The organism is Paenibacillus sp. An7 (assembly GCF_009870785.1).
GTDB lineage: Bacteria > Bacillota > Bacilli > Paenibacillales > Paenibacillaceae > Paenibacillus.
Window position 1 is genome coordinate 383,407 of record NZ_WTWX01000001.1, and the last position, 57,671, is coordinate 441,077.

Sequence of the window (57,671 nt, forward strand, 5' to 3'; positions counted from 1 at the left end):
AAATGCAAAAGTTGCCCGTATTAATACCAAAGGTCATACGGCTACAGGGGTAACGCTCGAAGATGGCACAGTCATCAGTGCCGATCTCGTTGTATCCAACCTAGAGGCTATCCCAACTTATTATTCCTTGCTCAAAGATCAAAACGGAGCGATCAGTACAGCGAAAAAATTAAACAAATATGCACCAACCGTTTCCGGGCTTGTGTTGCTCCTTGGTGTGGACAAAACTTATGAGCAGTTACAGCATCACAATTTCTTCTTCTCAGCAAATCCAGAGAAAGAATTCCATGATATATTTAACAAAGGAATTCCGTCTGATGACCCAACCGTTTATATCGGTGTTTCCAGTAAATCAGATGCCTCACAGGCTCCGTCAGGCAAGGAAAATTTATTTGTGTTAACTCATGTACCGCCGCTGAAAGCGGGCAAAAGTTGGCAGGCTTATAAAGAGGAGTACCGTGAGCTGGTGCTGAACAAACTTGAACGAATGGGACTTACAGGTATACGTGATCATATTGAATATGAGTACACTTTTATTCCAGATGACCTTCAAAATTTATATGGATCAAACGGCGGTTCGATCTATGGAGTGGTCACAGACCGCAAAATGAACGGCGGATTTAAAATACCAAGTCAAAGTGAGCTAATGAGCAATCTTTATTTCGTGGGAGGTTCCACACATCCAGGGGGCGGAGTACCTATGGTAACCCTATCTGGGCAACTGACTGCCGACCTAATCAAAGAGAAGGAAAACACGAAGAAAGCCGCGAAACCCCACAAAACGAAAAAATCAGTATAAACAAACTCCTTACCCGATATCAAAGTGCATGGTTCTATGAAAATTAGAATCATGTGCTTTTTTTGCATGCCTAAGAAAGGTTCCTAAATCTTAAAAAATGGGGATGTGCGGAGCATTCTTTGCTGAGCCTGCATATGGTGTGAGATAAATATACCTGAAGCGGAGGCCACTCAATGAATAAGGACCCTATTTTAAAATCACCGAACCTTAACTTAAGCGCAGATTCAAACAAGACCATTAACTACAAGCGAGATGCAAATAATTATATAACACAAGTTTTTGGAGAGCAGCTCCCTGCGATCAAAACTGGTTTTTTCAATATCCATATGAACAAAGGTTTCATCGTACAGCCACACTGGCATACCAATGTAAATGAACTCGTCTTTGTGATCAGCGGTGAGGTGGTAACTTCCGTATTTGACCCCTTTACTCAGAAACTCAAATCTTACCGGATAAAGCCCGGCCAAGTATCCATGTTGCCGCTCGGTTGGTTTCACTGGATTGTAGCGATGCAAGACAACACCCACTTTCTTACCATCTTTGATGAAGCAACGCCGGATATTGTATATGGTTCCGACTTTCTACGTTTTACTCCCAAAGAAATTATGAGTCTTGCTTATTGCGTTGATGAAGAAAAATATGCTGCTGCCGTCGCACCGATTCAGGAATCTATCATATTAGGACCTCCGCTCGGATGTAAGAAACGAACTGACTCTGCAGAGCCATCCCCTGAAAACCGGACAATACCTCATTCGTCTCATTCATCTCCTCCACCACAACCATCTCATTCATCTCATCCATCAAATCCATCTCATTCATCTCATCCATCAAATCCATCTCATTTATCCCACCCATCGCATCCCTCATATCTATCGCATTCCTATTCTCTTCCGCAAAGTCCCATCTCGTCTCCTCAAGGATATTCTTCCGACGGCTATAGGTGGAACCAGGCCCACCCTTTTAATTACTATGTTCCGCAGGAGAATAATCATCCTTATAAAACGTACTAGAACAGCACTAGCCAATTGACAGATATGACGAAGAAAGAATACGAGAATCTAGAATTTTAGAACACGAAGTTTTAGATTATCATAGCTGCCCAAATTGTGTTCTGCCGAGCAAATGATAAGTGGTAACCAAAATAAGATGTTGCCTGTAAAGTACAGACAGCATCTTATTCAAGTTGCTTCGCTTTTTAAAAAATGCCCTTTACAAGGGGTACGGTTTATACATAATCAGTCTTCTTTATTCATCGACTATTTATATCACGCGGGTTTTCAACCGGTTGTTGCTTTGCTCTCTGCAGGTTTGAAAGTGTAACCGTTAATAGGTCTTCTGAGACCTAGGTTGTCACGCAACGTGTTACCTTCATATTTCGTACGGAACAAACCTCGCCGCTGCAGCTCAGGTACGACCAGATCAACAAAGTCCTCAAGTCCTCCTGGCAAATATGGCGGCATGATATTAAAACCGTCTGCTGCACCGTTTTCAAACCATTCTTGCAGCTGATCAGCAATGGACTCTGGCGTTCCAAGTATTTCACGATGTCCGCGTGCCCCCGCGATATGTTGATACAACTTCCGAATACTCAAACCCTCGCGGTCTGCCAAACTTTTTAACAACTGGAACCGACTTTTCCCCCCATTTATTTGTTCAAGCTCAGGCAGCTCAGGCAGCGGACCATCCACAGGATATGGACTTAGATCAAAGCTAATGAGCCCAGATAACAGGGCAACACCCGCTTCCACAGGAATAAGTTCCTCAAAACGTGCTTTTTTCTCCTGAGCTTCTTCCTCTGTTCTGCCAATGATCGGGAAAACACCCGGCATTATTTTGAGATCAGATGGTTTTCTTCCGTATTTGGTAAGACGCCCTTTCACATCACTATAAAAAGTCTGTGCCTCTTCTAATGTCTGCCAAGCCGTAAAAATAACTTCGGCTGTACGTGCAGCAAGTTCCTTACCAGGTTCTGAAGCTCCCGCTTGGATAATGACAGGATGACCTTGAGGGGGACGGCCCACATTCAGCGGTCCTTGAACAGAGAACCATTTGCCTTCATGATTCGTCTTGTGAATCTTTGTCCGATCCGCAAACTTTGCCTCTTCCTTATTCGCAACCAGTGCATCATCCTCCCAGCTATCCCATAGCTGCTTGACCACATCAACGAATTCCTCTGCACGCTCGTATCTCAGTTCATGCAGAAGGTGTTTCTCAAGACTGAAATTGCGAGCCTCATCCTCTGATCTAGAGGTAACCACGTTCCATGCTGATCGTCCGCCGCTGATATAATCTAGGGAAGCAAATTTACGGGCGACATGAAAGGGTTCATTGTAAGTGGTTGAAACCGTGGCAGCCAGGCCAATATTCTCCGTATCTGCAGCAAGTGCAGACAACAGCGTCAGCGGCTCGAGCCGCACCTGAACCGTTTGCTCCAGCGCAAGCGGGAATCGCTCATGCACTGCATATCCATCAGCGAGGAAAACCATATCAAACTTCCCTCGCTCCGCCGTTTGTGCCACCTGTCTGTAAAAACCATAATCGAGTACTCCTTTAGCATTGCTGTCTTCGTACCTCCATGAAGCCACATGATGCCCGGGAATCATTAAAAATGCGCCAAGATGCAGTTTGTCTGTACGTGCCATTTTACTTCCTCCTCTAAATATAAAATATATTTATGAATTATTTCGTCTTCCAACCAGAGAAACGTCTTTCAAGCAGCACAAGCCCCTGATTAATGAAAAGGCCAAGTGCGGAGATCGTCAGAATACCGGCATACATCTCAGGAATTTGAAAATTATACTGAGTGTAATTAATCAAATAACCAAGCCCTGCTTTAGCTCCCACCATTTCAGCTGCAATGAGTACAAGAATCGAGGAAGCCCCTGCAAGCCGAATACCGGTAAAGATGGAAGGCAGTGAAGCGGGCAAAATAACTTTGATGAATAACTTAAAGGGGGCGAGTCCAAGTGAACGAGCCGATTTAACAAGTAACGGATCAACATTTCGCACTCCATTGACGGTATTTAGAAGAATAGGCCAGGTGCACGCGAATAACACAATTGAAATCTTCGATGTTTCTCCAATTCCAAGAATCAATATAAAGACAGGTAACAAAGCAAGCGCTGCTGTATTCCGGAACAGCTCTAACACGGGACTTAAAATGACGGCAACCGGCTTGTAATAACCGATTAGGAGACCAATAGGAATAGAAAATAGGATAGCTAACAACAGCCCGCTAATACTGCGTACAATGCTTGCCTGAAAGTTCTCAAGCAGTGCACCTGATAGAACGAGGTCCCACCACGCCGCAAGGACTTTCGATAATGGCGGTAAGAAGGTCCCATCTACCAGAGCAAGTCTTGGGGCGAGCTCCCATACGAACGCAAGCACAACGATAGCAGCAGAACCTCTGATGCCGCTAAATACAGCAGACTTCACTTGAGACGAAGTATTCTGGATCTTGTTACCCCTGCTCTTTACCTCAGACCTCAATGTAATCTCGTTGTTACCAGTACCCGCTTCCACAGGTGCAGCAGGATGCGCTGCACGCACAACGATCGATTTGTTCATGCTCATAACACAGCAACACCTTTCTTATTTTCATTTTGCAGTTAATTAACTGCTATTTCATTTTCGCCTTATTGTTCTCCAGTGAAGTTCCCTTACTGCGGTCAAAAGCTTGTGATCGCTGCACTTCTTCTCTAAGCTCACTCCAAATCTCATGCCGGAGCTTGCCAAATTCGGTCCCTGAACGTATATCCTCTTCCATGGTCCGAGAAGCGAGTGGAATATCAATAACACGCTTGATCGTTCCGGGTCTAGCTGTCATCACCGCCACCCGTTGCCCCAGATATACGGCTTCTTCAATGCCGTGCGTAATAAAAATAATGGTTTTGCCTGTCTGTTCCCAGATCCGCAGCAATTCGTCTTGTAACGATTCTCTGGTCTGAGCATCTAGAGCTGCAAAAGGTTCATCCATTAGTAGCACCTCGGGATCAAAGGCAAGACTACGGGCAATGGCTACTCGCTGCTTCATCCCGCCAGAAAGTTCATGTGGATAACGATTTTCAAATCCGGATAAACCAACGAGGGATAGATAATGACGCGCTCGTTCCTTTCTTTCCTTCGCGCGAACTCCTTTCGCTTCAAGTCCAAACTCAATATTGGCTTCGGCAGTGCGCCATGGAAATAAGGCATACTGCTGAAACACGATACCTCGATCCAGTCCAGGACCTGTTATTGGCTTTCCATCCAGTAAAATCTGACCAGAAGTAGGCTTAGACAATCCAGCAAGCAAATCAAGCAAGGTAGACTTTCCGCAGCCGCTTGGACCTACGATTGCCATGAATTCACCTGGGCGTACCTCCAAGTTAATGCGATCTACCGCAGTGAATTCTGAGACTCCCTTACCTTCTCGTACGGAAAAACGTTTGGTTACATCCTCAAAGCTAATTTTGGAATATACATTCGTTTTACCGTTGTTAGGTGCAATAATATGATTATTTTCACTCATCTCTGCGGTGCTCCTTTCTTTATGGCTGCTGTTTTATTTTTTATCTTCGTCCTTAAAAGGATTGAACTCGTTAGTGAATAAATCTTCAAATTTTACGTTTCCAGCTTGATCATCACCACTGCTCTCTAGCCATTTCCTCCATATTTCAAACTCCTCTTCACGGATTGTGCCTCCTTTACCTGCAATACCTGATGATTTCCAGTACTGCAGATTGGCCCCATCCTCCTGTCGGCCGCGTTTGTTAACGATATCTGTATACCGATTGATGACCGTCTCTCTCGGCTGAGTTCGAGCCCATTCAATGGCTTTCGCCGTTGCTTCTACAAATTTTCTTACGGTGTTTGGATTTTCTTTAATAAATTGCTTCGTAAAAACAATCGTGCCCGCGCTTTGAGTTCCGAATAACTCGTAATCGCTGAACAGTGGACGTATCCCGCCCCGATCTAGAGCCCGGTCCCTTAGAATTCCGCCCAAGACTGCCACCTCAATCTGATTAGCACGCAGGGATTGTTCCGTATTTACTGGAGGCAGGGCGACAAGCGTCACCTGTTTGATTTCTTCCTCTGTCAATCCTCCCCTAAGCAAATATTCTTTCAATACAAATTCAGCATGTGCGCCGAGTGTATTCATCCCCACCTTCTTGCCAATCAGGTCTTTAGCGCTTTTGATTGGACTTCCCTCCAGAACGTAATATCCGTTGAAGGTTAACTCATCCATGCCGTAATAACTAATGACGGACTTAATTGGTGCTCCTGCAGAGATAAGTTTAATTATCGCTCCATTAAAAGCTCCACCAAAATCGGACTGTCCTGTAGCTGCTGTTTGAATATCCTGCGGTCCGCTGGTCGTATTGCCAATCCATTTGAGTTTAATCGGAGCCAAGTATCCGAGATCTTCTGCAAGCTCGGGATAGGTCACAGCTCCCGTTGAGCCTTGATAACGCAGCTCCAGTGTTTCAATTCCCCCCTCTTGTTCAGAGGATGCTGAAACAACTTTACTATCATTGCTGCAACCGGCTGTCAGCAGGGCTGCTGATATCACCGCGATGAGGATGTGAAGCGATCTGCCTCTCATCCGCTTTCTCTGTTCTACCCTTGGTACGGTTGAATACCCTCTGCCTTCTAACTGACCCATCTTCTAGCCTCCCTTGTTATTCTATCCTTTGCACTTTGATCCTCAGGTTCTGTCTCCCGGATACAAAAAAAGACGCAAGCGGCAGAAAATATCCCTTTCTGCTGCAATGCGTCTCCGGTAAAACCGGTCAACCTTACAATCCCTATATATTTACTTTGATTTATGAATTGAATCATAACAGAGTCTTTTTATTTCGTCAATAACTAAAAAAGGATGACTGCCAGCAGCGGCAATCATCCCGTAAAATACTATCCGAAATTTAAATTTTTAGTTAAGATGTACACGCAAAACGGCTTCAGACATAGCGGTTACGGAACCTGCATTGTCCAGAGGCTCTACACTCTTAATTGCATCTACTCCGTCAGGAATCAGAACAGGAGTAATTACCGGATATCCTGCAGCCTGAATAGCATCCATATCGAACTCAATCAGAAGTTGACCTGCTTTCACTTCATCTCCTGTACTAACATGAGCTTTAAATCCCTCTCCTTTGAGAGATACGGTGTTAACACCAATGTGGATGAGAACTTGTGCTCCTGAAGCATGCTCTAAAATAACAGCATGTTTACTTTTTTCAATTAAATGAGCAACTTTACCGTCAAAAGGAGCTACCACTTTTCCTTCGGTTGGTTCAATTGCAATTCCTTCTCCCATTGCTTTTTGTGCAAATGCCGGATCGGGAACCTGATCTAAAGGAACCACCTTTCCTGTCAAAGGAGCCATCACTTCAAGTAGTTCGAGTTTTGTCTGTGTCTTGCCTTTTAACCACTTAAACATACAATCTCCTCCAGTCTATCTATCCAAGTCTATTTATGTAGTACATTATTATTATATACTACTACGCTTTTTCATGCATTTATGAGGATTAGCTCTACCTTTTATCAATCAGCATTTATGGGCTATTCATCCAGCACTTCATATTTTATTTCATCAGCTTGATATCTATGATCTTTATATTGATACGTTACAATGAGTTCCCCCGCGGCAGATGTATTTGTATAGTTCGCACTTGCTCGCATCATTAGTTTCCCGTCACTCACCATGTATCTCTCCCATGCACCAAATCCAAGTCCATCATTCAAACGTAACTCGCTCGCGTTGGATTCGTTAATCGCTTGAGTGATGGGCTCTTTGTGCCCTTTGATCTTCAGGCTAATCTGTATCTGATTCTTACCTGCCTTAATCGTGGACTCTATATTCTCATCCACTATCTTTTTAAGCGAATCGATCTTCTCCTCTTTCCGGGGTACTGGATTCCATACTCTAGCTTCTTGATTGAATACTCCTGTTCCATACCCCAGTGTGTTCACGACAATAATCTCTTTGTGTCCGTCTCCTGAAATATCTTCCGTACTTATTTCAGGTTTATAATTCCATCCCCACATCCCTCTCCAATCAGGAAAGGAATAGGTTTTTCCTGAGAATTTCAGCTTCATCCCTTCGATAAAATCATCTTCCCCTATTTTCATGGGAAGCAGTGTAATATCTGGCTCTCCCTCAGGATGCATTTTATAATAATTTGCTGTAGTAAATGCTGCCGCAACATTGTCCTCAGATAAGGTTACCTTAGCTCCCGACATCTCTGCCAATAAGGTGGCTGGAACAAAGATATTGCCTTTTCGCAGTTCAGCCGGTGTTAGAAGTCGAACCGGATCAGCACTGGTCTTAACTAGCTTTTCTCCAGCAGTGATTATATATTTTTTCCCTTGTGATTTGACCTCTGCTCTTTTATGGACGTTATCCCAAGTCAGCTCCACGTTCGCTAATTCATGGATCATTCTTAGCGGAAGAATATACACGTCATTCTGAATAGCAGCTTTAGATCCGTAGGAAGAACTTTTATCATCTATAGTAACCTCTTTTTGCATTTCTCTTGCATCTGCTAATGATGCCGCAGCATAAGAGCCAGCAACAACCGAAAAGAGTAGTAAACCAGATACAATATGACTCCAACATTTTTTCATAAGAAGAACCCTTCTTTCTAATCCCATTGTATTCTTTCTATACATTAAACACATAGGAAGATAAATAGTTGGATTTCACCCATTTTTTTGAGATATGTTCATCATTTTGTAACCAACTTCATACTACACATGGGAAAAATTTAAATATAATAGGAGCTTGGGTAGAGTGTGTTCTTACTGTCAGAATGGAGGTTAACCTTATGGAACTTGCTCAGCTATCCTATTTTATTAAAGTTGCCGAACTGGAACATGTGACCCGTGCTGCTGAAGAGTTACATATGGCACAGCCCGCATTAACCAAAGCAATTCGTCAGTTGGAAAAAGAACTGAATACCCCTTTGTTTGATCGACTGGGTAAATATATACGTCTAAATGAGAATGGAAGAATTTTTTTAAAGTATGCGACAGAAGCTTTACAGCTGCTCGAGGAAGGTAAAAAGCAGTTGCAAGATACAACAGATGGTAAAAAAGGTTCTGTTCAGCTGGCAATCGACGTACATACTCAAGATGTTCCCGAACTTATTATGAAGTTCAAAGAGAGTTTTCCCGAGTTTGATGTAGCCATTGTGCCTTATGTAGAGGGAAGTTATCATCATGACCTGTGCTTGACTAGTATGCCGGTCATACCGCAGACGATGGAAAGAGTTTGTTTATACAATGAGGAACTCCTTCTAGCCCTGCCGGATTCTCACCCGCTTGCCAGCCTAGAGACGATTCATCTGCAAGCGGTTAGGTATGAATCCTTTATAATGGCCCCTGGTTCAAGCAGCCTGCGTGTCATTACAGACCGTTGTTTTGCAATGGCCGGCATACAGCCCTCTATCGCATTAGAGAGTGAGGACCCCCTTCTTGTAGAACGTATGGTTGCCGCAGGTCAATTACTTGCGATCGTCCCTGCGAGATCCTGGACCTCATCTGCTTATACAGGTATCGTGCTGCGCCGCATTGTGAATGCCGGCAGTTCAAGAACGGTATCGCTATGCTGGATGAAAGGACATTATTTATCTTGTGCCGCGGAGAGGTTTAAAGAACTAGCGATACAGCATTATAAAGAAAAACCCTCAGTAACGGTCTAAGACCTTACACTGAGGGTTTTTGTTCTAGGACTTTGAGATTCCGAGCAGAACTGCAGAAATAATAATAAGAATAATTCCGATAGAGATAAATACGAGTTGTCGTTTTGTCTTATGCTCTTTTAATATAAAGATCCCGCCTAGTGTAGCTACGACTACACTCATTTGAGAAAGGGTAAAGCTTGTAGCCACCCCGACTTTATCTTGAGAGATAAACAAGAACATATTCCCCGCTGCCCAAATAAGGCCCGGTAAAATATTTTTCAGTGCATAGGTGTTAAATGGTTTTTGTTTTGCCGTGAGGACGATACCGCCAATCACCATTCCGATCCCCTGCGGAAGCAGCACATCCCAACCATCTACTCCAAATAAACGAACGATAACAACATAGACAAGATAACCAAAGGTAGATACAAGTAATATAAGAATACCTTTTTTCAAGTTTCCTTTATCGTCGTCTTTGTCGTTTTTTCCTTTAATGGATGTAAAAACTACTCCGGTAACAATAAGTACGAGTGCAATGATTCCTAATGTGACGGATTTCCCTGAATTCCATTCGTTAAAGATAAAGGCCCCAAATAACGTCGTCGCCACCAGCTGCATACCGGTAGATATAGGCAGTGTTTTGGAGACACCCATCACATCAATCGTTTTTAGCTGTCCACCTTGTCCCAGAACCCAGAAGAACCCGGAAATGAGACCAATGATTATTGTCTTCATATCCAGATGAACCGGATCATATATGTATAATCCTACCGAAAATAGCAAAGCACCTAACGTAGTTCCGAGCGTTTGGGTGTAAGGTCCTCCCCCAATCTTCACATTAACTAAAACAAGACTCCCCCAGAATATAGCGGGTAAGATTGCATAAAAAATATCCATATTCCTAATCCTTCTCTCTATATAAATATCAAAGAAATGTCTTTAAAGGTTCATAATTATATACGTAATTATGAACCTTTAAAGACATGCTCAATATTATGTAAACAAATTTATTGCTTTTGAATTAGGTAATTAGAAAAGAAAATGAATTCAAAAAAAAGACTGCATTTTCTTTTGATAAGAAAATGCAGTCTTCCTTTGGCTTACGATATATTTACAAGGTTCATGCTCACAATAACAAAACAGATCATCATTAAGGTAACAGAGGGTAACACTCCCGACATGGATCCTTTGCCGAATTTTATCTGCATAATTATCACCGATGCCGTCAAAATTGCAAGATAAAAAGCTGCTGCTGCTCCAAGCAAGAGATTTAAGCTGCCAATAAAGAGTAAAATAGCCCCTACCATTTCTAAGATTCCCATCACATAACGAAACCACTTCGGCAAGCCAAAACTTGTATATTTGCCAGCTGCCTCTTCGGATATCAATTTACTCATCCCCAGCAACAAAAACGTGATGCCTGTTCCCACCTGTAGTACTGTTGTCATTGTAGATCTCCTTTGTGTTCCTTATCACATTATGATAAAACTTCCCATCGATGCTGATTCTTTTCTAATTTTGGATGCGTAAATTTAGGATGATCAACGAGAATCAATCTAATCTTAGTGATCCACTCATCAAAAAAAGGATAAGAAGCAAAACAATTCGCATATTCGCTTGACAGCATTAGAAAAAAAGGACCTTTGTACTTCTCGGTTACATGTCGTAGTGCCGATTCCATAGGTGTATATTTTTTTCTTTTGCCTTCCCAGTTCTCCACAGTAATCATGCTATCATTCTGTTCTCTTTTCCATTCATGCAACCGGTCTTCTCTTTTGTATAACGGAAGAACTGGGTGATTCGTCATCCGTTTTACTGTCGCTTCATGCAATGGATAGAGAATAAACTTTGTGAATTTACGTTCCTTTACGGTTTGTAATGCAATAGATAACTGTATATCTGTTATTTTCTCAAAATCATCATAATAGAGCAGTGATCCTTTATACGTTTCCTTCGGTGGTTCGTAACCAAAAGGTACTGCGTGTACTTCTCTTGCCATTATAAACTTCTCCCTTCTATCCCTACTCACTATCCGTTCTAACAAGTACCTATTCTATAAGTATGGATCACTGCTCTCCATATTACTCGCATCCTTTTCTTGTTCTTGATGTACCCCATGATATGCCTTAGCCAAGCGAAACAACAGCCGAATCAATAAGAACATAAAAAATACGTATAAGACAGCATAGATCGTCATAACAACTTCCCATTCTTGTTCCAAATTCATAATAAAAGGATAAAAAAATTGCTGAAGGACAAGTAAGCTAATAAACGCTTTGCGTCTAATTAGGAATGCCTTTTCCAGTGACGGGTTACTCATTTGTTGCCATATCGATAGTTGCCCAAGCGAAGTAAACAACAGCACAATCATCAGTAAATTGACTAAGGAGGAAACCTGCCCATATACAATGGAGATCAGAGATATGTCTTGCGACCACAGCCCCCTATTTATATTCGGAATCCAACCTCTTATAAACGATTCAATAAAAAGAATAAACGTAATCCATTTTACTTTTTGAAAAAGAACCGACTCTGCTTCTAAAGAAGACAGCGAGTATAAAATGAGTACATATCCTAACAAATCATTGAAAATATCAAAATTCATGATATTAAAATCCAATATGAGCAAGGTAAATCCCCATGCCATTAGGCGAAGTGCTTTTTCACTGACCTGCTGAGTTGAGAGGTTGGTCATTTCCCTGCACCCCCATCTCGCACAATTGTTTTAATTTCATCCGATGAATAATAAAAATGGTTGCTTGTCAGGAGATCGTAAACTATTTTGGAACCGTCTGGTAATCTAAAATGAACTAAAATTCCTACGGAATAAGAGATAAACCCATCTTTCGCAAGTCTCGGTTCTATAGACGCATACTGAAAATGGATGCTATCGCCTTTTTTAACCTGTTTAGGGTATGTAACTTGATCATACGGTTTGCCATACACACGAAGCTGGAATAAATCGTTTAATTTATCGGTATGACTTAATTCAATTTTCTCAAGTACTGCATCTGAGTTCATCTCAAACACATCATATCCCGAACCGTCAGAAGAAGATCCCCCGTGAATGAAGGCTAAATTCTGTGATTTCTCTGGATCGGCACGGAAGATAAGTTCACCAATCGGAACCTGTTCCGAGGTGCCATCATCATAATTTACAGTTATGGTGTTAACGATGAGTTCTTTATTCTGATCAGGTAAATACTCTAGATCTTTTTCGGTGAATTCAAAATGCATTTGGTATGGCGACTGATACTTATAAGATGCTCTTTCCTTTTTGGCATAAGATTCCTTATTAAATTCTTCGATCAAGATAGACTTCACTTTCTTTCCCGGTCCCTTGTTCTCCAAGTAATCAATTTCCATCCAATTTGTTCCTTTAAAAATCGTTGTCGTCAAATAGTGGGTAGGAAAAACAGGTTTCTTAAGCTGCATACTGTTGTAATACCCGATGTTTCCCGCCCATAAGATTAGCAAAATAAATAATAGCCCTAATCCTATAAATGTAGTCTTACGCTTCCTTGATGAATGGATCAGTTCTTTGTACTTCAATCGTGTTCTTCCTTCCTTCTCATCGCATAATATTTTGTTACGTCATCTTCTGATCCAAAAAAATGGATAGATGAGCATGATCAGCATTAAACAGCCAATCAGCCATAAGCAGCTTTTGCATCGACTGTTTTAGTAAACATCTTATATAGTACCATAAAGGAAGAGCATGTAGAGAGACGCTTTCACCACCCATTAGAAAATGAGGAAAGATAGGTACTGTAATTCCTATTAACCACAAAAAAAGGCAGATCAAATTGAGGTCCATTTGATCTGCCTTTTCAACTGCATTCCACTCAACCATACATGATTCAGTACATTTGCATAATTATTTATTTTCCCTTTACCGTTGCCGTTCCTGTTATAAGTTCCGTCTCGCTGTGTGCGGAAGAAGCTGTACTCGTTGCTGTCTGTCCTGCCACTCTTTTCACGAATAAAGCAAGAAAGAGACCGAGACAAGCGAGAATTAGTCCAATCTTAAATCCGTCCATTACCCCCGTAGTCATCGCTGCATTCAGTTCAGCCGTTCCAGGATTCGCTATGCCGCTTAGCGCTTTCTTCTCCCCATTCTGCATGATCGAGATGAAGATTGCTGCTCCGAGAGCACCTGACGTTTGTTGCAGCGTAGTCAGCACCGCTGTCCCATGCGGATATAACTCTGCAGGAAGAGCATTTAGTCCATTAGTCTGAGCAGGCATCATAATCATAGCAATAGATATCATTAAGAACGTTTGAAGAATGGCCACGAGCCAAGCAGACTGCAATGGCAGCAATAAGAAACAAGTGATGGTAGCAATCATAAGGAGCATCCCAGGCAGAAGAAGCACCCGCGGCCCATATTTATCGAATAATTTCCCCATAACTGGCGACATGAGCCCATTCAGGAGTCCGCCAGGTAACATGACAAGTCCAGTCATCAAAGCACTATAAAGCATCACTTCTTGCAAATAAAGAGGTAAAACGAGCATCATAGCAAACATGGTCATCATTACGATGATGGATAATACAACTGCAATAGAAAACATTGGATAGATAAATACCTTCATATCCATAACAGGTGCGGTCAACTTCATCTGTCTCCACACAAAGAGAGCAAGAGATATAGCGCCAATTGCGATAATAAAAATCACATAACTCTGGATCGCTGTGCTGCCGCCTTCCCCCATACTACCAAATCCGAATACAATTCCTCCAAAACCAATCGTAGACAAAATAACGGAGAACACATCCAGTTTCGGTCTGCTTGTACTGGTAACGTTTCGCAGCTTCATAAATCCGAAGATCAGTGTTAGGGCTACGATCGGAGCTACCAAGATAAATAACCAGCGCCATGATAAATGCTGCAGTATAAAACCAGATAATGTCGGTCCAATGGCGGGTGCAAACATAAGAACAAGTCCAATCAGTCCCATCGCAGCTCCTCTGCGTTCGATTGGAATGACAGCCAAGATAATATTCATCATCAGGGGTATGAGCACAGCGGTGCCTATGGCTTGAATGACCCTTCCTAAGAGAAGATTACCGAAGCTTGCACTGACTGCGGCAAGGACTGTCCCGATTAGAAACAAGGTCATTGCAGATAAATATAGTTGTCTTGTTGAAAACCGCTGAACTAAATACGCAGATACGGGGATCAGTATACCGATGACAAGCATGTAGCTAGTCGAAAGCCACTGTGCCAGGTGAGGTTCAATACTCAGGTCACCCATGATTTGAAATAAAGCTACATTCAGCAGTGTCTCGTTAAGAATCGCGACAAAGGCACCCGATAATAAAACAGCAAGAAGCAAACCAACTTTCGGTGAGTCATAACTCTTATTCTCGTTGTTATCTGCCGTATCATTCAGTGAAGTTGTATTCAATTGTTCTCCTCCATCCCATTCTATCTATATATATAAATCCGTTTACCTCCTTCATTGAAGGTGAGGTATTCAGACTAATGTAAGGAGTAAGGATCGTGACTTATCGCACTGCTACAACATAACACATCCCAGTTTCTTCTGCATCTGTATTTCCTATCTATAACTGTTTTTTAATTATTTTAATTATTTGATTTATAAAACATTTTCCCTTCATTTTTTATGTTTTTTTCACCTCATATTGCTTAGCGTTTCCTCCCCTGATGACAAGGGTTAAGGGACTTTTTTGAGTTTCTGGATAGGATTCTACGCACGCTAATCTGTGATTTTTGTCATACACTTGGAGTACATCTTGTAGGTATGATACTCAAATAGATCAATATATAGTATGTATCGCATAACAAAAACATAGAATTCATCCAAAACAAACTACACATAACAGAAAACGGATTTAGAAGGAGATCATTCATTATGGCAAAATTAGAAGCATTTATACCTAATCCTAAACAAGCAGATGAACTCACAGATATAATGGACCAAATCTTAGGCAGTAAGGACACAGATCTGCTTAGAGAAAATGCAAATCTGAACGGAGACTCTTTTAGCGGAAAGATGAGTAAAATTGGTTCTGAAACTGCGAAGAAACATGTGATGAAGCACGTCCTTCCCAAACAGGTTGCTCAAGCAATAACGGAAGGCGAACTTTATGTTCACGACCTTGACCAATATGCGCTCGGTACAACTAACTGCATCTTTATTCCTTTTGATCGGCTTCTAGAACGCGGTTTTAATACAGGAAATGGTTCTGTGCGAACCCCTCAGTCGATCATGTCAGCGATGTCACTTGTCGCTATTATTTTTCAGTCTCAGCAAAACAGTCAATTTGGCGGTGTTTCTGCCAACAAAATCGATTGGGACCTGGCTCCATACGTGGCACGCTCCTTTAGAAAACACTTCCGAAAAGGAAAACAATTATTTGAAGAATCAGCGGAACTTGATCAAGAATATATCCATATGAATAGCGAACTCGCACAAACGACCTGTCCTAAAGCCTACGCTTTTGCCATGAATGAAACCATTCAAGAGACACATCAAGCTGCTGAATCCCTTATTCATAACTTAAATACAATGAGCAGCCGGGCAGGCGGTCAAATTCCGTTTACGTCCCTAAACTATGGATTATGCACGTCTGCAGAAGGAAGACTTGTATCCCATGCGCTTCTTGATGCTACCATCGCAGGACTTGGCCATGGAGAAACCCCTGTTTTCCCTCAGCATATTTTCCAATGTAAACAAGGGATTAACCAAGCTCCCGGCGAACCCAACTACGATATTTTTGTAAAAGCGCTCGAATGTTCCAGCCGGAGATTATATCCGAATTTCGTCAATGTCGATGCTACTTTTAATTTGCCGTTTTATCGTGAAAATGAACCGGATACCATTATTGCTACCATGGGTTGCCGTACGCGTACGATCGCTGACCGGTTTGGCCGCAACCGTCAAAGTGGAAAAGGAAACCTCTCTTTTAATACCGTTAACCTCGTGAAGCTTGGCATTGAACATGGGATTGCGCTGCGTAAACGGACAGAACCCGATCTGAAAGAATTCTACAAGAATTTGCACCGCGTCATGGAGATTGCTTTAGAAGGGCTGCTGCATAGATACGCTATTCAATCTGTTCAACCTGCAAAAGCTTCTGACTTTATGATGCGGGAAGGTGTCTGGGAAGGCGGCGAACATTTGAATCCTGATGAACCCGTAGCTTCCCTGCTGAAGCATGGAACATTGTCAATCGGATTTATTGGACTTGCAGAATGTATGAAAGCTTTATACGGAAAACATCATGCGGAAGACGAATTATCCTACAAAGAGGCAGTTCGTATTATAGAAACCATGCGGAACTTCTGTGATAAAAAAGGGGATGAATACAATCTGAACATTACCCTGTTTGCTACTCCGGCAGAAGGGTTATCAGGAAAATTCACCGTTTTGGATCGAAATAAATACGGAATTCTACCTGAAATTAATGATCGTGATTACTATACGAACTCTTTCCATGTTCCTGTCTACTATTCGATCTCCGCTGCGAAGAAAATTCAGCTGGAAGCACCATTCCATGAGCTATGCAATGCAGGAGCAATCTCTTATGTGGAGCTGGATGGAAATGCTCGTAATAATCAGGATGCATTCCGCCGAATTGTACAATACGCGCTGTCTCAAAATATCGGTTATTTCTCAGTCAACCACCCATTAGACCGCTGTCCTTCCTGTGGTTATGAAGGTGTCATTGGTACGGAATGTCCAAGCTGTGGAATACATGAAAATGACATTCATTTCAGCCGACTTCGCAGAGTAACTGGATATTTAACTGGAGATTACACAGTTCGATTCAACTCAGCGAAACAAGCAGAAGTCAGAGATCGGGTTAAACATCTATGATCCCTTTGCATATCTGCGGTTATATTCCAGAATCTATTAATGAAGGCGCGGGTCTTCGGGCTGTTGTTTTTATAAGTGGCTGTAAGCATGCATGTCCCGGCTGTTTTAATCCCTCCTCCTGGAACTTTAGAGCAGGTAAACCTTTTACGGAAGAAGAACAGATGCGTATCATCCAGGAAATTGCGGACAACCCATTACTTGATGGGCTGACCTTATGCGGGGGAGATCCTTTCTTCTCTGCTCCTGCATGCACCGATTTTATTCGGAAGTATAAGGAACTTTGTCCAGGAAAAACCCTTTGGGCTTACACCGGTTTTGTCTATGAAAAACTGCTGCAGGACCCAGACATGCGCACGCTTGCTGAGCTTTGTGATGTCATCATTGATGGTCCTTTTCAAATGGAATTGAAAGATACCATGCTTCTTTTTCGCGGAAGCCGAAATCAGCGAATTATTGATGTACAAGCCTCGTTATCTCAGGATTCAGTAATCACTTTATAGCACGAATAGAAACATCCGGTTGACCATGGACTGCGGTTCATGAACCGGATGTTTTTCTTTTTTTCCAGATAGGTAAAGTACGAAATAGGTAAAGTAGTAGTCATGCTTATATCAAAAGGAACTAGAAACTTTTATTGATTAATGTGAATTTTTCATGTGTTGTAATTTTGTAATAGATAAGCATTTATTTCTTCGTTGGTCATGGTATTATAAATTCCTCCCAGAATAGTTCGCCATAAGGTGTGGTTATCTTGAAATATATTTGCTACCTCTGGGATGAGCAGTGCACAAACGTTAGGCAGTTGATAATCAATCTGAACGATATAAGGTACCTGCGCGTGATTCACAACCAGTAATTTATACTCACCTGCCACGAGGTCATCTAGAACTTGTACTAACTCTTCCGTTTCATGTAAAGTAGCTTCCGTTCGTAAAAAAAAGATTCGTTTGCCGCTCTGCATAAGCTGCAAGAATCGGTTGGCCCTATAGTCTAGCTTTTGCTTCAAGCCTGGATAGCTTTCAAGGATATCGGGATCGTTATCTTCCATTGGAAAATCATGAACAGAGTACAGATCATAGGCAGCGTCCCGGATAACATAACAGCCTGAATCCGAACTTGCCCCATGATACCTGAGATTATCCCATAGCATGACATGATGAAATCGATCGCGCAGTAGTGCACTCACTCCTGATAAATGAGGGGACATCATCCAGTCGATGACTCCAGCTATATTACGGATTTTACTGTGATTCAGCTGGCTTGCAGGAAGACAGTTATGGCCGAGACTATAGAAGACATCATACCCGCCCTTTAATTCATGCAGTTCCATTTACTTCGCCTCCTTTCAGCCAGGGTATATCTTATTAGATTACAGGAAACTTCGCGGTGCCTGTGCCATTGGACTTTTCTTATCATAATCACAATCTGTACCCTACAGATATCTGTTTCACTCTGATCCTCATGCGGTAATGATACATAATTACGAAAATTTTGGGTGAAACTATCCAAACGGAAAGGGTGAAAATAAAATGCATGATGACAAAACAGACCGCGGTGCCGGTTTTGATTCTATTGTTGAACCGGATCCGAGATTTGAACAGATTGATTGGACCAAAAACCCGGATTCAATAACGATTTCTAATCTTACCGAAGATGAACAGGAGATTACGGATGAGGAACAGGATGAAGAAGAAAAGCGATAATCAGGAAGCGCAGCATATGTGGCTGTCATCCACTTACCGTCGTAATTATTCTGCGCTTTCGAATCCAAAAAAAAGAGAGAAATCTACGGAGGAGTAGGTTTCTCTCTTTTTGTATATAACTGCCCGCCGGGTTGCGGGCTCAGCAGTCAACTCTCTTTTCTTCCATTACTTTTTTTAATCGGCCAGGGTAATCGGTAATGATGCCATCGATTCCTTTTTCTAACAATTTCAGCATCACGCTTTCTTCATTTACCGTCCAAGCATACATTTGCATTCCTTCCTTCTGTACCGATCTAAAATTTGTCTCTTCTAAATGAATGAAATACGGATGCAAAGAAAAAGCACTCACTCCTGCAGTAGTTGGTAATAACTCAGGGCGAGTGAAATTCTGAGCATATAATAGGCCCGTTTTTACTTTTGAATTCAATTTTTCCAAAGTACGGAGGCTATCAAAATGAAAAGAAGATACGACAACATGATCATAGAGGTCATACTCTTCTAGGAGGGCTACCAATTTTTCTTCCACCCCTTCGGAAATTCCGCCCTTAATTTCAACATTAATCATCAGATGACGAGGAGCGAGCTCAAATACTTCCCTTAGTGTAGGGATCGATTCTCCCTCATAAGCTGAATCAAACCACGATCCGGCATCCAGCTGCTGAAGTTCTGCCCTAGTCATCTCTTTTACATACCCGTTTCCATTTGTCGTACGATGGACAGTGTCATCATGAATAACCATGATTTCTCCATCTTGGGATAGATGAATATCAAGTTCAAAGGCGTCACAGCCCTGCTGCAAAGCAAGTTCAAAAGCAGCTATTGTATTCTCTGGAGCTTCCCCTTTTGCCCCTCGGTGGGCAATAATCAGCGGTTTTTTCATAAAATCCGCACCTTCCTCACAAGATAGAAGAAATAAGTTATCAAAGTATTCTAGTCTAGAACCTAGTTTAGTATACGATGCTCTTATTCCCCTATCACCCGTTTCGTGTAAAATCTATATTAAATCATGACGAAACGGCATTCCGCCTTGCGCTCCGAATTTGGTTACTGATATAGAAGCTGCTAGATTAGCAAAGGAGATGCTGTCTTTGATTGACTTTCCTTCTGCCAATGCCACTGCAAATGCCGCATTAAATGTATCGCCTGCACCCGTTGTATCTACCGCTTCCACAATAAAAGCAGGGACCACTACTTCTTGTTCGCCATCATAATAACGAACTCCCTTCTTTCCTTCCGTTACGATAAGTTTATTCGGGTATTTACGTAAAGAATCTTGAATATTCTCTCCCTCAAACATCATCTGTGCTTCATGTTCATTAGGCGTAATATAAGCAGCATCTTCAATGAGCTTTGGACTTATTTTCCTTGCTGGAGCCGGATTGAGGACAAGAGGTACACCTGATTCTTTACAGATTTCCGCTACATGTTCTACGGTTTCTTCGGGTATCTCCTGCTGAATAAGTACGATATCCGAGGTGCGAATCACTTCAGCGACTTGATCGATATAAGCAGGGGTCACTTCATTATTAGCTGCTTTTACTACGATAATGCTGTTATCCCCTTCAGCCAAAATGATATGGGCTGTCCCGCTCTCCATCTCAGCAACCGGCTGTACATAGTCGGTAATTACATTATTTTGCTTAAAATTGTCCAAAATGGCTTCTCCATACGTGTCATCACCGACACGTCCTATCATATAAACATCTGCTCCAAGTCTTGCAGCAGCTACAGCCTGATTAGCTCCTTTACCTCCAGGTACCGCTTGAAAAGATTCACCTAGTACCGTTTCACCTGCGACAGGACGTTTACTTGACGTGACTACGAGATCCATGGAAGAACTTCCGATGACCGTTACTTTTAGCTTTTTATATGTACTCATGGTTAGATTCCCGCCTTTAATTGAGATTTACTTTTCATTTCTTATATGTTTACATTTAATGGAATGATTTTTTTACTATATATTATGATAAGGGGTGGTTACAATTATGATTAATATAAGTATACCTGGACTCATTTTGCTCATTGCAGCTCTTGTCTTTGTGATCTGGTTAATACGAAAAATAATACATAGATGAGCCTGAGCTACTCTATTATATGATAAAAGGACTGTACCTATCAGGCAACAGTCCTTTTATCTATTCTTTTCTGCACATTTATTAGATAAGGTCACTTTGTGTCAGATTACTGTAATATTTCCGTAATACATATACATTCCGCAATTAAAAGAATAAGAACCTGGATCCAGTGTGGTATCGACGGTGTAGTAGTTATCACCTTTCTCCAAATATTTCAGCATATCCAAATCTTTGGACACAACATCCGTAATGCATGTGAGGGAGGTATCTTTTCTAAAATTAATTTTGGTCGGCACTCCTTGTTTTACCTCAATCTTATCTGGATAGAAACCGTCTGATTTAATCTGAACGGTAATCACTTCATATCCTTCGAGTTCTTCTGCCTGCCCGCTCCCTCCAGCAGACGGCATAATTTCCTTTCCGCTAAACATAAACAAAGCCCCTGCCAAGATGATTACAGCGACCAACCCAATGGCGGCAAAAGGCCACCATTTCGGCAATCTTTTATTCATAATCAATCGTCCCTCTCGAAAAACAATATTCATGATGTTACCTACTCACTTTATAATGATAAAGCAGTGATTCTATAACTAAAATGACCCTTTAGGGCTACTTTACACCTTTTTTGTTCCATAAAATCTTACTATTCTGTGACGCTCACTTTCAGCTTCATTCATATAGATGAAAAATAGCCCGCTAACGGATCAGTTAATGGGCAGACTTTACTCTAATTTATTTAATAAAAAATAGGATTGTTATTCACGATGGAGACAAGTTCATTCCCCGTTTTGTGCTGGGTGGCTTTGATCAATTCTCAAACATCCTCCACCTTTTACTTATCAAGATGCCGCTCATAAATGTACCAAGAAGATACCCGCGCAAACGGGAGAAGTAACAAGATCACATTCAGGCTCCACATTCCTGAACCCCCTATTTCTCCTTTCGGAATAAATAAGAGAATCATTCCTAAAAGAAAGGCAAAAACAGAAGTCCAACTAAATTCTGCACCATTCACCGGGCTATTGCTAATAAAAATAGATTGGCCTTTTGAGACTTCTGCATAACAAGAAGTGTGATAGGCAGATAACGAAAAAAAAGACAGGCTCACCAAGAGATCATACCTTGATTCAATCTCAGCATTACAATGTACACAATAAATACGCTGATGATGCGATGCGGACAAGCAGCCCCCTCCTAAAAGTTCCATTTTCTAACATTATACTATAATGCGCCATTATTCCCATCTATGTAACTAAAATCAAAAAAAGCACCTGTTTGGCTCTTTGCCAACAGCGTGCCCAACAGCTACTAGTACCTTTAACATTACTTCACTCGCAGAACCTGACCCGCATGAATGGTAAAGCTGCTGTCCAGTTTATTCCACTCTTTGATCTGCTGTACTGTACTCCCATATTGCAGACTTAAAGCATAGACTGTATCTCCATTAACAACTGTGTGCTGTACTGTAGTCACTTTCTTTGTTAGATTAAAACTTTTAACGAGTCCATTCACATGACCGCGAGCAACTAAATCGAGATGTGAAGCGGATTTAAGCAGTGCTGCATCGCTGTTGGTATCGATAAACCCATTCTCCGTCAAGATGGCAGGCATACGGGATTCCCTTAGTACATGAAAGTTTGCCGTCTTTTGCCCTCGATCAGTAAGTGTATTTAACTTCATAATTTCATTATGCATATTCGTCTGGTAGTTTACGGCACGTGTGCTCGATCCCGGATATACAAAATCCTCATAGCCTGTACCTCCGCCAGCATTAATGTGTATTGATAAAAAATAATCGGCTCCCCACGTATTCGCTGCATTGGTACGCTGTGTCAGAGTCACGGTTTCATCCTTCATACGGCTCATTAAAATAGATACGTCACTATATTCTGCGAGCAGTATTGAACGAATTCGAGTAGCGATCGTAAGGGTTAGGTCTTTTTCTTTCAGACCATACCCCAGCGCCCCTGAATCAGACCCTCCGTGACCAGGGTCTATAAATATTTTAACCATGATTTATCACCTCCCTTATATCATATGATGGGGTCTACTGCTTGCTTGGACGAAAAACTCAAGAAGCGATAAGAACTCTATCAATCCGAAGATCGATAGAGTTCTTATTCGCTTCTTATTTTCTTTTTGGCGGTATCAATACATACACAATAAATCCAATGACACAAACAACCGGGATTAACGTAATCAAGATATTTTCCCATAAAATATGCACTCTTTCACCCCATTACGCTAGCATATCATGTGGGAAATTATAACATATTAATAATAGAGAAGATACCTATGTCCCATGTTTCGTATGGCCTTACTTGTGATTATGTAGATAGATGATTACACTTCCACCTGTTCAGGCGTTTTCACGAGATACATGGATACTTCGGTATCTAGCAAATAGTCTGGTTTCTCCTGATTTCGTTTGTTCCGATGACCCTCTATGTGAGCAGGGCTCTTTTCCCAAGTCTTCCATGCTTCCTCTGATTCCCAGCGGATCATGACGATTACTTCTTCTGTTTCTTCCCCTTTTTTACGGTTTTTCTTCACCATCACCGATCGATCAATAAAGCCTGGAATCTCGGACATCGGTCCGCCTGGTTTACCGAAACGTTCTACAATCTTTTCACTGAAACCTTCTTTTACCGTAATTTTACGAAGTTGGACCAACATGATCTAAACACCCTCTCTAATATCATTACCTATATCATCATACTAGACGATAATGATTATCAGTGTCAACGAATGGATGCTAAATACACCAAACCGCCTATTTATTCCGCCCAGTCTGTTTCTCCTTCTTCATAGAAACCAGTCATTTCATCAGCCATGTTCTGGATATCTTCAGAATGAATGATGGTGATGCCATATCCATCTTCTTGCTGCTTTTTAAGTGCTTTTTCCTTCACAAATTTAGGACTTCCTGGGCCGCTCTCTTCATCATACACAAGCAGTAAATGATCTGTTTTCCGAAATAACAGTTCGTCTCTCGCAGCAAACTGCCAAGGACCGATATAAGGCTGTTTACTCACCACACCATAATAATCCACATGGCGTTTAATTTCTTCGTAGTATGTTTTTTTATCCTCCGACCAGTTTTCTTCCGGATTAGCAAAGGCTGAAATAATGGATAATTTGAGCTGTGGGTACTCTTTTTTTAATTCAATGACAACTTCAGAGGCCCAGAGATCAATCCCAATCTGTCCGGGTGTAATGACCCACTCAATTCCATCCTCAATCAGCGGGACTAGTTTGGAACGAAGGGCCTGCTTGATAAAAGGAATGCCGGGATGTTTTTGGTTGAAAATACCGAGTTCATGAGCCCGATATCCGGTTACTAATAAATTTTTCATAAAATAAAGCCACCTGCCGCTTTCTGACTGTTCTTGTTGTTACTATCGTACCACACTTCTGCTTCTTTGCCGCTTCCGGCTTGTCCTTATATGGATCGCCCTTGTCGTTATACTTATATTTTATTCACGATCAAAAGCTCCGTTTTTTTCGTATCATACGTATGCTCAATGCTTTCCTCTGAAATCACTTTTAGTTTTAGCAGTGCAGCAATTTTGGCATGATCTGCTTTTGAAATCAGCTTCCATACGTCTGCATCCGGGAGTGCTTTATATAGTTTATCATCATCATATTCTTTTTTGGATTGGCCTACGAGCTTGGCCGTATAGTCTCCTGCATCGATTAGATTCACACCCTCTTCTTTCATCACCAGGAGAATCTCATCCCGAAGTACTGACAATTCTTCATCTATTGCTTTCTTTCGCTGTTTCAATTCAAAATAACGATGTAGTAATAATTCCATTCCCTATCACGCTCCTTTATGAACATATGTATGCGGATGGTAAGGAAAAGATGGCTTTCTTACAAAAATAAAAGGACAAGCTGATCAGGTAAAAAATGATTATATCTATCCTTTATTTTGCTGTCTTTGTTTTTGTTATGCTAAGATAACCCTAACTTTAGGAACGGAGGGATACCGGAATGATTTTGAATTGGATTCGAGTGAGATTTTCTTTTGCCCCTGCTAACTAAATAGGCAAAGACTCTGTCTACTGTGTACGGACAGAGGACTCGGATTCGATCTAATTTATTTTGGTATTCAAAAATGATTCTTTAGGGATTCAGCCATTCAGCGCAGGCTGGTCTCTATGAGAAAGCGATTTTTCTCTCCATATTTTTTGGCGGCTGGATATTTACGATCTGGTCAGAATATGGCTTTGTAGAATTTGATGCTTTTTGAACCTACTTGTTCTATGTCCGCCGAGTTCTCATGCGTAACACAGGCAGCAGTCCGCCTGTGTTTTTTTGATATTCAAACCTAAGGAGGACAACTAAATGGAACAAATAATGAAAGAAAAAGCAATTATTGCGGGTCTTGAGCGCAAGGGACAGGAAGATTTTAATTATTCTATGGAGGAGCTCGCAAATCTGGCTGACGCATGTCATATATCCGTGGAGGCTGTCATTACGCAAAAAGCGGAGCGAATACATCCTTCCTTATATCTAGGTACGGGTAAAATTGAAGAACTGGCGAGGCTCCTGGATACACTAGAGGTGGATATTATTATTTTTAACGACGAACTTTCCCCCTCCCAAGTTCGCAATTTGGAGAAAAGACTAGAGGCATCTGTTCTTGATCGAACGACACTCATTTTAAATATATTTGCCGAACGTGCAAGATCAAGAGAATCTCAGCTGCAGGTAGAACTCGCCAGATTACAATATGTGTTGCCCCGTTTATCTGGTATTCGTTCTTCGTCAGGCAGACAGCGAGGCGGTGTTGGCACCAAGAATAGAGGCTCTGGTGAAACAAAGCTAGAACTGTCTCAGCGCCGTATAGAGGATAAGATTACCGAACTCAGCCGGGAACTTGAATTGCTTGTCTCACAGCGAAAGACCCAGCGAAGACGACGGCAGAAAACAGAAATTCCGGTAGTCAGCCTTGTAGGATACACCAACACGGGCAAATCAAGTCTTATGAATGCTCTATTGCAGAAGCATCATGCTTCCGAGGATAAGGCTATTTTTGCAAAAGATATGCTGTTTGCTACCTTACAAACATCCGTTAGAAAGCTGGAACTTGCAGATCGGAAAAGTTTCCTTCTCACCGATACCGTCGGATTTGTCAGCAAGCTGCCCCATCATTTAGTCAAAGCTTTCCGTTCGACCTTGGAAGAGGTACTGGATTCAGATCTGCTAATCCATGTCGTAGATAGTGCTAATCCGGATGCGGAGCAGCTCATTGAGGTTACAAGTACAACACTTCGAGAGCTAGGAGCAGATGAAATCCCAGTTATTTATGCCTATAACAAAACCGATCTTCGAATGCTTCCGCTTGAATCTAAAGATCTTCAGCAGCCTGCTGTTCTCGTTTCTGCCAAGACGGGGGCCGGTCTTGAGGAAATGGAGCAAGCGATCCGCGGTGCTATCTTTGGCCACTATAAAGAAGTCGAGGTCACCATTCCTTATGGTGAAGATCAGATCGTCTCTTATCTACATGAACATGCGTATGTAAAATCAACCCGTTATGAGGAAGACGGTACAAAACTTACCGTTGAAGCTTCTCCGGCCATGATCCAGAAATGGTCTCACCTGCTTGATGCGCCTACCTCCTGATAGGTAAGCTTACGAAAAAACCTCCTGCCTTAACTCGGCAGGAGGTTTTGACATGCTTAGACATACGATAAAGAAAGGTTTAGAATACCTTCTTTACTGAATCATTATTTTACAGGATAAGTCCAAAAATATTCCGTCTCCAAGCGTTTTTGGAACTGTTTATCTTTCAAGAGAGAATCTCCGGACAAAATGCGGAACTGTGAGCTGTGAGCCTGAATTGACTTCACTTTATTCAGTTTAAAATTCCGAATATCATAAGATACATCCGGATCGCCGAGTGCTTCTCTATGACCATTCGAGAAAGCAACGCACTGAATAGCTGGACGTCTGTCTTCTTCGAGCGCTTCAACCACACGCACCACAGCAGCTCCTGTAGCATCATGGTCTGGGTGTACGCTGTACCCCGGATAGAACGTAAAGATGATGGATGGATTCAGTTCCTCAATCAGTGCTGAGATCGTACCATCCAAAAGGTCACGATCTTCAAATTCTATCGTTTTATCATGGAAGCCAAGCATTCTTAAGTCTTGAATGCCAATCGCACGGCAAGACTCTTTGAGTTCTTCCTTGCGAATCGCCGGCAGTGTAATACGGTTAGCAACGGGCGGATTCCCCATATTTCGAGCCATCTCACCGAGTGTGAGACATGCATAGGTAACCACTGCCCCTTCTTCATTAATCAATTTAGCAAGCGTCCCTGACATACCAAAAGATTCATCATCCGGATGCGGTAATACAACTAGAATACGTTTTTGTTCCATAAAGAACCCCTCTTTCTAAAACAGTGTTCTGCTAAGCAGCAAAGATACGATGAGGCGTCCTTCTGCATCATGACCTGCAAGCAGTACACGTCCTTCTTCATTTTCTTCCCAGTGAGTAAGACCTTCCGTGTATACCCATCCATCGTTAATCTTTAAACCTACACGATAGTAAGTATCTCCTTCAATCGTACCTTTTGAATATTGAACGGGTATATTCTTAATAAAGTTCGAAGCAGGATGCTTCGAGCTATCATTATGGGCTGCATAAGCGCCCATTGTAAGTTCCATATGAAGATATAAGTCTTCGTTTGCATATTGGTCCAGCTGTTCTTGTACCAATGCCTTATTAATTAACTGCATGATGATACCTCCGGTAACTTCTACGAATCTATCATACCTTGTTAGGTATAATGGGTGGTTTCTATCAAATCTTGGTGCATACTACATATAGCAGTATATCTCAAAAAACGAGGAAAACAAAATCATTCTGCGTAATTTACAAAGTACTCGGTTTCATAACAGTGCGATCGGTATTATATAGCTGTATCAATAGGTGAAACATAGGGGGGATCTGATACGTAATAGAATTAACCATATATATCCATAAGGAGGCTTATCATTTATGTCTTTTTTTAACAAAATACTTGCAAAGGTAGGCATCGGTTCTGCTGAGATTGACACTTTACTCGAGAAAGTATCTTATGTTCCCGGTGAAACGGTGAAAGGTGTCGTTCGCATACAAGGTGGTCACGTGGATCAAGAAATTGAACGTATATACATTCAGCTGATGACACGCTATATAAGAGAACAAAACGATCGAAAATCGGAATACAAACATACACTAGCCTGCTTTGATGTCTCGGAACAACTGCTTCTTCGCAGTGGAGAAAAATTAGAGATTCCATTTAGTTTTCCGCTCCCTCTTGAGACACCTGTTACATATGACGGACAGCCTGTATGGCTAAGTACAGGGCTTGATATTGAAATGGCCATTGATCCAACAGATCATGATGAGATTAAAGTAGAGCCTCACTTCTATATGGATGCGGTATTTGAAGCTGTTGAGTATTTAGGATTCCATTTCAAATCCTCTACTTGTGAACATGCTACTAAGCTCGGCCGCGGAGTTCCTTTCGTCCAGGAGTTCGAATATTATCCAAGTTCCCGGTTCACTGGCCGTGTTCATGAGCTGGAACTCATGATGAATCTGGATGAAGAAGGTATCCATGTGCTTGTGGAGGTTGACCGGAGAGCAAGAGGCCTCATGGGATTTTTTGAACAAGCTTTTGATTTGGATGAACGTCATATTCGTCTTTATTTCGATCGTGCTGACATTGCTCAAGGTGCTTCCCACATTGCTGAACAGATTGAACGCGTGATTGAAGAACAGACTCGCCGCTAACAAAAATAGGGTTTATCAAAAAGCTCGTATCTGCTCTTTTATGAAGAGAGATACGAGCGAACTGTCTACCAGAAAGTTTTCTACGATTTTTAACAACCGTACGGGGTGAATATATGAAGAAACTATCATTTTTTTAATAGTGATCTGTTTTGCTCTAGTCGCTGTAGGTTGCAGTAAATCAGCTGGAAATAAACTATTTTCCCAATCGGGAAAGACGGTATCCTTAAGGTATCTAACAAAGATGCGGTCTATGGTACTTCTATTAATAAGTATTTTTATGTAGACGCAAGAGGTAATACGGTAAGGGAAATTGATTATTTAGAAGAAATCCACAATCAAAATGTGGGAAATTCTCAAATTGGAGAAGGGCAAACAAAGTAAATGTAAGAGTTTAAAAGTAGCAGCTTTAAATAGAGCAAGAGCCGCGGTTACATACCGACTGCTCTTGCTCTATTTAATAAGCTATGCTGTTTAGCAAGCAAAAATAAGGGGTTATCATTAACTATTCTCGTCTGATATCTCTAATCGTATTACATGTTATAGCTTCAAGAGAACGGCTGCTGAAGTTACACCTGCACCTACGGACCACATGACAATGTGATCACCGGTAGTTACATCCCCATCTTCTATCGCATGATGTAATGCAATAAAAGGGCTTGTCGTCCCTGTATAACCGTACTGATTACCTATGTATTTGAATTTTTTCATATCTTCTTGAAGATCTTTTGCTATGTTCTCTATTACACTGATATTGAGCTGAGATACAAAGTAGCCTGATATATCTTCACTTTTAATTTCATGATCCACTAACAGTGTCGAAATAATAGATTTCACTTCTGGATAGGCAACTTCGACACCATAATCTGCTTTTACAGAAACTTTATTATCACCTTGGTCACGAACTGCTTTCTTTAACCCTTCTGCAGGAAACTTAAGATCCATAGCGTTCGATGAGTCTGTGAAGTATTCAGAGTCCATGAACCCAACACTGTCATCCTCTACTCTTTCCAAAATTACAGCGCAGGCAGCATCACCAGCAACCCCTTCGTAGATGAAGTCACTGTCGCGATAATAGTGTCCCAGTGTTTCCGATCCAATAAGCAGGGCATACTTAATTTTCTGATTACTTATCATAGTTCTGCATACTTGGTCATAGGCTACGACCATACCGACACAATTTGTGTTCTGATCATAGATGATACATTTGTTTTTCCCTTCAATCGCTTGATGAACCAAAGCAGCATCCGTTGGCAATTGATATTCATGAGTACCAGAAGAAACGACAATCATGTCTACATCGCTGCCCGCGATCCCTGACTCAGCTAACACTTTTTGTGCTGCCTCTATTGCCAAAGTTAGCGTATTCTCATGCTCATCCGCCTTATATCTACGCTCCTTACCCACTGCTTCCCAGGCCCCAACAAGCTTGTGTCCGTTTTCTATACCCTCCACTAAATCTTGATTGGAATAGGATTTCTCAGGATGGTATACCGATATCTTCTTTATCTTTACAGTAGCCACTATACATTCCACCCTTCTTGTCTAAGAAGGATTTTAGCTTCGTCTTCGGTCTTCAAGAATTGGACATTGCAATCTGGGACTTTTTTAGCAATCCTTTTCAGCTGAATTCCCGCAGATACAAATTCAGGTTCAATAATAATTACAGTTTTAAAGCGGCGATAGAAGCCGTATGCATATTCAAGGATTGGAAGAATTTCCGGTTTGAAGGTTTTTAATTTCGTTGCATCGATGACGAGTGCATAATCTTGAACAGGAATAGAATCTAGATACTTCTCAAACTCAAGCGTTTGTTGATTTGTAGAATCCACTTCATAAAAACCATTCATTTCATTCCATATTACATTTTTCACTGTTTGTGTGTTAAGCTTTGTTTCTTCTTTCATTTCTAGTGTTGCCTCCCAAAAATTCTGTAAAGTTTCATCTTGTAAGCTTACTTAACAGACTAGTTCTTAAAACGCGGACTAGTCATACTAGACTTTTCTTCCTATGTATATATCGGTTATCTACTATAAAATTGTTACTCTATATCTAATGTCTATGAGTTTTGACATAAAAGTAGACAAACCCGGCTCACTACCAAGTTTGTCTACAGAGTTTGAAACTAACTTCTATTTATGAAGAGTTACTATTTTTTGGACGAATGAAACACTCATAAAATAGCTTATTTATAATAGGACACTTACAAGCACGATTGACCCAATGATTCCAACAAGAATAATCCAGGCCAAGGGTCTTGCATGATTAATCGTCCACCCATACCCCATTCTCTTTTCTACAAACAAGGAAGGATCCTGAGGATTAAAATAAAACATCCCGAGCTTCCAGTTCTGATCATCATCACGAGGTGGTTTTGTAGAAGGTGCCACAGGCGATTTGACTCTGCTTCCTCCCTGACCTGTCGTGACATATAAAATACCTGTACCGGCTAGGATTAGAACAACGACGGAAATGCAGACAGCAGCTAATATGACCGGATCTACTGGATATAACATTTGGAGCTGCATAAAGCTAAACAGCAAAATAATCATCAGGGAAGCAAATAAATTAAAGACCGAATTTCGAAGCCGAAAGATCCGATTTTTCTCCAAAGACACTTCTGGGTGCTCTGTATCTACCTGTTGTTTACTACGGTAAATGACCGTATTGATAAACATAAACAGCAGAGTCATCATAATCTGCATAACAACTGGCATAAATACAGTACCGATCGACTTGTCTTTAATCGTTGTCGGATTTCCCTGGAAATCATATTGCGTCACAATTTTGTCAGGAAACAGATCGTAATTCACTAGTGTGAAAATAAAAGTCGCGATAATCAGAACCGCATGAATCAAATACCACTTTTTAGAGATCACCAGTTTCTGCTTACGGAAGTTCATATCAATCGTTAACTTCACTTGAGGCATGATCATATCCGTTAACCGTTCCGCTTTATATTCTTTCATTTTCTTATGAAAGTAAATCATGGTTAAAAACTGTGTAACAATACTTAGGAGCACATAGATCATAATCCACATGGCCGAAACGTTAGCAGAATCCGAATTCCTAACCGACATTGCCATGGCAATTACCGCAAGAATCGCTTGGATTACAAAATTGCTAGCCGCATACCTTTTACGCATCCTTTTCAAATCAGCACTGTGGAACACTTCTTCACTTACCGTAATTCCAAAACTTTCGGTCTGTCTTGTAAAGTAAGGAATGAATGATGTAAGAACGACCATCGGTAAAAACAACGTAATCAGAAGGACAAAATAAATTCCAGGCATGCCTATCACTCCTTTTTATGATCTGCTTTATTCACAGGCGGCTCAATCTCTCGGTATATTCGCTCTAGCATTTCCTTCATTTCCGTTAGGCTAACCCCTCTTAAAATTGCCTCAGCAATCAGTGGTCTAATCTGTGCACTTTGTTTATCACTGAATTCCTGATTGGCCTCAGGCATACCGTTTGGATTCACAACGACCCCTTTCTGGCGATGAATGTGGATATAATCCTCTTGCTTAAGAAGCTGATAAGCTTTGTTTACGGTATGCAGATTAATGCCGATATCTGATGCCAGGCTCCGTACAGAAGGTAACGCTTCTCCCGGCTTTAGACTGCCGCTGGCGATTCCTTCAATAATCTGATTCGTCAGCTGTGTGTAGATCGGTATATCTGATTGCATATCAAGTTCAATGATCATGAACGATTTGCACCTCCATTTCTTTTTATGTATCTAACCTATGTATCTGTTATATTTGTAGTATAACAGATACATAATATATATGTAAATAAACAAACAATGGTTCACGTTGTGAGAGAATTGTGGATGTTATCTCTTTCTGCACGACAAAAAAAACGCCGGATCAGCCTAACGGCTTCCAGCGCTTTTTCATTCATTATATAGGTAAGATTTCGCCCGTTACCATCTGGCGTCCCGAGAATGGAAGAAGTAATAGAGATCACGATACAACAAGCACCACAACCTGTCCTGCATTCCATTAGGCATCACCACCTCATTAAATGAAGCTTACCAATACAAGTGTATGCGAACGTGAGCTTTAAATTACATCCTCCATTTCCCATTTCACACGATACCGATGAAGCTGACCTGGTGCTCCTTTAAAAAGAAGCTGTTTCTCTTGAATAAGTGAACGCAGGCGATACTCTAAAAAATCTTTGCGAAGTGAGTAACCTTCTCTTTTTCTTACGACTTCACTGACTACTTTAGAAGCAGGTACATACTGATCTGGATATAAAGAAGACTGTTCTATGATTACATTCCGCAGATCTTGATCCAGTGCATCCTCTGCACATAATCTTACATGATCATTCTCCCATATCCGAAAAAGGGCAGGATCGTTTGAAATCTGCTCCCAGTCTAATACAAACGCATCTATTTCTTCTTGTGTAATCCAATTGAATTCATCCATTTTATGTAGAAACGGAATATACTCCGAAGCTTTCAGTTGTGACAAATTTACGGGATTCGTATGAATATTACCTTCCATGTTAGATTCCTTCTGGATTGGATTCACAAGCTTCATATTCATTTTCCGATCTCTAAGGAGCGAAAGTACAAACCTAACACCGATTTGATCGTGTGCATGATTCCCATGCCATAGGGTTACATTCGTATCCTCTGACAGGGATTGAATCGTCTCTACCACTCTTCCCGTTTGATGATCTGGATTGTAGGTATACAATGGCTCATAATTTGATAACCGAGCGGATAGCCAGCGAGTCCGTGTCTTCTCTCCTTCTTTAAGATGAAGCTGCTTTAGCGGTCCAAAAGCAAACCAGTCATTAAATGAAATCACTTTATGGTTATGCCTTATCTCTGCCTTGTGAAGAGCCGCTTTCAATATTCCTTGTTCTTCCATCCCGAACATGATATGTACATGCTGATTGGTCAAGGGCTGTCCACCTCTTTTTCAATTCATTTTGTCGGTTTGATATAAAAGCGATAGAGAGCAGTAGGTGCTCCTATAAAATCAAGTCTTCTCTTACCAATGAGTTCTCTTATTCGGTATTCAAAGAACATAGCATCCATGAGTTCAGGATACTGTTTCATTAAGATTCCTGCAATATGTCCTGCTTTAATGTAGTCCCCTTTCTTGTCGTTTTCATCGATGGTATCTATACTGTTATAAACCTCATTAATTACGCTCATGATTCGTTCATCATAAGCATCGATCGGCAGAAACTGAAATTCGCCCTGCCTCCAAATCCGAAGGTTCTCTTCTCTTCTTGAAAGCTGAAGCCATTCTCTAGCATATTCTTTTTTCTCTTCATCTGACAGCAAATAAGGACGCTCATCAAGAATGAGTGGCACTACTTTAATGGTGTCCATCTGTCCGAATGCCATGAGCGGCAATTCTTCTTCTCCTTCTGCAGAACTCTTTCCCTTCGCATCTTCACTCTCTACCATATGAAATGAATCTACCGCATTGATTACTCTTACTTCTGCCTGTACGTCTCGCAGGATATAGAGCATGAGTCTTAGAAAAATCTGCTCATGAGCCGTATTTCCAATCCAGATCGTAATTACTTTATCAGCAGGAATTTGCTTCAAAACAGGCTGAATGGAAGAAATATAATTATGGCGGTGGAAAAGAAAACACTCGTGACCCAGCTCATTTGTTAGCCACATCATTCTTTCCATTTCCTCTTGACGTCCCATGAGATCCGAGAGAGGTCCAATCGAGAGATTATCCTCTATACTAAACACCACATAGTTCCGTGGCACCCCTGCTTTTGATAAAGAAACTTTGAGCAAACCTTCAGCTGATGAGCTCGGGGCAATATGAATATACTTTGGAGCCCCTTCTTCTGAGAAAGAACGAACCTGCGACTTTACAAGCGCGTCACTCCACTCACTAGTTATTTTCTCAGCAAGCATCATACCGTGAGTTCCATCTTCTTCTTGCTCTGTTTTACACGCTTGCAATACAAACCCTACAAACTGCTCTAGTTCATAGGGCTTCATTAACCCAACCTCTCTTGCAAATTGATCTTTAACTCTACTCTCCCCCTTTTCGTACAGAAATCTAAGTAAATCTCTAACGGGCATTACGTTATTATCTATATAGATATGCTATGGACGCTTCTTTTTCCTTCTTCATGAGCAAAAAAGCACGAATTTAATCAAATTACAGCTGGCCTCTTCCATAGGAGTGTTTTCTTTTCTATAGAGAGTTCTGCTTCGAGACCCAGTGGAATTGCAATATTCGGGGAACAATGTCCAATATCAAAACCTGCCAGCGCAGGCCGATTTGCTTTTTTTAAGTAGTCATTTATAACTTCCTCACAAGTAAATGATGATTGATCCGTATTTGGCACACATGCATGAAAATTTCCCACAATAATACCTGAAGCCTCCGTCAGTTTTCCAGCTTGCAGTAATTGTCTCAGCATTCGGTCTATTCGGTAAGGTTCTTCCCTAATCTCTTCGATGAGCAGAAGTTTGTTCCGCGTATCAATTTCATAAGGTGTACTGAGACTCGATACGATGAGCGACAAGTTCCCGCCCACAACGGCACCGCTTGCTGTCCCCTCCACAATGGAAGTCAGTGTAGAAATCTCTTCCGTATACTCCATCACTATAGGCGAGAACAGCTGCTGAAATCCCGCTAGAGTAAGAGGATGCAGCGAACGATTGTTTAAGGATGACAGCATTGGACCATGAAAAGTAATAAGCCCCGTATTCTTATATATCGCCTGATGTAAAAAAGTGATGTCACTGAACCCCCAGAAAATTTTCGGGTTGTGCTTAATACAATCATAATCAAGCAAATCCGCAATTCGGGCTGTCCCGTACCCCCCGCGCGCACATATAATGGCCTTGATCTCTGGATTCTGAAACATATCGTTTAATTCTCTAGCCCTTTCTTCATCCGTCCCTGCTAAGTAACCATACTCACGAAATAGGCTTTGACCGATTTCCACTCTTAGACCCATTTGAGTAAAATATTCTGTACTCCTTAGCATTTCTACTGGATCTGCATAACTGGCTAGTGCGGTAATTCCTATCAGATCTCCAGGATTAAGTCTCGCTGGATAGATGATATCCATATTCCTCACCCTTTCGTAAACCTTGACTTTCCTCCTCTTCCAGTTCTTAATAGAAAAGACAGGAGGATTCTACATGACACTTATGCGCAATATCAAAGCAGAGATTACAAGCTGGCCTCGTAATATCCAGCTTTTTTTCCTTGCTAATATTCTTTATCAGATGGGTGGTGGGATGTTTTCCGTTCTCTATAATTTGTACATTCAAGATCTGGGGTTTGATGTCTCGATGAACGGCAGGGTCATTAGTATTCAGTCTATTGCTACTGCACTCCTGTTTATTCCCATCGGGCTGTTGGGAGACAAGATGAGCCGCAAACCGATCCTCATTATGGGGGCGTTGTTTAGTGGAATGACGTTTATGGGACGCTCTTTTGTGGAGGGTGAAGCCAGTATCCTCTTTCTTGCTGCTTCTTCTGGTTTATTTGCTTCCTTCTTTCAAGTACTGGCTATTCCTTTCCTAGCAGCCAATGTAACGAAAGACAACAGACTACGATTGTTTAGTATTCATGCCTCGCTTGTACTTGCAGCCCAAGTTATCGGAAGTCTTGGCGGAGGCATTCTCGCGGATGTACTGAAATCAGCAGGAATGAGCAGTATAGTAAGCTTGCAGTATGTACTTCTTACAGGCGGAATGGCTACTGTTCTTGGCACGTTACCGTTATTTTTGGTTAGAGAATCCGCTATACATAATAAGCAGCCTGCCCTGATTCCTAAACAGCTTGATCTTGACTCAGCATCAAAAATAGAAATACATAATCAAAAATCTACTGCTTCGGATTGGAAATTCATCCGTTTGTTTTTCTTTACCCAACTGTTAATCGGAACAGGTTCAGGTCTTGTCGTCCCTTACTTAAACCTATACTTTACCGACAGATTCAGTATCAGCCTTAGTCTGATGAGTATCCTAATCTCGCTTGGACAAATCATGACCATCGTATCGATGATGATTGGTCCTTCGCTCGCTAACAAAGTCGGACCGGTAAAAGCAGTCGTTATATTCCAAATTCTCTCTCTTCCATTTCTATTATTAACCGGATACACCTATTCGCTTGTTATGGCATCCGTGAGTTTTCTGTTTAGACAAGCTTTGATGAATGCAGCAAATCCTATTTTTTCTTCTCTATTAATTGATCATGTGTCTGAAAAAAGAAGAGGGATTGCTAATTCTCTCATGCAGACCGCCTTTATGATCGGATGGGCTACGATGGGCCCTGTTCAATCTTATTTTGTGACTGCCTTTGGCAGCTATAAGGGATATGCTGTTACTTTTACGATTACAGGTCTCCTCTATGTGAGTGCTTCTGCTTTCTTCTATCTCATGTTACGTGATAAACGTAAATCGATGCCGTATAGGGCTTCGTTAAACCAAGGAGCGGCTGAATAAGAATAAGAAAATAGCAGTATACAAAAAAAGCAATGACCCGGGCTTCTCTTTCAGAAACCTTGTCATTGCTTTTCCTTTTATAAATTTCTGATAAGTTATTCAGTATTAATATAACGATAGGCGACTGCAAGCCGATCTGCAATATGGTTCACGACTTTTTTATCTTTCATGTAACTGGTGTGGCATAATGGATTCCAAAAAGTAAACAGATTTCCAACATTAATATTCACATCTGCCTTAACTGCCTTCTCATAAGCCGGATCAATCTCTCGAAGGGGATAACCCAAAATATCATCTTTGTCGTAAAAGTTAACCCATTCTCCTTCCAGACCAGGATACAATTCTTCCCCTCCTAATGAAGGAACACGAATCGGTTTGCTAAAGTCACGATAACGAAGGCTCCAGAGAGGCAACGTAGTTCCGAGTGAATAAAAATGAGTCAGCGTTTCTCCCCGTTCCAGTGGAGAAGTTATATCTATAATTCCAGGAAAATGCCTTGAAGTAAACTGCAGATCGTAGAAAAAATTACTAGCAATCACAGTGCCTAAACTATGGGAAACAACGAAAAGGGGAGCCGTATTACCTATACGCTTGGATAAACGGTGGAGTGCATTACTAATGGATTGATGGACCGCGTCATAATTCTGTCCGTTCGTATCTACGGGCTGGTAGGCAACAGCATCGGCTAGATAATATACTAAATATCTTCTAAGTTTTTTGAATCGCAGTTTTTTATTCAGAACCAAATCACGATAGATCCTTTCCTCATCTTCACCAAAAACATCTCCCCAATACACAGGTTCAACATCAATATATGGATTGGAGGAAGGAGCATTCATCATACCGGCAAACGCCTTATCTAGTTTTTTCATGAACTTGAGCGCGAACTCCTTCTTCTGGAGGCCGAGACCATGGATAACAATAACCCCAATCTTTTGCATCTAGCTTCACTCCTTCCCATCTTCACACTCATAAAGACAAGATTAATGACTTGATAGCATAGCAGATGTACTGGGTATTTACGGTTCCCCTCGATTATATAAAATATGGATAAATAAGGTAAATACCTCAAGTCCTTATTATTTAAACTCAGTTAGATGTTTAAAATCGCAATCGTCCCTGTTACTGTCAGCGTACTCAGAAGTGTCGAAAAAAAGACCGTCTGAGATGAAAATTCTGGTTCATTGTCAAACTGAACAGCCAGAATCATACTGCTAAGCGAAGTCGGTACAGAGGATGATACGATAAGCGCTTTTGCAACCAGCCCATCGATTCCAAGAAGCAGCACCGTGAGTGCCGCTAATAGAGGACCCCCAATAAGTCTCATGGCGACCGAGATGGCTACGCTTAGACTCCCCTTTTTTGCAAATGTCCATTTCATAGCTCCCAGCTGTACACCAAGTGTTAGAAGTGCCATCCCGATAAAGGCAGCGTACAAATAATGAAGCGGGATTTGAATCGTACTTGGGAGCTCAACCCCGAAAATACGGAGTAAAAATGCGAGCGGAATCGCATAAATAACAGGTTGACCGGCAATGGTTCGCAAGATTGCTCTTCTATTCACCTGGTGGGCATTTACGCTGTAAATTCCATAGGTATTGGGTAAAAACGACTGAAGCATCAGGATAATTACCTGAACTCCGAGTGTTAACGGATTACCCGAAAAAGCTAGCTCATTAATAGGGAGTCCATAGTTCGCACTATTGGCAAATAATACACTGTTCCTCATCGCCGCCGGCATTCCCCCTTCGAGTCTGAGGAGTCTAATCACAAGGGAACAAAGGAGATATTGCATGAGCATAAACAGAACAAAGAAGCCCATCACTTGTCCAAACAAAGCCATTGAAATGTCCGTTGAGTATAAGAGATTAAAAACAACGGCAGGTGATAAAATATAGAAATTGATATTCGATAGTGTCTTAATATCGAGTCCTCTGGTTCGCTGGACAATGAATCCAATCGTCATGACGAAAAATAGAGGAATTACGTTATTAAGCAGGATGGATAAGAACAAAGTCATAACTGCATAAACCTCCAGATGGAAAAATTAACTATCCGTCATTATAGCATGTTTGTAAACGCATCCTTGACCTCTTATGTATAAACATTCTAAAATGGTACCACCATCGATTATTATTTATAATAAATAGAACGGGAGTGGCTTATTGGAACTCGAATTCGTTTTGCTACTAGTCGCATGTTCGATCCTCTTATCATTTTTATTCCACCGCATTGATATGACAAGGAACACGAAGAAAGACAGGAACAAAACGGTATTTGGAAGAATCTTTATTGTTTCAATTATTATCATTGTTGCTGGTCTCATCGTGGGAGCATGGAATGGGCTTCTTATTTCTGCAATTGGAGTCCATCTGCTCATTCCTTCGATTTCCGCGTTATTCATGAATTTAATTTTAAAAAAATACTCGAATAAAAGTCATAAGTAGATTCTCAAATTTTTTAAAAAAAGCCGGCACGCAAACCTGATCTGAATTGCACTCTGTTAGAACAATCTAACAACCGAAAGGTGCAATTCAATCAAAGGAATGCATGCTGGCTTTTTTAGAATGATAACGTGTTTTCTCTTCTTGCAAAATCAACAAACTGAAATTTATCCAAACGATGTCTGGATTCAGAATATTGAAACAACGTAGTATCTTCAAGATGAACATAGCCGCGAACGACTACCACATGTGTATCTTCACCAATATCCATGTACTCGTAGTCCATGCTTGTGGCACGTTCAACCGAAATCACTTTTTTAGCATAGCTGATTTTTAGATTCAGTTCTTTTTCCAAATACTCATATATGGACTGTCCAGTAATCTCCTTAGACAGATGAGGAACAACTGAAGCCAGTAAGAAATCGATATCCAGTATAATTCGTTCTCCGTCTATTTCCCTGGCTCGAACGACCCTCCATACTTTTGTATCTGCCGAGATCTGAAGCTGCTTCGAAATAAACTCCCCTGCATGAGTACATTCCGTAACATATACAAGGGTATTACTCAGCTTACCCATCCGTTCTGACATTTCTTTATAACTGACCAGCCCGCTCACAGGAAAATTATAACGATCTCTTTCAAGAACGAAGGAGCCTTTTCCTTTTACTTTATGGATGTAACCATTCTGAGCAAGTAAGTTTAAGCCTTTGCGCACCGTTTCTCGCGTGATTTCATAGTGTTGTGCCAATTCATGTTCAGAGGGCAGCTTACTTCCTGGTGCAAGAATTCCTGAGTCGATCTTTTCCGCGAAATCTTTATACAGAGTTACAAAAATATTATTCATCATCATATCACCAATCGTATTGTATCACGTTTTTATGAAAATGATTACAACTCAGATGACGCATTACTTACTTTAGTCAAAAGTTACCTTGAGGAGCGGAGCGGACGATTCAATCATGCCGCTTGCTAATTCTTCAACTGTTGGAGACGGCTGCTGTCCATCCGGAATAATAATCGGTGTAATAACAGGCAATCCGGCTTTTTCAATTGCTTCTTTATCAAACTCAAGTAATAATTGTCCCTCACTGACACTCATACCTGATTCGACATGTGCAGTAAATCCATTTCCTTTAAGGGAGACGGTGTCTATTCCCACATGGATTAACACTTGGAATCCTTCCGTATCACTTAAAATCATCGCGTGTTTCGTCTTCGTCACATGTTCTACCGTTCCTTTAAATGGAGCGTAAACCTTACCTTCCTCCGGAATAATGGCAACCCCATCCCCCATCTGTTTCTGTGCAAAAGCAGGATCGGGTACTTCAGATAACGGGATTACCTGACCGCTGAGTGGAGCCGCAATCGTCAATTTATTTCTTTTTTGTGTATTGGAGTTTACCTCATTCTGTTCAACATCCAAATTATCAGCTGCACGAACATCCACAGCTTCACCTGCTGCTGCCTGCTCATTGTTCACAACTAAACCAGATGTAGCGTTTTCAGACTTTGCCCTTTCCCTCGACATACGCAGTTTTCCGTACAGCAACGTACCGGTAAAAGAAACGACAAGAACGATTAACATACCAAGGAAAAAGACACCCCACTGATTTGGAAAGATCGAAAGAAATCCTGGAATACCGCCTACTCCGATCGAAGAAGCCAGTACATTATTCATGGCCAGCAGTACGCCGGCAATACCAGAACCGATCATACCAAAAATAAATGGGTAGCGATAACGAATGTTAACTCCGAAGATTGCAGGTTCCGTTACACCAAGAAACGCGGATACGGATGAAGTGACTGCAAGTCCTTTTGCTTTTTGATCTTTAAGAATAAACATCATCGCCAGGGCTGCCGCACCTTGAGCAATATTAGATAGAGCAAGCATCGGCCATAGGAAGGTTCCGCCTTGACTTCCAATCAGCTGAATATCTACAGCCAAGAACGTGTGATGGAACCCCGTAATAACAAGCAAGGCATACAGTCCACCATAGATTAATCCGCCAAGTGCGGAAAAAGAATCAAATATACCAACTAAACCATTTGTAATCATATTTCCGATGGAAAATGTTACAGGACCAACGACTGTAAAAGCCAGGAAACCGGTTACCAGAAGAGCTACAGGTGCTACGACGAGCAGCTTAATTGAATCATGTACTCTTTTATTAAGAAACCTTTCAATTTTAGCTAAGATGTAGGCAGAGACAAGAACAGGAAGAACTTGACCCTGATATCCAATTTTCTCTACTTCAAATCCAAATACATTCCATACCGGAACGGTTCCTTCAAGTGATGCATTTGCATAATTATAAGCACTTAATAGTTCAGGATTAACCAGAATCAGACCCAATACAATACCTAGAAGCGGACTTCCGCCAAATTGCTTAACAGCTGACCAACCAATCAATACAGGCAGGAATGAGAAAGCCGTACTTGCAATTAGATTAATGATGGAAGCTACATCTGCCCACTGCGGATACACTTCAATGAGGGATTGTTCTTCATAAAAAATCCCCGGACCAGCCAAAATATTGTTTAGCCCAAGAAGCAAACCTGCCATAACGATGGCTGGCAAAATGGGAATAAAAATATCTGCGAGCATTTTTATCGCACGCTGGAGCGGATTTTGTTTCTTACTCGCAATGGTCTTCACATCATCTTTTGATGCTCTGGACCCGCCCGTAAGTTTCATCATCTCATCATAGACCTGATCTACAAGACCCGGACCGATGATTACTTGGAACTGACCTTGTGAAGAGAAGTGCCCTTTGACAAGGGGATTCTCTTCCAAAGCTTGTGCATCTACTTTGCTTTCATCGGCGAGTGCAAAACGGAGTCTGGTCACACAGTGGGTAGCTGCTTCCATATTTTCTTTACCACCCACAGCTTTAACAATGCGTTCCACCTGTTTTTGATCTATTTTAGCCATAGCGTTTGTTCTCCCTTATTAATTAGTAGAATCTCCAGTATTCGAAATTAACCACATATGGGATGCATAAGGTGATAATTTAACGCTTGATGTCAGCTTCTTCTCGTCTTCCGTATTTGACAGAAGGAGTGCTCCATCCTTGTCAGAAAGATGATTCTCTACAAACGTTTCTGGCAATTCAAATTGAACTGTCTTATCACTAAAATTCGAAATCACAACCAGTGTCTCTTCTTCATTCATTCTTGCGTAAGCGAACACTTCTGGATGAGCGTTGTCAAGACGAGTAAACGTACCATCTGTAATCACCTTAACTTTTTTACGGAGCTCAATAAGCTTACGATAGTGATGATAGATCGAATTTGGATCTTCTACTTGCTGTTTCGCATTGATTTCTTTATATCGTTCATCGATCTTAATCCAAGGCGTTCCGCTCGTGAACCCTGCCTGATCGCTGTCATCCCATAACATTGGGATTCGTGAATTATCCCGTGATCGAACTTTTACAATATGGGACGCTTCCTCTGGTGTTTTACCGCGATCCATCAGAATTTGATACATATTCAGCGACTCAACATCTCTGAATTCTGACATGTCATTCCATACTGGATCTGGCATACCGATCTCTTCTCCCTGATAAACATACGGTGTACCCTGCATCCCATGAAGAGTCGTAGCTAACATTTTAGCGCTCTGGGTTCGGTATTCTTCATCATTTGTAAACCGGGAAAGAGCCCGCGGCTGATCATGGTTGTTCCAGAATAAAGCATTCCATCCGCCGCCTTGCTGCATACCGATCTGCCAGTGCGACAGTACACTTTTTAATTCTTCAAAATCATACGGTTTCAATTCCCATTTCTGACCATTCGGATAATCAACTTTCAAATGATGAAAATTAAATGTCATCGAGAACTCATTTTCTTCTGGATTGGAATATCGAATACACTGTTCAAGTGTTGTCGAAGACATCTCTCCAACGGTTACAATTTGATAAGGTCTAAATACCTTCTCATTTAGTTCCTTAATGTACTCGTGTACACGTGGACCATCTGTATAAAATTTGCGTCCATCTCCCGGAGCTACAGAACCATCATCATCAGGGAATCGTTGGTCTTTAGAGATCAGATTAATAACATCCAGTCTGAAACCGCTTACTCCCTTCTCAGCCCAAAACGTCAATATGTCGATGACTTCCTGCCTTACTTTCTCATTCTCCCAGTTGAGGTCCGCTTGTGTCTTATCAAACAGCGTCAAGTAATACTGCTTCGTCCCTTCATCATATTGCCATGCAGATCCTCCGAACTTTGATTGCCAGTTGTTAGGCGGTCCACCACTTGGCGCTGGATCTTTCCAAATATAATAATCTCGGTAAGGATTATCCCGTGAGGAACGTGCTTCCTTAAACCACTGATGTTCCGTTGAAGAATGATTCACAACAATATCGATCATGAGATGCATATCTCTTTTTTTCATTTCGCGAATTAACTCGTCCATATCTTCCATTGTGCCAAAAGCAGGATCAATACGGTAATAATCTGCTACATCGTAACCGTTATCATTTTGCGGCGATACATATACAGGCTGCAGCCATACCATATCAATTCCAAGACCTTTAATATAATCCAGCTTCTTAATTAAACCTTGAATATCTCCTGTTCCCTTACCGGTAGTATCACAAAAGCTCTTTGGATATACCTGATAAATGGACCCAGTCTTCCACCATTCTGAAGAAGCGTTCTTATTTCGTATATTCACTGGAATAACTCCTCCTTCGTTTTCATCCCTAACTTGTATATACAAGATATTATAGTTTCATAATAATCCTGTATATACATGTTGTCAATACACTTTTTAACGATATAACAAGAATTTAAACAATAAAAGCCCAAGTATAAGCACCCTCATGGAAAAGAATCATCACTTTCGATTCTTTTTCTAATCACAAGGTACTTTATACTTGAGCTGTATTCCATCTTCTGTAAGTAGAATCTTAGACTAGGATTAAAATTCACCGATCTCCACAATCATCGTTAGATTCTTCATTATTTTATAAAGCATAGTCGAACTGAATACTCCGAGCAGCAGCTTGCTGATGTGGGAACTTTTTAATAAACCGAGCACCCAATGACACCACGAAATTTCTTCTTTATTTAACATATGACTTCTGCAGAGGAGAATATATTTACCAAATCTCTTCGATGTGGTTGTGAGCTGTTCTTGATTTATTTCTTCTATCTCCGTCACTTGCAAAGCTACTTGCTCGTTTAATTTATTCAACCGATCTTCAATTATTCTTTTTGCGCTTTCCTCATCCTTAAGCCAAATTGCATACACTTTAATCAAAAAATCATCTCGAATAATTTGATTGCTTGCCGGTTCATGGATCCAAGATTCTAACGTTTTTCTTCCTTTCTCAGTTATCGAGTATATTTTTTTGTTTGGCTTCCCAATTTGTTCGATATGTTCATAGGACAGTAAACCTTTCTGCTCCATTTTGGTGAGAAGGGGATAAATCTGGCTGTGTTTCGCTGGCCATAACATATCTAGACAAGAAGCTAATTCATATCCTGAGCTGGGTCTTTTACTTAATACGCTCAAAATCGCATAACCAAGAGTATTCATCTGCCTCATTCCTTTTATTAATTGACTTTTAAGAAAGTGATCCTTGGATACACTTTATCTGAAACTTACATTTTATTGTAACCTGTTTTTCATTAAAAAACCCCGCAACCATTTATGATTGCAGGGTTTTGTGAGTATTAATATTTTCTTAAAAATGAAGGTGAGCTGTTAAAAAGTTCTTGGCTAATTACACGATGACACTCGGTTTGAATTCTTTCTATCGTCTGTGTTGAATTAGCTAAGATACGAATCAAGATCCCTGTGACTGGCAATAACGATAATCCAATATTATATTCTTTTGTATCTTCGTGTATAGCTTGATAGAGCCGATCCAAAAGTTCATTGTCCGCTTGTTCTCCGATCAACATCATAGAACCAAGATGCGTATAACCTTCCATGTAACCAAGAGAAGAAATGTTCTGTGAAGAAGGATTCAATTTAATATGATCATATACAGCGAGTTCATCATCTATATAGATCTCAGTCATTAACTGAAGCAGATCATAACTAAACTGAGTTCCTTCTGGAGACCATCCCGAAGTAATGATATCTGAGTAGAGAAAAGTAGAACCTTTCTCCATTCGTACTACCGTTTTTTGAACATACTTCGCATCCTGATAACCAATAAGCGGATCCGTAATATATTCAAGATAGCTGCCCTTTTTAAGCGTGAATTCGGTCTCATGATAGGCAGGTTTATTCGGAGTTCTATATATTTTAGTAGCCGATTGGGTAGTTAAAGTCATTCGGGCTTGTTCCGCCAGTGATACTTTCATCTGATAGCGGTCACCGTCTAGGAATCCGCCGCCTGGGTTCAGAATGTAATAGCACGGCTGTCCCGATTGATCATGGTAAATCGGACGCATTACTTTGAAAGCACCTTGGAAATACACATTTTTTGCGACAGTTTTTCCGTGTCTTTCTTCCGCATCTAATCGCAGAATCCCTGTCCAGTCTTCCATTCTATTCTAATCCCTTTAAGAATGCATTGTTTTTAATCCAGTCAATGACTTCATCAAGTCCTTTGTTATCCTTCAGGTTCGTAAATACGAATGGTTTGTTTCCACGGAAAATTTTAGTATCAGATTCCATCACTTCAAGGCTCGCGCCCACATAAGGTGCCAAGTCGGTTTTGTTGATAATGAACAAATCAGATTTGATCATCCCTTGTCCGCCTTTACGCGGAATTTTTTCACCTTGTGCTACGTCAATAATATAGATAGAGAAATCAACGAGTTCAGGGCTGAATGTCGCAGCTAGATTATCGCCACCGCTTTCTACGAAAATAAGCTCAACATCAGGATGTTTCTCTTTCAGTTCGTCAATAGCAGCAAAGTTCATAGAAGCATCTTCACGAATCGCTGTATGTGGACATCCGCCTGTTTCAACCCCGATAATACGATCTGCTGGAAGAACTCCATTTTGCATCAAAAATTTAGCATCTTCCTTAGTATAGATATCGTTTGTTACGACCGCCATACTAATTTCGTCCGCCATATGACGTGTCAATTTCTCAACAAGCATCGTTTTACCTGCTCCAACAGGTCCGCCAACTCCAATTTTAATAGGTTCCATTATTTAACACTTCTCTTTCTCTAATAAGATTTATGACATAAAAATACGAATATTAACACGTTCATGCTTCATTTGTGATAACTCAAGCCCCGGTGAAATAATGCCAAAATCATGTTCATCCATTAACATAATTTTCTCCGTAGCCTCTATCAAATCACCTTGAAACTGCTGTATGACTTTTTGGCCAGCCGTCTGCCCTAAAGGAATCGCACGCACAGCATTTTGAACAAGACTTGATAGAATTGAATACAAATAATATAAAATGGTTGTTGATTTGGAAACACCGAGATGATGCCCAATCATCGTAAAGACAATAGCTGGGTGCCCGAAGCATTTCTTTGTTTTGATCTGCTCCCGATAACTATTAAGAACCGGCACTTCATACATGGATCCAACAAGATTTAACATACGATCGCCCATCTTTTTCGTACCTTCTCTTGTCTCACGCGGTAAGTTTTGTACAGACAGCAGCCGATCCATTTTCCATACAGCTTCCAAGTTCTCTTCCTCTAAAGCTTCGTACACGATACGAGAAGCAAGTCCATCCGTATGGACAAGCTGTTCATATAAGTATACATGTAACCATTCAGAGAAGGTTTGCTCACTGTACACAAGATCTTCTTGAATATAGCTCTCTAGACCATAGGAATGACTGAAAGCACCTGTTGGAAAATTGGAATCACATAGTTGAAATAAGGAAAGCGTGTTTTTATCCATGACTATGTCCGATATGGCGGAATGCTTGTTTCACTTTTCTTTCTTCCCGCTCATAAGGGATTTCCAGCTGATTTAATAATTCTTCAACAAGATAATCATACTGAACAAGCATTTCATCACCTTCAAATTGGGCTGGAAGATGGCGATTTCCTAATTGATGGGCAATCGTTCCCATTTCATTCAAGCTGCGCGGACGAATGACAATGAGATCATCGGAAGTAACATCAATCATAATGATGTCTTTATCATCCATATAGAGAATATCTCCGGCGATCAGATCGCGCTGTTCTTTCAAGCGAATACCAATTTCTTTACCGTGATCTGTTTTGACACGTTGGATTCGTTTTACTAGATCAGAACTGTCTAGATACACCTTTTCAATATGGTGTTTCTCTATTTCTTCTTTAGATAAGTTTTCTATATTCGTTACGACTTTTTCAATAATCAATGTTCTCTCACCTCAGAATAAGAAATAGCGCTGACCCATAGACACGCGATCAACAGGTTCACATGTAATTAATTCTCCATTAACTCTTACCTCGTACGTTTGCGGGTCAACCGTAATTTCTGGCGTTTCGGAATTCAATTTCATATCTTTCTTTGTTAGATTGCGAATGCCGTGTACAGGAAGAATAATTTTTTCCAATCCTAATTTCTCATGAACCTTAAGGTCGTAAGCGGATTGTGAGATAAAGGTTGCAGATGTGCTGGAAAGTGCTTTTCCATACTGTGCATACATCGGACGATAAATGACCGGCTGCGGTGTAGGAATGGAAGCATTTGCGTCACCCATCAAGCTTTGAACAACCATACCATTTTTGATGATCATTTCCGGTTTTACACCAAAGAAGGCTGGAGACCAAATAACGAGATCGGCCATTTTCCCTACTTCAATAGAACCTACATATTCGGAGATCCCGTGAGTAATCGCTGGGTTAATCGTATATTTAGCAACAAATCGTTTTGCACGGTTATTATCCGACATTGCAGTGTCGCCTTGAAGCGAACCCCGTTGTTTTTTCATTTTGTCAGCAGTCTGCCATGTACGAAGGATAACTTCGCCAATACGGCCCATAGCTTGAGCATCGGAGCTGACCATACTGAACACACCCATGTCTTGCAGGATATCTTCAGCAGCAATCGTTTCACGGCGAATCCGGGAATCTGCGAAAGCAAGATCCTCAGGGATCGATGGGTTCAAATGGTGACATACCATCAGCATATCTAGATGTTCATCAATGGTATTAACTGTATAAGGTAATGTAGGATTCGTAGATGATGGAAGAACATTCATGTAGCTGGCCGACTTAATCAAATCGGGAGCATGTCCTCCGCCTGCACCTTCCGTATGATACATATGAATAACGCGGTCTTTAATGGCAGCCATGGTGTTTTCCATGAATCCACCTTCATTTAAGGTATCCGCATGAACTGCGACTTGGACATCATATTTATCTGCAACTGTCAGTGCATGATCAAGAGCTGATGCCGTAGCGCCCCAGTCTTCGTGAACTTTCAGACCAATCGCTCCTGCGCGCACTTGTTCTGCTAGAGGTTCTTCTGCAGCAGCTTGTCCTTTACCCGTGAAACCTACATTGATAGGCATGCCTTCTGCTGCTTCCAGCATACGATGCATGTTCCATTCCCCAGGAGTAACCGTCGTTGCTTTTGAACCTGCAGCAGGTCCTGTACCTCCGCCAATCAGCGTAGTCAGACCAGATGATAAAGCAGTTTCGATCTGTGCAGGGTTGATAAAGTGAACATGCGTATCGATTCCCCCAGCCGTCACGATCATTCCTTCACCGGCAATAATTTCGGTAGAAGCTCCGATCACGATGTCCACATTATCCATAACGAGTGGATTCCCTGCGTTCCCGATTCCGGAAATTTTTCCGTCTCTGATTCCGATATCCGCTTTATAAATACCGGTGTAATCCAGAATAATTGCATTGGTAATAACTACGTCAGGAATTCCATCTCCGCGTGTTACGAGAGGATGCTGCCCCATTCCATCACGGATGACTTTACCGCCGCCGAATACGACTTCATCCCCATATGATGTAAAATCTTTTTCAATCTGAATAATTAATTCTGTATCCGCAAGACGTATTGAATCTCCTGTTGTTGGTCCATACATTTGAGAATACTGAGTTCTTGGCATACGAAAACTCATTATTTAACCCCACCTTCCACGGATCCATCCGTTTTGTTATTAAATCCATACACACGGCGTTCTCCGCCAAAAGGAACGACTTCTACTACTTTTTCGTCCCCTGGTTCAAAACGAACCGCTGCACCTGCTGGAATGTTAAGATGCATACCAAAACCTTCTTCGCGATTGAACTCAAGAGCTTCGTTCACTTCAAAAAAATGAAAATGAGATCCAACTTGAACAGGACGGTCGCCTGTATTTTTCACTTTGATTTTAGAAGGTGTTTTGCCAGCGTTACAGATAATCTCTTCTTCTTTCAAAAAAATTTGTCCCGGTATCATTTCTGTATTCCTCCTATCAATTCGTACTTAGCGAATTGGACTGTGTATTGTTACCAATTTTGTCCCATCAGGGAAAGTAGCTTCCACTTGAATATCGTGAATCATCTCTGGAATCCCTTCCATTACATCTTCACGTGTTAAAATCGTTGCTCCAAATTCCATCAGTTCAGCAACTGTTTTTCCATCACGTGCGCCTTCGAGCACTTCATAAGTGATATAAGCGATAGCTTCCGGATGGTTTAATTTGAGTCCTCTTTCTTTTCTACGTTTTGCAAGATCAGCAGCCACCACAATTAATAGTTTGTCAATCTCACGCGGCAATAATTGCATAGTTCATCCTCCAAAATTCATCATTTTTTAAAAAATTTGTCGAAAAATCTGTAGGTTAGGTCATTTCAAGCAGAATATACCACTTATATTCGAGATTTAGATTGCTAACCTAGTATACTTACTATATCATAATTTATATATACCACAAATTGCATATACTATTATACACGAAATTCGACACGATATGTCAAATTTTTCACAACTCTCTTATATCTACTCATATCACATAAAGTTAAAAAGGAGACTATAATGCATTCAGATATTCAGAAGTCAGTTTATAAGGATACGATTTCTCCCCTAATCTCTGCTGTGTTCAAAGGAGTATCCCAAGTTATTTTTATTGAAAATGCATTTACAGGGCTCCTTATTACCATAGCAATCATGTTTTCTTCTGTATCGCTCGGTATCATTGCCTTACTATCTTCTCTCATTGCTGTGCTGATTGGGAGAATCGGAGGAGCGAATCGAACGCTCATAAACCAAGGACTGCTCGGATATAACTCCGTATTAGCGGGAGTAGCCATATCTCTCAATCTACAAGGAGGCACTCGTTTTGTTATTGCGATGGCTGGAGCTGTTGTTGCCGCTCTATTCACTTGCGCGATTATGCAGTTAATGGAGCATCTAAACGTACCTGCACTTACGTTTCCTTTTATTATTTTGACTTGGTTTCTACTGCTTGCGTCCTATCGCCTTGGTGTGTTCCGGTTGAATCCTAATCTTACTCCTCAGGATTTGTCTCATCTTGATCTCCATTTCGAGGGTACTATGAACTGGGTAGAGGGAACGATCTCCGGGGTTGGACAAGTTTTCTTCCAAGACACCTTCTGGTCCGGAATTTTGATTTTGATCGGGATATTTTGGGCTGGTTGGAAACTCGGACTTTATGCTGTCCTTGGTTCCGTTGTTGCTATGTTAACAGCTTACTTTTTAGGGGCAGAAGTCTCCATGCTCAATTCAGGACTTTATGGGTTTAATGCTGTATTAACGATGTTAGCTGTTGGGGTTGTTTTTGATGCAAAAAGTCGCTTTGCACCCATCACTGGTATTATTGCGGCGATTGTATCCGTACCTGTTACCGCAAGTGTAACCACTTGGATGATGCCGTACGGCCTTCCAACGCTGACAATGCCTTTTGTTCTATCCACTTGGCTATTTCTTGCCGCAAGAAAAGCGCTCCCTAACATTTAGTAATCGGGTAATCGCCGCTTAGAAGACTATGAGTATTATCCCCTTAGGAGATCAACAGAGAAAAAGAGAGATTCCATCAAGACTCCTCTCTCTTCTGTAACCTGAGGGGATCTTTTGTTTGTTGCAGCCCTCTCATACCGTCTGCTTCTGTTACATCTGCTCAGGTTTTTTGCCTTCTACGGCAAGCAAATACATCTTCATTCCCGTCGCTTTTTGCGCTGCCCATGTACGATAAGAAACGGCCGCTTCCATTCGTTCCTCTTCCGTAAGATAACCGTCAGATACCAGTTGTTTGCCGCGGCTTTCTGCTACTTCGGCCCATATTGCGATTCTGTTCTCAAAATCTAGGTCCCCCCTTGTTGTTTTTTCATGTTGCTCATACTCTATTACGTGTTCAAGTCCTGCCTCTTCAAAACGGGAAACCAGCTGATCTGCAATTTCATTTGACATACCGCTGTCCTGTCTCCACTTCAGAAACGCAGAATAAAAGTGTAAAAAGGCGTCCGGCGGTGCGGGAGACCATTCTATTTTTTCATGATTATAATCCAGTACAAGCAGCGTTCCGCCTAGTTTCACCGCACCGATCATTTGCTCCAGCGCTTTCTGCGGTTCCGACAGCCACTGCAGAACACGCGCAGCCGTGATGATATCATATGTATTTTCATAAGGCAGATTGTAAATATCAGCCACTTCAAATTCAAGATTCGTTAGGTACTCTGAATATTCTTTTGCTTCTTGTATCAAACGTTCGCTTACATCGATACCGGTGACCTTGCCATCCACTCCTACCCTTTCCGCAATCCCCCTTGTAATCGCACCGCTGGCACAGCCTACATCAAGCACAGACATCCCCGCTTGCAGAAGTGCTGCAAGCCTCCGGTTTGATGCTTCGAGAGATCGCTGATTAACAATAACGGAAGTCCCTGTCGGCATGGATGCCCGGTTACGTGATATTTGGTTCATATTCATTCCTTCTTTCTATAAGTTATCCTTTATTTTAATGGAAATGAATTACTTTTCATATAAAAATATAGAAAAACCTTGAGATCCTTCTGTATAAAACAGAATGTGAACTCAAGGCTCCTATTTTTACTTATTATTGTATTTGTTGAACTGTTCCAGCATGGCTTCGAGCGCTTCTAGTTCATCTTTTCCTTTTGCGGACAGGCGAAGACGGGTTCCAGGCATAATCGGTTGAAAGATCATCCCGAGCAAGCTTTTCACATCTATGATATGTTCGTGCTCATCTTTATCTACATAGGAGAGAACAATCTGAGATATAAATCGGGAAGCCAAGTTCGAGATTTGAATTAATTCAAACCGATCAATATTCGAATGAACTGTGAATTCATGCACTCTCACATTCGCCACTTCCTTTTTTCAAATCTACTTAAGTTATTGTACACATGTTTCACAGCAAACGTATTTGTATATCTATTCTAATTCAAATACACAGTATGGTAAATATTTCTTTTTTTGACCCATTCATGTATAGGTTGTCCGCATTAACCTTCTAAACTCGAAGTAAACACATTATGGATATGAATGTTATCAACCGGCTTGCCTAATGCAGCTGTCATGAGTACAAAAGCAACATCTTGTTTCGGATACATCCAAACCATACATCCACCCATTCCATTATGACCATAAATATCACGCTCTATAAATCCTTTATGGCGGACTGGAGTCTTCCATACGAAGCCATAATCGGAATCGACCTCTTCGATATGCAGTGTTTGAGGTGTGATCATTTGTTTAAAAGTCGCAGGCTTAATTAAGAAACTACCTTCTTTGGTTTCCGTTTGTCTTAACATGGATTTAGCGAAAAGAAGCAGGTCGTCTGCTGTGCTGAATAGACCACCAAATGGAATTTTAGCTGCAACAAATGAATCCATATGACTTGCCATCGCTTCCGCTCCCGCTATAGGTGCTATTCTCGATTGATCCTGCTCTACCCCGCCAAAATTAGTATCTTTCATTCCAAGCGGTTCAAAAATATGTCTGTGTAGATATTCTTCATATGTCATGCCGCTTAACCGTTCTATAATTTCAGCGAGTACCGTAAATGCCGCATTGTTATAGCTGACTTTCTGTCCGAGAGCAGACTCTAAGTGACTCTCCGCAAGTGCTTTATATAGATGAGGATGGAGTAAGCCATCAGGAGCATGTTTGCCCTGAGCACATTCCATCAGATAACGTTGATCGAGTCCACCTGTATGAGTAAGAAGATGCCATAACGCAAGTTTATCTTTCCCGTGTTCCGCAAAATCCGGTAGAATTTTACTTACTAATTGCCCTGGATGAAGCAAGCCTTTCTCCCAGAGTTGCATAATAGCAAGTCCAATCATCGGCTTTGTTATAGAGAATACGGGAAATATCGTCTTACTATTCATTTCTCTACCATCTTCATAAGTGCCATAAGAGCGAAGATCGAGAATTTCATCGCGGTTCGTAATGCCAAATACAGCGGAAGGCCATTTCTTATTGATTACATTTTGCTCTATAAAATGATAGATAGGATCAAATCCAGAAGATGAATAATTCACTAGCAAAACCCTCCAAGTCATATGTCTATTCTTTACTATGGTAACATGTAAATTGCTAGGTTACAAAATAAAACCGTTTCGCTCCTTGTTAGGAATGAAACGGTTTTTTCTCTTATTTCACGGTTTGTATAACACGTTCAAGCAGTACACTCACTTCGGCACGGCTTGCCTTTTCCCCTGGTTTAAACGCGGTTGCTGTCTTGCCTTGAATCAGTTTGTTTCCATAGAGATAAATGATATCTTCTTTTGCCCAATGGGACGGAATATCCGTGAATGGATTCTTATTGTCACTCGTCATTCCCTTACCACTGTTCTTTACTTGTCTGGCTAAAATAGTAGCAAGCTCCGCTCTTGTAATCGGTGCATTTGGATGAAACTTAAGACCACCTTGTTTATCTTCTTTACCTTGAATCAGCCCATATGCTCCTGCTGTTACCACATAGTCGTAGTACCAATCTGAGGTTTTGACATCTGAAAAAGTGGGCGCTGACTGCTGTTTCATATCAAGCCCGAGTGCCACGACTACTGATTTGCCAAATTCAGCTCTTGTCATATCTCGAAGCGGTTCGAAATTCCCTTCATTTGTGCCTTGTAGAACCTCGCTTGACGCAAGCTTGATAATCGAATCCTGTGCCCACTTTAGTTTCGTTATTGCTCCTTGATCTTTAAAGCCTGCGAGGGTTTGGGCCGAGGTAGGCTGACTTATTTTTTTTACAGGTACTTCCCCTATGGTCTGTATCTTCTCGCTCACTTGATCCGTTGCTGTACCACCCTCACGAATCGTAATCGTTGGCTCACTTATTTGGTGCTTGATGTTTAGACCTGGGTTGTCCGGCTGAATAATAATGGACTTCGTTTGTTTTAAAGTGACCGTCCCTGCTTTTAATGCATGGAATGAAATGGTGCCTGCTTTTCCATATCCGGTAAAAAGTTTAGCATCCTGCGAAGTAATCGCTTCTGAGATCTGAACGCTTCCCCTAGGATCAATTTTATTAACAAGACTCATCGGATTGCTTGTTTTCTTGAAGACCTGCGGAGATAGTCTCTTCGTACCCGAGTCTGGTTCTAGCAGTGCTGCGTCATAATCCATATGAATTTCGTATCCTTGAACATGGCTATAGTCACCGGTAAATCCTTGCAGCCATATCGCAACCTCAATTGTATCCCCCACCTTAGCCTCATATACCGAAGGTACCAGACGAACCATCGGCAGATTGTCATCTGCGACCTTATTCGTATTCTTTACCTCTGAAGCTGCTGACAGTGGACCTGCTGGAATAAAGCAGAACATGATCCCCAGTGCAGCTGTGATAGCGATCCATTTGTTCTTTGTCTTCCATAGATTCATTCTTCCGCATCCCCTGTCGTATGCAATATGTAGAAGAGAGGACATCCATTCCCATCCTCTCTTCAATCAATCCTAACCTCTCTTCAGTCAAACCTAATCTTTCAAGTCTACTTCATTACTCGAATTCATAATTGTTAATAATGTAGGATATATCCAGAAGATCAACACTATTGTCACGATTTAAATCAGCGGCTGAAGTTTTTGCATTCGGCCAGCTTGCTCCTTTTACAGCGCCAAATACTTTTGCTGCAAGCTGTAAGTCAACGAGATTTACATGACCATCCTGATTCAGATCTCCTGCCGTAAGCGGACCAAAGTTCACAGACTCATTGCCATCTACGGTTACGGAACTCGATTCAGAGATGTGACCTGGTACAACCACACGCACGGTATAGGTTCCTTTTGGAACTTCTATGGTATACGTACCATCCGCACTTACCACACCCGAACCCGCTACTTGTCCATTTGCACTAAGTGCTTCCACAACGACTTTATGCACGCCGTCCGCGCCTTGGTACCAAGTATCACTGTAATTCACATCTTGGAAGGCCTCTGCATCAATGCTGCCTGTGATCTTGAATTGATCCGGATCAGGGGTTGGAACCTGCGTCACTTTAACCGTACCACTCGAAACTTTCCCAAGGGTGATATCCTCTGATTCACTATTTAAGACTCGCACATTGGACAGAGAGAAGGTAAAGTCTCCTGTGTCTGGACTTGCAAAATGGAAGGAGGCAAGTGCTCCTTTACCCGTATAACCATCCGGAATCCCAGCCAGAGAAATGACGTAATCCGTTTTTGCTTTTCCGTTACCAAGATCTGCTGTTTCCTCTTTAATAATCGGTGACACTCCCGGGTTCTTCTCTTCTTGATAAGTAGCAAGCGCCACGCTTGGTGTTACCGACCCTTTCACAAGATCTTTATCGTACGTCAAGCTGAATTGAGCGGTATAAAGATCTTTTGTGTCGGTAAAATCAATGTCTACATGGAACGTTTCATTGACAGTTACTTGCTTTTTAGAGAGGTTTGCCGAAAGTGAGATGGCGCCTGGTACTGGCTCTCCCGGCTCTTCCGGTTCTTCTTCGCCATCTGAATTATATTTCACTACATGAGCAGGCTCCAAGAAACCATTACCAACGAAATCATATACGTAGATTTGATATTGGTTTTCCCCTTTCGTTACAGGTACTTCGATGGTAAACTTTCCGTCTGAGTCAATCGTTCCGGGAACATATTCCATTTCGCCGTCTACTTCGTATTCCGCATCCACGGCAATACCTGAATAGTTTCCAAGCAGTTTAACTACAAGGTCATCCTCTATTTCCCCTGTAATTACCCCCATGTTACCTTTCACTTGGATCGCAGGATCATGAAGAGAACTGACAGGGGCTTCTTTATCGATAACAAAATCATAGGCAGCATCCTTTACAATTTCTAATTCCTCTTTATCAATGCCTACATAAGGAGCTAGAACGTAAACATCTGAATCAAGTGCAAACTCCGTTTCATAATTTGATACGATGCCATCCCAACCGGTTAAGTTATAATCTCCTGGTTTTAAACCCGTTAGAACCTCAGCGACAACCCCAATCCAATCCCCTGTATAAGCATCAAATACATCAAGTGAGAAATAGTTATTCGCCACATTTACCGAGAAATGAGCATCCGCTGTATCAACGAGATCATCTCCATTTGGAGAGAAGAACTGCGGAATAAGTTCAAGATCAGATACGGTTTCGATCTTCTTCGGTTCACCGACATATACATATACAGGAATCTTGAGCTGATGACCCGAAGTTTCGGTCAAAATCACTTCTCCATCATAATTTCCATTGGGTGTATCTGCATTCATCGTAAGGCTTACCGTAAATTCCGTACCTCCTCCTGCAGAAACTTTTACAGAAGACTCGCTTGCCGAAAGCGTACCTGGAGGCGCTCCATACCACTCGGTTGTAATGGTGTAAGCCGAACTCTCAGACACAATATCACTGACCTTAATGGTTTTCGTTGCTGTTTCTCCCCCTGCGAGAATTCCATAAGAAAGGAGACCTGTTTCATACGGTGTAGCAGTGTCCGATTTTACTGCCGTCGTTTCTTCTTCAACAAGGGCTACTGCCTTGGCTTTCAG

At 41.4% G+C, this 57,671-nt stretch carries 61 protein-coding genes (2 of these 61 only partly in view); 12 read left to right on the forward strand and 49 right to left on the reverse strand.

Annotated elements, in window-relative coordinates:
• Positions 1-799, forward strand: the 3' portion of a protein-coding gene (locus tag GQY27_RS01685; protein ID WP_160031776.1) for a phytoene desaturase family protein. It extends 728 nt beyond the left edge of the window; the window shows 799 of its 1,527 coding nt (coding positions 729-1,527); its start codon lies off the left edge, out of view; it ends in the stop codon at positions 797-799.
• Between the two features lie 173 nt (positions 800-972).
• Positions 973-1,809 carry a cupin domain-containing protein gene (locus GQY27_RS21965; protein ID WP_160031777.1) on the forward strand — a complete coding sequence of 279 codons (837 nt, stop codon included), beginning with the start codon at positions 973-975 and terminating at the stop codon, positions 1,807-1,809.
• Positions 1,810-2,076: 267 nt separating this feature from the next.
• Here the strand turns inward: GQY27_RS21965 and GQY27_RS01695 are convergent, their stop codons facing one another.
• The 6 genes from GQY27_RS01695 to GQY27_RS01720 form a co-directional block, all read right to left on the reverse strand.
• Positions 2,077-3,441 (reverse strand): LLM class flavin-dependent oxidoreductase, encoded by a 1,365-nt coding sequence (locus tag GQY27_RS01695; protein ID WP_160031778.1) that lies wholly within the window; start codon positions 3,439-3,441, stop codon positions 2,077-2,079.
• Positions 3,442-3,478: 37 nt separating this feature from the next.
• Positions 3,479-4,375 (reverse strand): ABC transporter permease, encoded by an 897-nt coding sequence (locus GQY27_RS01700; protein WP_236570433.1) that lies wholly within the window; start codon positions 4,373-4,375, stop codon positions 3,479-3,481.
• A 46-nt stretch (positions 4,376-4,421) separates the two neighbouring features.
• Positions 4,422-5,312, reverse strand: a complete 891-nt coding sequence (locus GQY27_RS01705; RefSeq protein ID WP_160031779.1) for an ABC transporter ATP-binding protein — start codon at positions 5,310-5,312, stop codon at positions 4,422-4,424.
• A gap of 33 nt (positions 5,313-5,345) precedes the next feature.
• Positions 5,346-6,446, reverse strand: coding sequence for an ABC transporter substrate-binding protein (locus GQY27_RS01710; RefSeq protein WP_442950869.1), 1,101 nt, complete (start codon positions 6,444-6,446; stop codon positions 5,346-5,348).
• A gap of 267 nt (positions 6,447-6,713) precedes the next feature.
• Positions 6,714-7,223 (reverse strand): PTS sugar transporter subunit IIA, encoded by a 510-nt coding sequence (locus GQY27_RS01715; protein WP_160031780.1) that lies wholly within the window; start codon positions 7,221-7,223, stop codon positions 6,714-6,716.
• A gap of 122 nt (positions 7,224-7,345) precedes the next feature.
• Complete coding sequence (locus GQY27_RS01720; RefSeq protein WP_160031781.1) at positions 7,346-8,410, reverse strand: stalk domain-containing protein; 1,065 nt, start codon at positions 8,408-8,410, stop codon at positions 7,346-7,348.
• Between the two features lie 200 nt (positions 8,411-8,610).
• Between GQY27_RS01720 and GQY27_RS01725 the strand changes: the two genes are divergently transcribed.
• Positions 8,611-9,486 carry a LysR family transcriptional regulator gene (locus tag GQY27_RS01725; RefSeq protein ID WP_160031782.1) on the forward strand — a complete coding sequence of 292 codons (876 nt, stop codon included), beginning with the start codon at positions 8,611-8,613 and terminating at the stop codon, positions 9,484-9,486.
• A gap of 24 nt (positions 9,487-9,510) precedes the next feature.
• Here GQY27_RS01725 and GQY27_RS01730 read toward each other — a convergent pair whose 3' ends face one another.
• The 6 genes from GQY27_RS01730 to GQY27_RS01755 form a co-directional block, all read right to left on the reverse strand.
• Positions 9,511-10,365 (reverse strand): GRP family sugar transporter, encoded by an 855-nt coding sequence (locus GQY27_RS01730; RefSeq protein WP_160031783.1) that lies wholly within the window; start codon positions 10,363-10,365, stop codon positions 9,511-9,513.
• Positions 10,366-10,568: 203 nt separating this feature from the next.
• Positions 10,569-10,916 carry a DoxX family protein gene (locus GQY27_RS01735; RefSeq protein WP_160031784.1) on the reverse strand — a complete coding sequence of 116 codons (348 nt, stop codon included), beginning with the start codon at positions 10,914-10,916 and terminating at the stop codon, positions 10,569-10,571.
• Between the two features lie 29 nt (positions 10,917-10,945).
• The gene (locus tag GQY27_RS01740) at positions 10,946-11,467 is read right to left on the reverse strand and encodes a hypothetical protein (protein WP_160031785.1); all 522 of its coding nucleotides are present in this window, start codon (positions 11,465-11,467) and stop codon (positions 10,946-10,948) included.
• A 54-nt stretch (positions 11,468-11,521) separates the two neighbouring features.
• On the reverse strand, positions 11,522-12,163 hold the full coding sequence (locus GQY27_RS01745; protein ID WP_160031786.1) for a hypothetical protein: 642 nt from the start codon (positions 12,161-12,163) through the stop codon (positions 11,522-11,524).
• Positions 12,160-13,020, reverse strand: coding sequence for a hypothetical protein (locus tag GQY27_RS01750; RefSeq protein WP_160031787.1), 861 nt, complete (start codon positions 13,018-13,020; stop codon positions 12,160-12,162). Before GQY27_RS01750 ends, GQY27_RS01745 begins: the two co-directional genes overlap by 4 nt.
• A 329-nt stretch (positions 13,021-13,349) precedes the next feature.
• A complete protein-coding gene (locus GQY27_RS01755) occupies positions 13,350-14,879 on the reverse strand; it encodes an MDR family MFS transporter (protein ID WP_236570434.1) in 1,530 nt (509 codons plus the stop codon).
• 468 nt (positions 14,880-15,347) lie between these two features.
• Here GQY27_RS01755 and GQY27_RS01760 point away from each other — a divergent pair, with 468 nt between their 5' ends.
• Positions 15,348-17,315 (forward strand): anaerobic ribonucleoside triphosphate reductase, encoded by a 1,968-nt coding sequence (locus tag GQY27_RS01760; protein WP_160031788.1) that lies wholly within the window; start codon positions 15,348-15,350, stop codon positions 17,313-17,315.
• A gap of 5 nt (positions 17,316-17,320) precedes the next feature.
• On the forward strand, positions 17,321-17,815 hold the full coding sequence (gene nrdG, locus GQY27_RS01765) for an anaerobic ribonucleoside-triphosphate reductase activating protein (RefSeq protein ID WP_160032032.1): 495 nt from the start codon (positions 17,321-17,323) through the stop codon (positions 17,813-17,815).
• A 152-nt stretch (positions 17,816-17,967) separates the two neighbouring features.
• Here nrdG and GQY27_RS01770 read toward each other — a convergent pair whose 3' ends face one another.
• A complete protein-coding gene (locus GQY27_RS01770; protein ID WP_160031789.1) occupies positions 17,968-18,645 on the reverse strand; it encodes a DUF1796 family putative cysteine peptidase in 678 nt (225 codons plus the stop codon).
• A 199-nt stretch (positions 18,646-18,844) separates the two neighbouring features.
• Here GQY27_RS01770 and GQY27_RS01775 point away from each other — a divergent pair, with 199 nt between their 5' ends.
• Entirely contained in the window at positions 18,845-19,018 is a 174-nt protein-coding gene (locus GQY27_RS01775; protein WP_160031790.1) for a hypothetical protein, read from the forward strand.
• Positions 19,019-19,157: 139 nt separating this feature from the next.
• On the opposite strand, the gene GQY27_RS01780 is transcribed toward GQY27_RS01775, so the two are convergent.
• The 8 genes from GQY27_RS01780 to GQY27_RS01815 form a co-directional block, all read right to left on the reverse strand.
• Positions 19,158-19,898 (reverse strand): glycerophosphodiester phosphodiesterase, encoded by a 741-nt coding sequence (locus tag GQY27_RS01780; protein WP_160031791.1) that lies wholly within the window; start codon positions 19,896-19,898, stop codon positions 19,158-19,160.
• Between the two features lie 114 nt (positions 19,899-20,012).
• On the reverse strand, positions 20,013-20,897 hold the full coding sequence (gene rbsK, locus GQY27_RS01785; protein ID WP_160031792.1) for a ribokinase: 885 nt from the start codon (positions 20,895-20,897) through the stop codon (positions 20,013-20,015).
• A gap of 297 nt (positions 20,898-21,194) precedes the next feature.
• The gene (locus GQY27_RS01790) at positions 21,195-21,605 is read right to left on the reverse strand and encodes a cupredoxin domain-containing protein (protein WP_160031793.1); all 411 of its coding nucleotides are present in this window, start codon (positions 21,603-21,605) and stop codon (positions 21,195-21,197) included.
• 320 nt (positions 21,606-21,925) lie between these two features.
• The gene (locus GQY27_RS01795) at positions 21,926-22,276 is read right to left on the reverse strand and encodes a hypothetical protein (RefSeq protein WP_160031794.1); all 351 of its coding nucleotides are present in this window, start codon (positions 22,274-22,276) and stop codon (positions 21,926-21,928) included.
• A gap of 140 nt (positions 22,277-22,416) precedes the next feature.
• Complete coding sequence (locus tag GQY27_RS01800) at positions 22,417-23,106, reverse strand: N-acetylmuramoyl-L-alanine amidase (protein WP_160031795.1); 690 nt, start codon at positions 23,104-23,106, stop codon at positions 22,417-22,419.
• Between the two features lie 330 nt (positions 23,107-23,436).
• Complete coding sequence (locus GQY27_RS01805; RefSeq protein ID WP_160031796.1) at positions 23,437-23,769, reverse strand: antibiotic biosynthesis monooxygenase family protein; 333 nt, start codon at positions 23,767-23,769, stop codon at positions 23,437-23,439.
• 101 nt (positions 23,770-23,870) lie between these two features.
• Complete coding sequence (locus tag GQY27_RS01810) at positions 23,871-24,449, reverse strand: SLOG family protein (RefSeq protein WP_160031797.1); 579 nt, start codon at positions 24,447-24,449, stop codon at positions 23,871-23,873.
• Positions 24,450-24,562: 113 nt separating this feature from the next.
• Positions 24,563-24,910 carry a hypothetical protein gene (locus GQY27_RS01815; RefSeq protein WP_160031798.1) on the reverse strand — a complete coding sequence of 116 codons (348 nt, stop codon included), beginning with the start codon at positions 24,908-24,910 and terminating at the stop codon, positions 24,563-24,565.
• Between the two features lie 533 nt (positions 24,911-25,443).
• Between GQY27_RS01815 and hflX the strand changes: the two genes are divergently transcribed.
• Positions 25,444-26,724, forward strand: coding sequence for a GTPase HflX (gene hflX, locus GQY27_RS01820; RefSeq protein WP_160031799.1), 1,281 nt, complete (start codon positions 25,444-25,446; stop codon positions 26,722-26,724).
• Between the two features lie 104 nt (positions 26,725-26,828).
• Here the strand turns inward: hflX and bshB2 are convergent, their stop codons facing one another.
• Positions 26,829-27,485, reverse strand: a complete 657-nt coding sequence (bshB2, locus tag GQY27_RS01825; RefSeq protein ID WP_160031800.1) for a bacillithiol biosynthesis deacetylase BshB2 — start codon at positions 27,483-27,485, stop codon at positions 26,829-26,831.
• A 15-nt stretch (positions 27,486-27,500) separates the two neighbouring features.
• Positions 27,501-27,845, reverse strand: coding sequence for a YojF family protein (locus GQY27_RS01830; protein ID WP_160031801.1), 345 nt, complete (start codon positions 27,843-27,845; stop codon positions 27,501-27,503).
• Between the two features lie 262 nt (positions 27,846-28,107).
• On the opposite strand from GQY27_RS01830, the gene GQY27_RS01835 reads away from it, so the two are divergent.
• Both GQY27_RS01835 and GQY27_RS22040 read left to right on the forward strand, forming a co-directional pair.
• Positions 28,108-28,887, forward strand: coding sequence for a sporulation protein (locus tag GQY27_RS01835; RefSeq protein ID WP_160031802.1), 780 nt, complete (start codon positions 28,108-28,110; stop codon positions 28,885-28,887).
• A gap of 204 nt (positions 28,888-29,091) precedes the next feature.
• Positions 29,092-29,268, forward strand: coding sequence for a hypothetical protein (locus GQY27_RS22040; RefSeq protein WP_442950872.1), 177 nt, complete (start codon positions 29,092-29,094; stop codon positions 29,266-29,268).
• 156 nt (positions 29,269-29,424) lie between these two features.
• Here GQY27_RS22040 and GQY27_RS01840 read toward each other — a convergent pair whose 3' ends face one another.
• From GQY27_RS01840 to GQY27_RS01875, 8 genes are all read right to left on the reverse strand, one after another.
• The gene (locus GQY27_RS01840; protein ID WP_160031803.1) at positions 29,425-30,408 is read right to left on the reverse strand and encodes a 3-oxoacyl-[acyl-carrier-protein] synthase III C-terminal domain-containing protein; all 984 of its coding nucleotides are present in this window, start codon (positions 30,406-30,408) and stop codon (positions 29,425-29,427) included.
• Positions 30,408-30,791: a hypothetical protein gene (locus tag GQY27_RS01845; protein ID WP_160031804.1), complete on the reverse strand. Its 384-nt coding sequence runs from the start codon at positions 30,789-30,791 to the stop codon at positions 30,408-30,410. The genes GQY27_RS01840 and GQY27_RS01845 overlap by 1 nt, the downstream gene beginning before the upstream one ends.
• A 282-nt stretch (positions 30,792-31,073) precedes the next feature.
• Complete coding sequence (locus tag GQY27_RS01850) at positions 31,074-32,177, reverse strand: DUF1648 domain-containing protein (RefSeq protein ID WP_160031805.1); 1,104 nt, start codon at positions 32,175-32,177, stop codon at positions 31,074-31,076.
• 5 nt (positions 32,178-32,182) lie between these two features.
• On the reverse strand, positions 32,183-32,593 hold the full coding sequence (locus GQY27_RS01855) for a GntR family transcriptional regulator (protein WP_160031806.1): 411 nt from the start codon (positions 32,591-32,593) through the stop codon (positions 32,183-32,185).
• Positions 32,594-32,697: 104 nt separating this feature from the next.
• Positions 32,698-32,892 (reverse strand): hypothetical protein, encoded by a 195-nt coding sequence (locus GQY27_RS21430; RefSeq protein WP_201450659.1) that lies wholly within the window; start codon positions 32,890-32,892, stop codon positions 32,698-32,700.
• 59 nt (positions 32,893-32,951) lie between these two features.
• Entirely contained in the window at positions 32,952-33,806 is an 855-nt protein-coding gene (locus tag GQY27_RS01865; RefSeq protein ID WP_160031807.1) for a DUF1835 domain-containing protein, read from the reverse strand.
• Positions 33,807-33,829: 23 nt separating this feature from the next.
• A complete protein-coding gene (locus GQY27_RS01870; protein ID WP_160031808.1) occupies positions 33,830-34,879 on the reverse strand; it encodes a DUF1835 domain-containing protein in 1,050 nt (349 codons plus the stop codon).
• A 158-nt stretch (positions 34,880-35,037) separates the two neighbouring features.
• Positions 35,038-35,964, reverse strand: a complete 927-nt coding sequence (locus tag GQY27_RS01875) for a S66 peptidase family protein (RefSeq protein ID WP_160031809.1) — start codon at positions 35,962-35,964, stop codon at positions 35,038-35,040.
• 73 nt (positions 35,965-36,037) lie between these two features.
• Here GQY27_RS01875 and GQY27_RS01880 point away from each other — a divergent pair, with 73 nt between their 5' ends.
• A complete protein-coding gene (locus GQY27_RS01880; protein WP_160031810.1) occupies positions 36,038-37,348 on the forward strand; it encodes an MFS transporter in 1,311 nt (436 codons plus the stop codon).
• Positions 37,349-37,443: 95 nt separating this feature from the next.
• On the opposite strand, the gene GQY27_RS01885 is transcribed toward GQY27_RS01880, so the two are convergent.
• Together GQY27_RS01885 and GQY27_RS01890 are read right to left on the reverse strand one after the other, a co-directional pair.
• A complete protein-coding gene (locus tag GQY27_RS01885; RefSeq protein WP_160031811.1) occupies positions 37,444-38,289 on the reverse strand; it encodes a chemotaxis protein in 846 nt (281 codons plus the stop codon).
• A gap of 152 nt (positions 38,290-38,441) precedes the next feature.
• On the reverse strand, positions 38,442-39,368 hold the full coding sequence (locus GQY27_RS01890; protein ID WP_160031812.1) for an AEC family transporter: 927 nt from the start codon (positions 39,366-39,368) through the stop codon (positions 38,442-38,444).
• A 145-nt stretch (positions 39,369-39,513) separates the two neighbouring features.
• Between GQY27_RS01890 and GQY27_RS01895 the strand changes: the two genes are divergently transcribed.
• Positions 39,514-39,795, forward strand: coding sequence for a YesK family protein (locus GQY27_RS01895; RefSeq protein ID WP_160031813.1), 282 nt, complete (start codon positions 39,514-39,516; stop codon positions 39,793-39,795).
• A 115-nt stretch (positions 39,796-39,910) separates the two neighbouring features.
• Here GQY27_RS01895 and treR read toward each other — a convergent pair whose 3' ends face one another.
• From treR to GQY27_RS01950, 11 genes are all read right to left on the reverse strand, one after another.
• A complete protein-coding gene (treR, locus tag GQY27_RS01900) occupies positions 39,911-40,639 on the reverse strand; it encodes a trehalose operon repressor (RefSeq protein ID WP_160032033.1) in 729 nt (242 codons plus the stop codon).
• Between the two features lie 69 nt (positions 40,640-40,708).
• On the reverse strand, positions 40,709-42,724 hold the full coding sequence (gene treP, locus GQY27_RS01905; protein ID WP_160031814.1) for a PTS system trehalose-specific EIIBC component: 2,016 nt from the start codon (positions 42,722-42,724) through the stop codon (positions 40,709-40,711).
• 18 nt (positions 42,725-42,742) lie between these two features.
• A complete protein-coding gene (treC, locus tag GQY27_RS01910) occupies positions 42,743-44,476 on the reverse strand; it encodes an alpha,alpha-phosphotrehalase (RefSeq protein WP_236570435.1) in 1,734 nt (577 codons plus the stop codon).
• Between the two features lie 246 nt (positions 44,477-44,722).
• A complete protein-coding gene (locus GQY27_RS01915; RefSeq protein ID WP_160031815.1) occupies positions 44,723-45,343 on the reverse strand; it encodes a PadR family transcriptional regulator in 621 nt (206 codons plus the stop codon).
• A gap of 137 nt (positions 45,344-45,480) precedes the next feature.
• On the reverse strand, positions 45,481-46,305 hold the full coding sequence (locus GQY27_RS01920) for an urease accessory protein UreD (protein ID WP_160031816.1): 825 nt from the start codon (positions 46,303-46,305) through the stop codon (positions 45,481-45,483).
• 1 nt (position 46,306) lies between these two features.
• A complete protein-coding gene (gene ureG, locus GQY27_RS01925) occupies positions 46,307-46,918 on the reverse strand; it encodes an urease accessory protein UreG (RefSeq protein WP_160031817.1) in 612 nt (203 codons plus the stop codon).
• A gap of 30 nt (positions 46,919-46,948) precedes the next feature.
• Positions 46,949-47,635 carry an urease accessory protein UreF gene (locus GQY27_RS01930; protein ID WP_160031818.1) on the reverse strand — a complete coding sequence of 229 codons (687 nt, stop codon included), beginning with the start codon at positions 47,633-47,635 and terminating at the stop codon, positions 46,949-46,951.
• Positions 47,628-48,083, reverse strand: a complete 456-nt coding sequence (ureE, locus tag GQY27_RS01935; RefSeq protein WP_160031819.1) for an urease accessory protein UreE — start codon at positions 48,081-48,083, stop codon at positions 47,628-47,630. The genes GQY27_RS01930 and ureE overlap by 8 nt, the downstream gene beginning before the upstream one ends.
• 12 nt (positions 48,084-48,095) lie before the next feature.
• A complete protein-coding gene (ureC, locus tag GQY27_RS01940) occupies positions 48,096-49,808 on the reverse strand; it encodes an urease subunit alpha (protein WP_160031820.1) in 1,713 nt (570 codons plus the stop codon).
• Positions 49,808-50,128, reverse strand: coding sequence for an urease subunit beta (gene ureB, locus GQY27_RS01945; RefSeq protein ID WP_160031821.1), 321 nt, complete (start codon positions 50,126-50,128; stop codon positions 49,808-49,810). Before ureB ends, ureC begins: the two co-directional genes overlap by 1 nt.
• 27 nt (positions 50,129-50,155) lie before the next feature.
• On the reverse strand, positions 50,156-50,458 hold the full coding sequence (locus GQY27_RS01950; RefSeq protein ID WP_160031822.1) for an urease subunit gamma: 303 nt from the start codon (positions 50,456-50,458) through the stop codon (positions 50,156-50,158).
• A gap of 249 nt (positions 50,459-50,707) precedes the next feature.
• On the opposite strand from GQY27_RS01950, the gene GQY27_RS01955 reads away from it, so the two are divergent.
• Positions 50,708-51,649 carry an urea transporter gene (locus GQY27_RS01955; RefSeq protein WP_160031823.1) on the forward strand — a complete coding sequence of 314 codons (942 nt, stop codon included), beginning with the start codon at positions 50,708-50,710 and terminating at the stop codon, positions 51,647-51,649.
• A 150-nt stretch (positions 51,650-51,799) separates the two neighbouring features.
• On the opposite strand, the gene GQY27_RS01960 is transcribed toward GQY27_RS01955, so the two are convergent.
• The 5 genes from GQY27_RS01960 to GQY27_RS21970 all read right to left on the reverse strand — a co-directional run.
• Positions 51,800-52,612: a class I SAM-dependent methyltransferase gene (locus GQY27_RS01960; RefSeq protein WP_236570436.1), complete on the reverse strand. Its 813-nt coding sequence runs from the start codon at positions 52,610-52,612 to the stop codon at positions 51,800-51,802.
• 126 nt (positions 52,613-52,738) lie between these two features.
• Positions 52,739-53,011 (reverse strand): HPr family phosphocarrier protein, encoded by a 273-nt coding sequence (locus GQY27_RS01965; RefSeq protein WP_160031825.1) that lies wholly within the window; start codon positions 53,009-53,011, stop codon positions 52,739-52,741.
• A 143-nt stretch (positions 53,012-53,154) separates the two neighbouring features.
• Positions 53,155-54,195 carry a serine hydrolase domain-containing protein gene (locus tag GQY27_RS01970; RefSeq protein ID WP_160031826.1) on the reverse strand — a complete coding sequence of 347 codons (1,041 nt, stop codon included), beginning with the start codon at positions 54,193-54,195 and terminating at the stop codon, positions 53,155-53,157.
• A 112-nt stretch (positions 54,196-54,307) separates the two neighbouring features.
• Complete coding sequence (locus GQY27_RS01975; protein ID WP_236570437.1) at positions 54,308-55,609, reverse strand: S-layer homology domain-containing protein; 1,302 nt, start codon at positions 55,607-55,609, stop codon at positions 54,308-54,310.
• Between the two features lie 49 nt (positions 55,610-55,658).
• Positions 55,659-57,671, reverse strand: the 3' portion of a protein-coding gene (locus tag GQY27_RS21970) for a S8 family serine peptidase (protein ID WP_160031828.1). 1,962 nt of this gene lie beyond the right edge of the window; only the last 2,013 of its 3,975 coding nucleotides appear in the window; the start codon falls outside the window, past its right edge — the gene reads right to left on this strand; its stop codon occupies positions 55,659-55,661.

What these genes read in the sequence shown, in the direction of transcription:
- GQY27_RS01920 (WP_160031816.1), bottom strand. Translation starts at nt 46,305, where the DNA reads ATGGAAGACTGGACAGGGATTCTGCGATTAGATGCGGAAGAAAGACAC.
- GQY27_RS01815 (WP_160031798.1), bottom strand. Translation starts at nt 24,910, where the DNA reads ATGGAATTATTACTACATCGTTATTTTGAATTGAAACAGCGAAAGAAA.
- GQY27_RS01855 (WP_160031806.1), bottom strand. Translation starts at nt 32,593, where the DNA reads ATGATCATTGAACTTGATATGCAATCAGATATACCGATCTACACACAG.
- GQY27_RS01700 (WP_236570433.1), bottom strand. Translation starts at nt 4,375, where the DNA reads ATGAGCATGAACAAATCGATCGTTGTGCGTGCAGCGCATCCTGCTGCA.
- GQY27_RS01760 (WP_160031788.1), top strand. Translation starts at nt 15,348, where the DNA reads ATGGCAAAATTAGAAGCATTTATACCTAATCCTAAACAAGCAGATGAA.
- GQY27_RS01875 (WP_160031809.1), bottom strand. Translation starts at nt 35,964, where the DNA reads ATGGATATCATCTATCCAGCGAGACTTAATCCTGGAGATCTGATAGGA.
- ureC (WP_160031820.1), bottom strand. Translation starts at nt 49,808, where the DNA reads ATGAGTTTTCGTATGCCAAGAACTCAGTATTCTCAAATGTATGGACCA.
- GQY27_RS01850 (WP_160031805.1), bottom strand. Translation starts at nt 32,177, where the DNA reads ATGCCTGGAATTTATTTTGTCCTTCTGATTACGTTGTTTTTACCGATG.
- GQY27_RS01745 (WP_160031786.1), bottom strand. Translation starts at nt 12,163, where the DNA reads ATGACCAACCTCTCAACTCAGCAGGTCAGTGAAAAAGCACTTCGCCTA.
- bshB2 (WP_160031800.1), bottom strand. Translation starts at nt 27,485, where the DNA reads ATGGAACAAAAACGTATTCTAGTTGTATTACCGCATCCGGATGATGAA.
- GQY27_RS01720 (WP_160031781.1), bottom strand. Translation starts at nt 8,410, where the DNA reads ATGAAAAAATGTTGGAGTCATATTGTATCTGGTTTACTACTCTTTTCG.
- GQY27_RS21430 (WP_201450659.1), bottom strand. Translation starts at nt 32,892, where the DNA reads ATGGAATGCAGGACAGGTTGTGGTGCTTGTTGTATCGTGATCTCTATT.
- GQY27_RS01955 (WP_160031823.1), top strand. Translation starts at nt 50,708, where the DNA reads ATGCATTCAGATATTCAGAAGTCAGTTTATAAGGATACGATTTCTCCC.
- GQY27_RS01735 (WP_160031784.1), bottom strand. Translation starts at nt 10,916, where the DNA reads ATGACAACAGTACTACAGGTGGGAACAGGCATCACGTTTTTGTTGCTG.
- GQY27_RS01775 (WP_160031790.1), top strand. Translation starts at nt 18,845, where the DNA reads ATGCATGATGACAAAACAGACCGCGGTGCCGGTTTTGATTCTATTGTT.
- GQY27_RS01930 (WP_160031818.1), bottom strand. Translation starts at nt 47,635, where the DNA reads ATGGATAAAAACACGCTTTCCTTATTTCAACTATGTGATTCCAATTTT.
- GQY27_RS01885 (WP_160031811.1), bottom strand. Translation starts at nt 38,289, where the DNA reads ATGCAAAAGATTGGGGTTATTGTTATCCATGGTCTCGGCCTCCAGAAG.
- GQY27_RS01730 (WP_160031783.1), bottom strand. Translation starts at nt 10,365, where the DNA reads ATGGATATTTTTTATGCAATCTTACCCGCTATATTCTGGGGGAGTCTT.
- GQY27_RS01725 (WP_160031782.1), top strand. Translation starts at nt 8,611, where the DNA reads ATGGAACTTGCTCAGCTATCCTATTTTATTAAAGTTGCCGAACTGGAA.
- GQY27_RS01805 (WP_160031796.1), bottom strand. Translation starts at nt 23,769, where the DNA reads ATGTTGGTCCAACTTCGTAAAATTACGGTAAAAGAAGGTTTCAGTGAA.
- GQY27_RS01705 (WP_160031779.1), bottom strand. Translation starts at nt 5,312, where the DNA reads ATGAGTGAAAATAATCATATTATTGCACCTAACAACGGTAAAACGAAT.
- GQY27_RS01810 (WP_160031797.1), bottom strand. Translation starts at nt 24,449, where the DNA reads ATGAAAAATTTATTAGTAACCGGATATCGGGCTCATGAACTCGGTATT.
- GQY27_RS01950 (WP_160031822.1), bottom strand. Translation starts at nt 50,458, where the DNA reads ATGCAATTATTGCCGCGTGAGATTGACAAACTATTAATTGTGGTGGCT.
- rbsK (WP_160031792.1), bottom strand. Translation starts at nt 20,897, where the DNA reads ATGAGTACATATAAAAAGCTAAAAGTAACGGTCATCGGAAGTTCTTCC.
- GQY27_RS01770 (WP_160031789.1), bottom strand. Translation starts at nt 18,645, where the DNA reads ATGGAACTGCATGAATTAAAGGGCGGGTATGATGTCTTCTATAGTCTC.
- GQY27_RS01740 (WP_160031785.1), bottom strand. Translation starts at nt 11,467, where the DNA reads ATGGCAAGAGAAGTACACGCAGTACCTTTTGGTTACGAACCACCGAAG.
- ureG (WP_160031817.1), bottom strand. Translation starts at nt 46,918, where the DNA reads ATGGAACCTATTAAAATTGGAGTTGGCGGACCTGTTGGAGCAGGTAAA.
- GQY27_RS01790 (WP_160031793.1), bottom strand. Translation starts at nt 21,605, where the DNA reads ATGAATAAAAGATTGCCGAAATGGTGGCCTTTTGCCGCCATTGGGTTG.
- GQY27_RS21965 (WP_160031777.1), top strand. Translation starts at nt 973, where the DNA reads ATGAATAAGGACCCTATTTTAAAATCACCGAACCTTAACTTAAGCGCA.
- GQY27_RS01695 (WP_160031778.1), bottom strand. Translation starts at nt 3,441, where the DNA reads ATGGCACGTACAGACAAACTGCATCTTGGCGCATTTTTAATGATTCCC.
- GQY27_RS01880 (WP_160031810.1), top strand. Translation starts at nt 36,038, where the DNA reads ATGACACTTATGCGCAATATCAAAGCAGAGATTACAAGCTGGCCTCGT.
- GQY27_RS01890 (WP_160031812.1), bottom strand. Translation starts at nt 39,368, where the DNA reads ATGACTTTGTTCTTATCCATCCTGCTTAATAACGTAATTCCTCTATTT.
- GQY27_RS01710 (WP_442950869.1), bottom strand. Translation starts at nt 6,446, where the DNA reads ATGGGTCAGTTAGAAGGCAGAGGGTATTCAACCGTACCAAGGGTAGAA.
- treP (WP_160031814.1), bottom strand. Translation starts at nt 42,724, where the DNA reads ATGGCTAAAATAGATCAAAAACAGGTGGAACGCATTGTTAAAGCTGTG.
- GQY27_RS01960 (WP_236570436.1), bottom strand. Translation starts at nt 52,612, where the DNA reads ATGAACCAAATATCACGTAACCGGGCATCCATGCCGACAGGGACTTCC.
- GQY27_RS01800 (WP_160031795.1), bottom strand. Translation starts at nt 23,106, where the DNA reads ATGGTTAAAATATTTATAGACCCTGGTCACGGAGGGTCTGATTCAGGG.
- GQY27_RS01835 (WP_160031802.1), top strand. Translation starts at nt 28,108, where the DNA reads ATGTCTTTTTTTAACAAAATACTTGCAAAGGTAGGCATCGGTTCTGCT.
- treR (WP_160032033.1), bottom strand. Translation starts at nt 40,639, where the DNA reads ATGATGAATAATATTTTTGTAACTCTGTATAAAGATTTCGCGGAAAAG.
- hflX (WP_160031799.1), top strand. Translation starts at nt 25,444, where the DNA reads ATGGAACAAATAATGAAAGAAAAAGCAATTATTGCGGGTCTTGAGCGC.
- GQY27_RS01715 (WP_160031780.1), bottom strand. Translation starts at nt 7,223, where the DNA reads ATGTTTAAGTGGTTAAAAGGCAAGACACAGACAAAACTCGAACTACTT.
- GQY27_RS01915 (WP_160031815.1), bottom strand. Translation starts at nt 45,343, where the DNA reads ATGAATACTCTTGGTTATGCGATTTTGAGCGTATTAAGTAAAAGACCC.
- GQY27_RS01830 (WP_160031801.1), bottom strand. Translation starts at nt 27,845, where the DNA reads ATGCAGTTAATTAATAAGGCATTGGTACAAGAACAGCTGGACCAATAT.
- ureB (WP_160031821.1), bottom strand. Translation starts at nt 50,128, where the DNA reads ATGATACCGGGACAAATTTTTTTGAAAGAAGAAGAGATTATCTGTAAC.
- GQY27_RS01870 (WP_160031808.1), bottom strand. Translation starts at nt 34,879, where the DNA reads ATGAAGCCCTATGAACTAGAGCAGTTTGTAGGGTTTGTATTGCAAGCG.
- GQY27_RS01845 (WP_160031804.1), bottom strand. Translation starts at nt 30,791, where the DNA reads ATGAAAGAAGAAACAAAGCTTAACACACAAACAGTGAAAAATGTAATA.
- GQY27_RS01780 (WP_160031791.1), bottom strand. Translation starts at nt 19,898, where the DNA reads ATGAAAAAACCGCTGATTATTGCCCACCGAGGGGCAAAAGGGGAAGCT.